This is a genomic window from Streptomyces sp. NPDC030893 (assembly GCF_055571535.1).
The window spans coordinates 850,572-906,752 of sequence record NZ_JBVIFC010000001.1; the positions used below are offsets into that span (position 1 = coordinate 850,572).

At 71.7% G+C, this 56,181-nt stretch carries 50 protein-coding genes (2 of these 50 running past the window's edge); 23 read left to right on the forward strand and 27 right to left on the reverse strand.

Translation table 11 applies throughout. The annotated features are described in order from the left end of the window. The 3 genes in view from ACZ434_RS03790 to ACZ434_RS03800 are tightly spaced (at most 55 nt apart) and all read left to right on the forward strand, a layout consistent with a single transcriptional unit that may run on beyond the window. Positions 1–581, forward strand: partial view of an AAA family ATPase gene (locus ACZ434_RS03790; RefSeq protein WP_468451403.1) — the 3' portion only. The gene continues 604 nt to the left of window position 1, outside the view; only the last 581 of its 1,185 coding nucleotides appear in the window; the start codon falls outside the window, past its left edge; it ends in the stop codon at positions 579–581. Then, entirely contained in the window at positions 571–1,158 is a 588-nt protein-coding gene (locus ACZ434_RS03795) for a DUF4276 family protein (RefSeq protein WP_468451405.1), read from the forward strand. Before ACZ434_RS03790 ends, ACZ434_RS03795 begins: the two co-directional genes overlap by 11 nt. A gap of 55 nt (positions 1,159–1,213) precedes the next feature. Then, on the forward strand, positions 1,214–1,858 hold the full coding sequence (locus ACZ434_RS03800) for a PhzF family phenazine biosynthesis protein (protein WP_468451407.1): 645 nt from the start codon (positions 1,214–1,216) through the stop codon (positions 1,856–1,858). Between the two features lie 14 nt (positions 1,859–1,872). Here ACZ434_RS03800 and ACZ434_RS03805 read toward each other — a convergent pair whose 3' ends face one another. From ACZ434_RS03805 to map, 3 genes are all read right to left on the reverse strand, one after another. After that, positions 1,873–2,553, reverse strand: coding sequence for a DUF4232 domain-containing protein (locus tag ACZ434_RS03805; protein ID WP_468451409.1), 681 nt, complete (start codon positions 2,551–2,553; stop codon positions 1,873–1,875). A 194-nt stretch (positions 2,554–2,747) separates the two neighbouring features. Further along, positions 2,748–3,395, reverse strand: a complete 648-nt coding sequence (locus ACZ434_RS03810) for a biliverdin-producing heme oxygenase (protein WP_468451411.1) — start codon at positions 3,393–3,395, stop codon at positions 2,748–2,750. Positions 3,396–3,542: 147 nt separating this feature from the next. Then, a complete protein-coding gene (gene map / locus ACZ434_RS03815) occupies positions 3,543–4,400 on the reverse strand; it encodes a type I methionyl aminopeptidase (RefSeq protein WP_468451413.1) in 858 nt (285 codons plus the stop codon). Positions 4,401–4,498: 98 nt separating this feature from the next. Here map and ACZ434_RS03820 point away from each other — a divergent pair, with 98 nt between their 5' ends. Next, the gene (locus tag ACZ434_RS03820; RefSeq protein WP_468451415.1) at positions 4,499–4,732 is read left to right on the forward strand and encodes a hypothetical protein; all 234 of its coding nucleotides are present in this window, start codon (positions 4,499–4,501) and stop codon (positions 4,730–4,732) included. A 35-nt stretch (positions 4,733–4,767) separates the two neighbouring features. On the opposite strand, the gene ACZ434_RS03825 is transcribed toward ACZ434_RS03820, so the two are convergent. Beyond that, positions 4,768–5,370, reverse strand: coding sequence for a hypothetical protein (locus tag ACZ434_RS03825; protein WP_468451417.1), 603 nt, complete (start codon positions 5,368–5,370; stop codon positions 4,768–4,770). Positions 5,371–5,510: 140 nt separating this feature from the next. On the opposite strand from ACZ434_RS03825, the gene npdG reads away from it, so the two are divergent. Next, the gene (gene npdG, locus ACZ434_RS03830; RefSeq protein WP_468451419.1) at positions 5,511–6,224 is read left to right on the forward strand and encodes an NADPH-dependent F420 reductase; all 714 of its coding nucleotides are present in this window, start codon (positions 5,511–5,513) and stop codon (positions 6,222–6,224) included. Between the two features lie 88 nt (positions 6,225–6,312). Beyond that, the gene (locus ACZ434_RS03835; protein ID WP_468451421.1) at positions 6,313–6,504 is read left to right on the forward strand and encodes a hypothetical protein; all 192 of its coding nucleotides are present in this window, start codon (positions 6,313–6,315) and stop codon (positions 6,502–6,504) included. On the opposite strand, the gene ACZ434_RS03840 is transcribed toward ACZ434_RS03835, so the two are convergent. Beyond that, positions 6,494–7,294 carry a site-2 protease family protein gene (locus tag ACZ434_RS03840; RefSeq protein WP_468451423.1) on the reverse strand — a complete coding sequence of 267 codons (801 nt, stop codon included), beginning with the start codon at positions 7,292–7,294 and terminating at the stop codon, positions 6,494–6,496. The genes ACZ434_RS03835 and ACZ434_RS03840 overlap by 11 nt on opposite strands. 304 nt (positions 7,295–7,598) lie before the next feature. Here ACZ434_RS03840 and ACZ434_RS03845 point away from each other — a divergent pair, with 304 nt between their 5' ends. Continuing rightward, positions 7,599–10,895: an AfsR/SARP family transcriptional regulator gene (locus tag ACZ434_RS03845; protein WP_468451425.1), complete on the forward strand. Its 3,297-nt coding sequence runs from the start codon at positions 7,599–7,601 to the stop codon at positions 10,893–10,895. Here ACZ434_RS03845 and ACZ434_RS03850 read toward each other — a convergent pair whose 3' ends face one another. The 3 genes from ACZ434_RS03850 to panB all read right to left on the reverse strand — a co-directional run bounded on the left by ACZ434_RS03850 (position 10,896) and on the right by panB (position 13,890). Next, positions 10,896–11,717, reverse strand: a complete 822-nt coding sequence (locus ACZ434_RS03850; RefSeq protein ID WP_468451427.1) for an ABC transporter permease — start codon at positions 11,715–11,717, stop codon at positions 10,896–10,898. It abuts the gene before it with no gap. Beyond that, entirely contained in the window at positions 11,714–12,733 is a 1,020-nt protein-coding gene (locus ACZ434_RS03855) for an ATP-binding cassette domain-containing protein (protein WP_468451429.1), read from the reverse strand. The genes ACZ434_RS03850 and ACZ434_RS03855 overlap by 4 nt, the downstream gene beginning before the upstream one ends. A gap of 278 nt (positions 12,734–13,011) precedes the next feature. Next, entirely contained in the window at positions 13,012–13,890 is an 879-nt protein-coding gene (gene panB, locus ACZ434_RS03860) for a 3-methyl-2-oxobutanoate hydroxymethyltransferase (protein WP_468451431.1), read from the reverse strand. 173 nt (positions 13,891–14,063) lie between these two features. On the opposite strand from panB, the gene ACZ434_RS03865 reads away from it, so the two are divergent. The 3 genes from ACZ434_RS03865 (at position 14,064) to ACZ434_RS03875 (ending at position 17,582) form a co-directional block, all read left to right on the forward strand. Further along, the gene (locus ACZ434_RS03865) at positions 14,064–15,659 is read left to right on the forward strand and encodes an MFS transporter (RefSeq protein ID WP_468451433.1); all 1,596 of its coding nucleotides are present in this window, start codon (positions 14,064–14,066) and stop codon (positions 15,657–15,659) included. A 59-nt stretch (positions 15,660–15,718) separates the two neighbouring features. Beyond that, positions 15,719–16,345 (forward strand): TetR/AcrR family transcriptional regulator, encoded by a 627-nt coding sequence (locus tag ACZ434_RS03870; RefSeq protein ID WP_468451435.1) that lies wholly within the window; start codon positions 15,719–15,721, stop codon positions 16,343–16,345. A 184-nt stretch (positions 16,346–16,529) separates the two neighbouring features. Then, a complete protein-coding gene (locus ACZ434_RS03875) occupies positions 16,530–17,582 on the forward strand; it encodes an endonuclease/exonuclease/phosphatase family protein (protein WP_468451437.1) in 1,053 nt (350 codons plus the stop codon). Between the two features lie 184 nt (positions 17,583–17,766). On the opposite strand, the gene ACZ434_RS03880 is transcribed toward ACZ434_RS03875, so the two are convergent. Genes ACZ434_RS03880 through ACZ434_RS03890 form a run of 3 tightly spaced genes read right to left on the reverse strand, consistent with a single transcriptional unit; the run spans position 17,767 to position 20,867 of the window. Beyond that, positions 17,767–19,530, reverse strand: coding sequence for an NAD+ synthase (locus ACZ434_RS03880; RefSeq protein WP_468451439.1), 1,764 nt, complete (start codon positions 19,528–19,530; stop codon positions 17,767–17,769). Between the two features lie 54 nt (positions 19,531–19,584). Beyond that, positions 19,585–20,208 (reverse strand): DUF305 domain-containing protein, encoded by a 624-nt coding sequence (locus ACZ434_RS03885; protein ID WP_468451441.1) that lies wholly within the window; start codon positions 20,206–20,208, stop codon positions 19,585–19,587. After that, positions 20,205–20,867 (reverse strand): DUF3105 domain-containing protein, encoded by a 663-nt coding sequence (locus ACZ434_RS03890; RefSeq protein ID WP_468451443.1) that lies wholly within the window; start codon positions 20,865–20,867, stop codon positions 20,205–20,207. The genes ACZ434_RS03885 and ACZ434_RS03890 overlap by 4 nt, the downstream gene beginning before the upstream one ends. Positions 20,868–21,040: 173 nt before the next feature. Here ACZ434_RS03890 and ACZ434_RS03895 point away from each other — a divergent pair, with 173 nt between their 5' ends. Beyond that, positions 21,041–21,484 carry an RrF2 family transcriptional regulator gene (locus tag ACZ434_RS03895; protein ID WP_468451445.1) on the forward strand — a complete coding sequence of 148 codons (444 nt, stop codon included), beginning with the start codon at positions 21,041–21,043 and terminating at the stop codon, positions 21,482–21,484. 245 nt (positions 21,485–21,729) lie between these two features. Beyond that, a complete protein-coding gene (locus ACZ434_RS03900; RefSeq protein WP_468451811.1) occupies positions 21,730–23,091 on the forward strand; it encodes a glutamine synthetase family protein in 1,362 nt (453 codons plus the stop codon). An 84-nt stretch (positions 23,092–23,175) separates the two neighbouring features. Here the strand turns inward: ACZ434_RS03900 and ACZ434_RS03905 are convergent, their stop codons facing one another. Continuing rightward, complete coding sequence (locus ACZ434_RS03905) at positions 23,176–23,733, reverse strand: DinB family protein (protein WP_468451447.1); 558 nt, start codon at positions 23,731–23,733, stop codon at positions 23,176–23,178. Positions 23,734–24,062: 329 nt separating this feature from the next. On the opposite strand from ACZ434_RS03905, the gene ACZ434_RS03910 reads away from it, so the two are divergent. After that, positions 24,063–25,628 carry a pectate lyase family protein gene (locus ACZ434_RS03910; RefSeq protein ID WP_468451449.1) on the forward strand — a complete coding sequence of 522 codons (1,566 nt, stop codon included), beginning with the start codon at positions 24,063–24,065 and terminating at the stop codon, positions 25,626–25,628. Between the two features lie 279 nt (positions 25,629–25,907). Here ACZ434_RS03910 and ACZ434_RS03915 read toward each other — a convergent pair whose 3' ends face one another. The 3 genes from ACZ434_RS03915 to ACZ434_RS03925 are packed head-to-tail and all read right to left on the reverse strand — an operon-like array spanning position 25,908 to position 27,656. Then, entirely contained in the window at positions 25,908–26,618 is a 711-nt protein-coding gene (locus tag ACZ434_RS03915) for a DUF3618 domain-containing protein (RefSeq protein WP_468451451.1), read from the reverse strand. After that, positions 26,594–27,028 carry a phage holin family protein gene (locus ACZ434_RS03920; protein ID WP_468451453.1) on the reverse strand — a complete coding sequence of 145 codons (435 nt, stop codon included), beginning with the start codon at positions 27,026–27,028 and terminating at the stop codon, positions 26,594–26,596. The genes ACZ434_RS03915 and ACZ434_RS03920 overlap by 25 nt, the downstream gene beginning before the upstream one ends. Before the next feature lies 1 nt (position 27,029). Beyond that, entirely contained in the window at positions 27,030–27,656 is a 627-nt protein-coding gene (locus tag ACZ434_RS03925; protein ID WP_468451455.1) for a hypothetical protein, read from the reverse strand. Between the two features lie 237 nt (positions 27,657–27,893). On the opposite strand from ACZ434_RS03925, the gene ACZ434_RS03930 reads away from it, so the two are divergent. Further along, complete coding sequence (locus ACZ434_RS03930; protein ID WP_468451457.1) at positions 27,894–28,163, forward strand: ribbon-helix-helix domain-containing protein; 270 nt, start codon at positions 27,894–27,896, stop codon at positions 28,161–28,163. Beyond that, positions 28,160–28,597: a type II toxin-antitoxin system VapC family toxin gene (locus tag ACZ434_RS03935; protein WP_468451459.1), complete on the forward strand. Its 438-nt coding sequence runs from the start codon at positions 28,160–28,162 to the stop codon at positions 28,595–28,597. The genes ACZ434_RS03930 and ACZ434_RS03935 overlap by 4 nt, the downstream gene beginning before the upstream one ends. A gap of 15 nt (positions 28,598–28,612) precedes the next feature. On the opposite strand, the gene ACZ434_RS03940 is transcribed toward ACZ434_RS03935, so the two are convergent. Next, positions 28,613–29,053: a VOC family protein gene (locus tag ACZ434_RS03940; protein WP_468451461.1), complete on the reverse strand. Its 441-nt coding sequence runs from the start codon at positions 29,051–29,053 to the stop codon at positions 28,613–28,615. Between the two features lie 31 nt (positions 29,054–29,084). Then, positions 29,085–29,594 (reverse strand): pyridoxamine 5'-phosphate oxidase family protein, encoded by a 510-nt coding sequence (locus ACZ434_RS03945; RefSeq protein WP_468451463.1) that lies wholly within the window; start codon positions 29,592–29,594, stop codon positions 29,085–29,087. 364 nt (positions 29,595–29,958) lie between these two features. On the opposite strand from ACZ434_RS03945, the gene ACZ434_RS03950 reads away from it, so the two are divergent. Further along, positions 29,959–32,961 carry a bifunctional [glutamine synthetase] adenylyltransferase/[glutamine synthetase]-adenylyl-L-tyrosine phosphorylase gene (locus ACZ434_RS03950; RefSeq protein WP_468451465.1) on the forward strand — a complete coding sequence of 1,001 codons (3,003 nt, stop codon included), beginning with the start codon at positions 29,959–29,961 and terminating at the stop codon, positions 32,959–32,961. 14 nt (positions 32,962–32,975) lie between these two features. Here the strand turns inward: ACZ434_RS03950 and ACZ434_RS03955 are convergent, their stop codons facing one another. Next, positions 32,976–33,854, reverse strand: a complete 879-nt coding sequence (locus ACZ434_RS03955) for a phosphatase PAP2 family protein (RefSeq protein ID WP_468451467.1) — start codon at positions 33,852–33,854, stop codon at positions 32,976–32,978. A gap of 94 nt (positions 33,855–33,948) precedes the next feature. Beyond that, positions 33,949–34,983: a LacI family DNA-binding transcriptional regulator gene (locus tag ACZ434_RS03960; RefSeq protein ID WP_468451469.1), complete on the reverse strand. Its 1,035-nt coding sequence runs from the start codon at positions 34,981–34,983 to the stop codon at positions 33,949–33,951. Positions 34,984–35,418: 435 nt separating this feature from the next. Here ACZ434_RS03960 and ACZ434_RS03965 point away from each other — a divergent pair, with 435 nt between their 5' ends. From ACZ434_RS03965 to ACZ434_RS03990, 6 genes are all read left to right on the forward strand, one after another. Continuing rightward, positions 35,419–36,690, forward strand: coding sequence for an extracellular solute-binding protein (locus ACZ434_RS03965; RefSeq protein ID WP_468451471.1), 1,272 nt, complete (start codon positions 35,419–35,421; stop codon positions 36,688–36,690). 99 nt (positions 36,691–36,789) lie between these two features. After that, entirely contained in the window at positions 36,790–37,794 is a 1,005-nt protein-coding gene (locus ACZ434_RS03970) for a carbohydrate ABC transporter permease (protein WP_468451473.1), read from the forward strand. A gap of 13 nt (positions 37,795–37,807) precedes the next feature. Beyond that, positions 37,808–38,719 carry a sugar ABC transporter permease gene (locus ACZ434_RS03975; protein WP_468451475.1) on the forward strand — a complete coding sequence of 304 codons (912 nt, stop codon included), beginning with the start codon at positions 37,808–37,810 and terminating at the stop codon, positions 38,717–38,719. 148 nt (positions 38,720–38,867) lie between these two features. Beyond that, positions 38,868–40,562: a glycoside hydrolase family 13 protein gene (locus tag ACZ434_RS03980; protein ID WP_468451477.1), complete on the forward strand. Its 1,695-nt coding sequence runs from the start codon at positions 38,868–38,870 to the stop codon at positions 40,560–40,562. A gap of 232 nt (positions 40,563–40,794) precedes the next feature. After that, a complete protein-coding gene (gene pulA, locus ACZ434_RS03985) occupies positions 40,795–46,206 on the forward strand; it encodes a pullulanase-type alpha-1,6-glucosidase (RefSeq protein WP_468451479.1) in 5,412 nt (1,803 codons plus the stop codon). Positions 46,207–46,262: 56 nt separating this feature from the next. Then, entirely contained in the window at positions 46,263–46,622 is a 360-nt protein-coding gene (locus tag ACZ434_RS03990) for a 5-carboxymethyl-2-hydroxymuconate Delta-isomerase (protein WP_468451481.1), read from the forward strand. Between the two features lie 120 nt (positions 46,623–46,742). On the opposite strand, the gene ACZ434_RS03995 is transcribed toward ACZ434_RS03990, so the two are convergent. Together ACZ434_RS03995 and ACZ434_RS04000 are read right to left on the reverse strand one after the other, a co-directional pair. After that, positions 46,743–47,438: a TetR/AcrR family transcriptional regulator gene (locus ACZ434_RS03995; RefSeq protein ID WP_468451483.1), complete on the reverse strand. Its 696-nt coding sequence runs from the start codon at positions 47,436–47,438 to the stop codon at positions 46,743–46,745. Between the two features lie 64 nt (positions 47,439–47,502). Further along, entirely contained in the window at positions 47,503–49,422 is a 1,920-nt protein-coding gene (locus ACZ434_RS04000) for a hypothetical protein (RefSeq protein WP_468451485.1), read from the reverse strand. A 157-nt stretch (positions 49,423–49,579) separates the two neighbouring features. Here ACZ434_RS04000 and ACZ434_RS04005 point away from each other — a divergent pair, with 157 nt between their 5' ends. Continuing rightward, on the forward strand, positions 49,580–50,011 hold the full coding sequence (locus tag ACZ434_RS04005; protein WP_468451487.1) for a hypothetical protein: 432 nt from the start codon (positions 49,580–49,582) through the stop codon (positions 50,009–50,011). 82 nt (positions 50,012–50,093) lie between these two features. On the opposite strand, the gene ACZ434_RS04010 is transcribed toward ACZ434_RS04005, so the two are convergent. The 6 genes from ACZ434_RS04010 to ACZ434_RS04035 all read right to left on the reverse strand — a co-directional run. Next, complete coding sequence (locus ACZ434_RS04010) at positions 50,094–51,614, reverse strand: DUF1996 domain-containing protein (RefSeq protein ID WP_468451489.1); 1,521 nt, start codon at positions 51,612–51,614, stop codon at positions 50,094–50,096. A gap of 225 nt (positions 51,615–51,839) precedes the next feature. Then, complete coding sequence (locus ACZ434_RS04015) at positions 51,840–52,850, reverse strand: SDR family oxidoreductase (protein WP_468451491.1); 1,011 nt, start codon at positions 52,848–52,850, stop codon at positions 51,840–51,842. A gap of 71 nt (positions 52,851–52,921) precedes the next feature. Continuing rightward, positions 52,922–53,479 carry a winged helix-turn-helix domain-containing protein gene (locus ACZ434_RS04020; protein ID WP_468451493.1) on the reverse strand — a complete coding sequence of 186 codons (558 nt, stop codon included), beginning with the start codon at positions 53,477–53,479 and terminating at the stop codon, positions 52,922–52,924. A 282-nt stretch (positions 53,480–53,761) separates the two neighbouring features. After that, complete coding sequence (glnII, locus tag ACZ434_RS04025) at positions 53,762–54,790, reverse strand: glutamine synthetase (protein ID WP_468451495.1); 1,029 nt, start codon at positions 54,788–54,790, stop codon at positions 53,762–53,764. Between the two features lie 268 nt (positions 54,791–55,058). Then, positions 55,059–55,721 (reverse strand): RlpA-like double-psi beta-barrel domain-containing protein, encoded by a 663-nt coding sequence (locus ACZ434_RS04030; RefSeq protein ID WP_468451497.1) that lies wholly within the window; start codon positions 55,719–55,721, stop codon positions 55,059–55,061. A gap of 110 nt (positions 55,722–55,831) precedes the next feature. Continuing rightward, positions 55,832–56,181, reverse strand: partial view of an ArsC/Spx/MgsR family protein gene (locus ACZ434_RS04035; protein ID WP_468451499.1) — the 3' portion only. It continues 10 nt past the right edge of the window; 350 of the gene's 360 nt are visible here — the last part of the coding sequence; its start codon lies beyond the right edge, outside the window — the gene reads right to left on this strand; its stop codon occupies positions 55,832–55,834.

Consider the following 56,181-nt stretch of genomic DNA (forward strand, 5'->3'; position numbering starts at 1 on the left):
TCCTGGGCCGGATCGCCCGGGACCCGGAGAGCTGGTACGACTTCCGTGCCGATGCGGTGGCGCTGCTCCCCGATCTCGTGGAGATCACGGTGGAGGCGAATGCCGAGTGGGGGCAGTGGGACGTCTGGCTTCAGCACCGGCATGAGCACCGTGTGACTCCGGGCGCGGCATCCGCGGGCACGCTGCGTGTGCTGGCACTGCTCGCCGCGGCTCACGACCCCGCGCACGAAGGGCTGCTCATGATCGAGGAGCCCGAGAACGGCCTCCACCCCACCCGCGTCCCGCAGTTGCTGTCCCGGCTGAAGGGCAGAACCAGCGAACCCGCAACGCTCACCGCCGGTGACGGGAGACAGATCCTGATCACCACGCACTCACCGGTCGCGCTCGCCGCCTCCCTGGAGGACGCCCCGGATTCGGTGGTGTTCCTGGACACCGTCACCCGGTTCGACGACGGCCTTCCGCCGCGTCGGCTGAGCCGGGCGCGGAAGGTGGCGGAGAGCGGAGAGCGGGGGACGTTCGTCACCCCTCTGGAAGTGCGGAAGTACCTTGATCCCATGGGGCGGTACGCGCGTGGGGCGTAGGTATCTCAGTCTCGCTCTCCTCACGGAGGGAGCCAGCGACCAGTGGTTTCTCGTTCCGGTCGTCGACCGGCAGGTTGCCGAACTCGCCCATGCGGCTCCGGCCGGCTTCGACTACTCAGGTGTAGTCGTGGGGGAGTGCTTCACGGTGGCGCACCGGGACCTGGTCGTCCGCGAAGCGACCGAGCTACTCCGGTACTTCGACATCGTGCTGATCCACCACGATCACAATGAGCGGGGCAAGGTCCAAGCCGTCCGTGAGTACCTTCCGGACCACGCTCACCGGATTGTGGCTCTGGTGCCGGTGAAGGAGACCGAGGCGTGGATGCTGGCGGACCCTGAAGCGCTCAAAGAGGCGGCACCCGGGCGCGATGCCGCATGGGACGTACCGCACGACGTGGAAAAGGTCGTCGACCCGAAGGCCATGCTCAAGGCGGCGCTGGGTGGACGGCGCGACGCGGAACGGGCTTTTGGCCGACTTGGGCAGACGGTCGCGCTCGACGCGCTGAACAAGGTGCCCGCGTACCGACGCTGGACCGGCGAGCTGCGCCGGGCGAGGGAGGGGCTGCACTTCCTGTGACGCCGGTGGGCCGGGCCGGCGGGCTCGCCGTCCGCGCGATGCTTGAATACCGCCCGTGACTGATTACGACGTGGTGCGTGTGTTCTGCGGGCACCGGGGTGGGTACGGCAACGAGCTCGGGGTGGTGCGGAACGGGGCGGTGATGCCGGAGCGGGGGGAGCGGCAGGAGTTCGCCGCGAAGCTCGGGTTCAGTGAGACCGTGTTCGTCGACGATCCGGAGCGGGGGGTGGTCGACATCTACACCCCGACTCTGCGGTTGCCGTTCGCCGGGCATCCGTGTGTGGGGGCGGCCTGGTTGCTCGACGTGCCCGAACTCGTCGTGCCCGCGGGGGTGGTGGGGGCCCGGCAGGACGGGGAGTTCTGCTGGATCGAGGCGCGGGCGGAGTGGGTGCCGCCGCGCACGCTGCGGCAGTACGCCTCCGCCGCCGAGGTCGACGACCTGCCCGTGCCTCCGAAGGGGGAGTGGGTGTACGCCTGGGCCTGGCTGGACGAGCCGGCCGGGCGGATCCGCGCCCGTGCCTTCCCCGGCCGTGACGACGGCATCGACGAGGACGAGGCGACGGGCGCGGCGGCGCTGCTGCTCACCGATCGGCTGGGGCGGGCGCTGAACATCACCCAGGGTGCCGGTTCGCAGATCCTCACCGCACCCCAGCCGGAGGGCTGGACCGAGATCGGCGGACGGGTGTATCTGGAGCGCTGAGAACCGGAGTTCCGTCACTTCGACGTGATGAAGTCCAGTGCGGCGCCGGAGGCGGTCGTCCAGTAGGTGACGAGCCGGCCGTCGTCCGCGTACAGGGTGGCGGCGGGCAGGGGGACGTCGACCGGATCGCTGCCGGTGGTGCCGAGTTCGTGGCCGTGGAGGGTGAGGGTGATGCTCTTCGCCTCGTACTCGTCCCGGTGGCCCCCGCTGACGAGCAGAGCGGCGTAGGCCTCCTCCGCCGGGGCGATGACGACGGGTTCGCCGGGGTTCGGGGCGCTGTCCTCGATCACGGGGGTGTTGCCCGCGGCGTCACCGATCATGACGTGCGGGTAGTGGTGGAGGGCGCACTTCTTCTCACCGGCGTTCTGGACGACGAGGAGCAGGTGCCTGGCCTCCTTGCTGTCCGCGGGCTCCCGTACGGAGGAGAAGGCGAGGTTCTCCTCGGTGCAGGCGGGGACGGTGGACGGCGTGCCGTTCGCGTCGTTCCCACCGGCCCCGGCGCCCGCGTTGTCGGCCGGCTGGCGCGAGGACGTCGTCCTGCCCGGCCGGTTCGAGGCGTCCGCCCCGTCCGAGCCGCCTCCCGCGTCCGGTCCGCACGCGGTGGTCGCGAGCAGCGCGGTGACGGCGGCGGCCCCGAGGGCGCAGGACCTCCGGCCTCTGGAACTCTTGCGGGCGCTGCGGGCAGCGGTGTCCATGGTGTTCCCCCGTGGTCGGTCGTGGCCGGTCGGGCCGGTCCGGGTCGTTCGTGGCGGCGGGCCGCTGACGAAGTCCCGCCGCCACGAATGCAGCTTGTGCCGGTTGTACCGGCTGCGACCGCGGCGCACGGGGGTTGTTACGGGCCGGGGACACGGAACTGACCGTTTCGTAAGGGGAACACAGAGTCACCGGCTCACGCGGACAGCGGGAACTCCTCGCCCAGTGCCCGGAACACGTCCGTGTTCAGGGCGAAGGCCCGCTTGCACTCGCTCACGATCCGCTGCTTCTCCAGGTCGTCCACCGGTACCGCGTCCAGGAGTTCGCGGTAACCGCGCTTGAACGCGGCCGGGTTGGAGATCTCCTCGAAGACGTAGAAGCGGACCCCGTCGCCCTTCCGGGCGAAGCCCCACGTCCTCTCCGCCTTGTCGCGGATGATCTGGCCGCCGGAGAGGTCGCCCAGGTAGCGGGTGTAGTGGTGGGCGACGTAGCCGGAGGGCCAGGTGCGGGCGCACTCGGCGACCCGGGAGGCGTAGGCCTCAGTGGCGGGCAGGGCGGTCAGGGTCGAGCGCCAGTCGGGGCCGCGCAGGTGGGTCAGGTCCCGCTCCAGGGACGCCAGCCGGAACAGTTCCGGCCGGATGAACGGGCCCGCCACCGGATCCGACGCCAGCTCCCCGGCGCCGGACTCCAGTGCCTCGTACACGAACCACAGCTGCTCCGTGTAGCGCGCGTACGCGTCCACGCCGAGCCGGCCGCCGAGCAGATCGCTCATGAACGTCGAGGTCTCCGCCTCCACGTGCTGCTCGTGGGAGGCGGTGCGGATGAGGGTCGAGAAGGAGTCCATGGGCCCGATCTTCTATGGTTAGGCTTACCTAAGTCAATGCCTTGCCGACAGTCTGTCGGGAACTTCCCCTCCCTTCTCCCCGCACAAACGAGGGCCCGCCCTCCGAAGAGAGCGGGCCCGGAATCGCGGTCGTCGGGACGGCCGGTCCTACGGAAGGGTCAGGATGTCCGCCCCCGTGTCCGTGACCACCAGCGTGTGCTCGAACTGCGCCGTCCGCCTGCGGTCCTTCGTCACGACCGTCCAGCCGTCGTCCCACATGTCGTACTCGTGGGTGCCCAGCGTCAGCATCGGCTCGATGGTGAAGGTCATCCCCGGCTGGATCACCGTCGTCGCGTGCGGGCTGTCGTAATGGGGGACGATCAGGCCGGAGTGGAAGGACGAGTTGATGCCGTGGCCGGTGAAGTCACGGACCACCCCGTAGCCGAACCGTTTCGCGTACGACTCGATCACGCGGCCGATGATGTTGATCTGGCGGCCCGGCTTGACCGCCTTGATCGCGCGGGCGAGGGACTCGCGGGTGCGTTCCACCAGCAGGCGGCTCTCCTCGTCCACCTCGCCGACCAGGTACGTCGCGTTGTTGTCGCCGTGCACCCCGCCGATGTACGCCGTCACGTCCAGGTTGACGATGTCGCCGTCGCGCAGCACCGTCGAGTCCGGGATGCCGTGGCAGATGACCTCGTTGACCGACGCGCACAGCGACTTCGGGAAACCGCGGTAGCCGAGCGTGGAGGGGTAGGCGCCGTGATCGCACATGAACTCGTGCGCCACCCGGTCCAGCTCGTCCGTGGTGACACCGGGCGCGATCAGCTTCGCGGCCTCCTCCATCGCCCGCGCCGCGATCCGGCCGGCGGTCCGCATCGCCTCGATCGTCTCGGGCGTCTGCACCTCCGGACCGGTGTACGGAGTGGGGGCGGGCTTGCCGACGTACTCGGGACGACGGATGTTCCCGGGCACGGAACGGGTGGGGGACAGTTCCCCCGGAACGAGCAGCGACTGGCCAGACATGCCGGCGAGTCTAATTCAGCGCCGATGGGGGACCATCTCCCTGGCGGGACGCGAGACGGCGGACGGGCGGGACAGCCCATCAGCGGGAGGAGACGGTCATGGCCCTGTTCAAGAAGCGGACGGTCGGGAAGCCGGGCGAGTGGTTCTACTGCCTGGAGCACCAGAGGGTCGAGGAGGGCCCCGACTGCCCCGGCAAGGACCGCTTCGGCCCGTACGCGAGCCGTGCCGAGGCCGAACGCGCCATGGAGACGGCCCGCGAACGCAACCTCCAGTGGGAGAACGACCCCAGGTGGCACGACGCCCCCGCGGAAGGCGAACGCGACGACGACTGACCGGCGCGGGACCCTCACCCGCGAGTCCCGGCCCGTCACCAGCGCGTGGGCGGCGGGGCGGTCAGCAGGTCGGCCAGCCTCGACAGCCGGTCCCGGAAGCGGCGCCGGCCCCGGCGGGCCGGCAGGGCGTTCTCCCCGGCCGCCGCGCTCACCAGGTGCTGCACGGTGTCCAGGTCCAGTTCGGAACCCTCCGGCACGGGCAGGACCTCGTGCGCCAGCGCCGGGAGTTCCCCCGCGCCGGGGCCCAGGGACAGCAGCGTCGCCCCGGCCCGGCGGGCGTCGGAGATCCGCTCGAGCAGCGGGGCGGGCGGGTCCCCGGGCGCCACCACCAGCAGCGTCTCGCCCCGCCGCGCCGCCTCCAGCCGCCCCGGGCCCACCGCGAGGTGCGCGGGGTCCGAGGGGCGCGCGTCGTGCCGTACGAGCGTGGGGGCCAGCTCCGGCGTCCCCGACCAGGCGGCCTCGTCCGACAGGTGCGCCGCCAGATGCCACGGCTCGTACTCCGGGGTGCCCACGAGCAGCAGCCCGCCGCCGTGCGCGACCACCGACCCGCGCAGGGTGCCCGCGAAGTGCCGGGTGGCACCCAGCCACCCCGTCCCGGCGAGCACGTCCCGCAGCAGCGCGACCCGTACGGCGTCCATGCGGCCGCATCCTGCCCCAACCGCCCGCCCGCGTTGCGGCGTTCGCCTTGGATTCGCCCGTTCCGGGGACATCGACCGCCGCTCCGTGACGGCGCTCACGCCGGCCGTGAACGCCGGTGTCACGGACGTAGAGTCGGCCCATGACCTCTACCGAGAAGGCACAACAGCCCGCGAAGACCCCCGCCAAGGACCCCTGGGACCTGCCCGACGTGTCCGGGCTCGTCGTCGGCGTGCTCGGCGGCACCGGACCGCAGGGCAAGGGCCTCGCCCACCGGCTCGCCAAGGCCGGCCAGAAGGTGATCATCGGCTCCCGGGCCGCCGAGCGCGCCCGGGCCGCCGCCGAGGAGCTCGGGTACGGCATCGAGGGCGCCGACAACGCCGAGACCGCCCGGCGCAGCGACGTCGTGATCGTCGCCGTGCCGTGGGACGGCCACGGCAAGACCCTCGAGTCCCTGCGCGAGGAACTGGCCGGCAAGCTCGTCGTCGACTGCGTCAACCCGCTCGGCTTCGACAAGCAGGGCGCCTACGCGCTGAAGCCCGAGGAGGGCAGCGCCGCCCAGCAGGCCGCCGCGCTGCTCCCGGACTCCCGGGTCACCGCCGCCTTCCACCACCTGTCGGCCGTACTGCTCCAGGACCCGGAGATCGACGAGATCGACACCGATGTGATGGTGCTCGGCGAGGTCCGCGCCGATGTCGAGATCGTGCAGGCCCTGGCCGGGCGCATCCCCGGCATGCGGGGCATCTTCGCGGGGCGGCTGCGCAACGCCCACCAGGTGGAGTCCCTGGTCGCCAACCTGATCTCCGTCAACCGCCGCTACAAGGCACACGCCGGGCTCCGCGTCACGGACGTATGAGGCGATGGGGGACACTGGAGGTCTCGGCAGTACCTCGGCAGAGGCGTTGCCGAGCCTCAGCAGTGTCCCCCGACAGGAGCCCCCCGCCATGCCCCGTCTCGCCCTCTACGCCCTCGTCGTGTGCCTCCTCGCCGTCGCCGCGGCCGTCGTCTCCTTCGTCCAGGGCAGTGTGCTCATCGGCGTCGTCTGGGTGCTGCTGGCGGGCCTGTCGTCCAACATGACCTGGTACTACGTCAAGCGGGGACGGGCCGAGCGGAACGAGGGCACCGTCACGGGCTGACCGAGCAGACGCCGCTCGTGCCGCTCCAGAAGCGGAACAGCTCGTAACCGCAGTACGTCTCGATCTCGTGGATCCCCAGGGACCCCAGCAGCGAGTCGACGACGCCGAAGAACGCGCCGTTCACCTCCGGCACCCACAGCAGGGCGAACACGAACAGCAGGCCGAACGGCGCGAACGGCTCCACCTGCCGCCGGACGCCGTGCGACAGCCACGGCTCGATCACGCCGTAGCCGTCCAGCCCCGGCACCGGCAGGAAGTTCAGGATCGCCGCCGTCACCTGGAGCAGCGCCAGGAAGGCCAGCGCGAACCGGAAGTCGGCCGGTACACCGTCCAGCGCGTCCAGCCAGAACGGGGCCGTGCACACGAGCGCGAACAGCACGTTCGTCAGCGGCCCCGCCGCCGAGATCAGGCTGTGCCGCCACCGCCCCCGGATCCGGCCGCGCTCGATGAACACGGCACCGCCCGGCAGACCGATCCCGCCCATGATCACGAACACCACGGGGAGCACGATGCTCAGCAGGACATGGGTGTACTTCATCGGGTTCAGCGTGAGGTAGCCCTTGGCGCCGACCGAGATGTCGCCGCCGTGCAGCGCGGTGCGCGCGTGCGCGTACTCGTGCAGACACAGGGAGACGATCCAGGCGGACGTCACGAACAGGAACACGGCCACGCCCGGCTGCTCGGCGAACCCGGTCCAGGTGGCCCACCCGGTGACCGCGGTCACGGCCAGGATGCCCAGGAAGACGGGGCTGATCCTCCGGTCGCTGTGACGGGCGGCGGCGGTGGTCATGGAACTCCCTGGACGGTCGGGCACGCGGAGGACACACGGGGGCTGCCGCCCGACGGTACCGGGCGCACCGGGAAAACGTCTCGCGCCGGCGGCCGGTTCCGTGCAGGGTGGGTAGGCCGGCGGTCCGGCGGGGGCCGTGGGGGCGGGCCCTCCGGCGGCTCGCGGGGGACGGCATACGAGGGGGACGGGCCCGTGACCGCCGCCCGCCCGCCGGTCCGGCACGGCGCCGGACCGGCGCTTCGCGACCGGAACACCCCGCCACCCCGGCCGACCCCTGTGACCGCCGCGACCGTCAGCGGAGAGAATGGACCCCGTGCGCTACCGCATCCTCGGCACCACCCAGGCACTCCGTCCCGACGGCACCGCCGTCCCCGTCGGCGGGGCGCGGCTGCGTGCGCTGCTGACCGTGCTCGCCCTGCGGCCCGGGCACACGGTCCCCGTGGCACTGCTGGTCGACGAGGTCTGGGACGGCGACCCGCCGGCCGACGCGACCGGTGCGCTGCAGGCCCTGGTCGGCCGGTTGCGCCGGGTGCTCGGCGCCGACGCGATCGCCTCCGCCGACGGCGGCTACCGGCTGACCGCCGCGCCCGACGACATCGACCTGCACCGCTTCGAGCGGCTGGCCGGCGAGGGCCTGCGCGCCCTGGCCGACGGCGACCCGGCGAAGGCCGCCGCCGTACTGGACGACGCCCTCGCCCTGTGGCGCGGCAGCCCCGCCCTGGCCGGACTGCCCGACCGCACCGCCGAGGCGGCCCGGGTCGGGACCCGGCACCTGGACGTGCTGCGCGCCCGGCACACCGCCGCCCTCGCCCTCGGTGACGCGGAGCAGTCCCTGCCCGAGCTGACCGCGCTGTGCGACCGGCACCCCCTCGACGAACCCCTCCAGGCCCTGCGGCTGCGCGCCCTGCGCGACACCGGCCGCACCGCCGAGGCGCTGGCCGCCTACGAGGACGTACGGCGTCTGCTCGCCGACCGCCTCGGCTCCGACCCCGGTGCCGAACTGCGCGCCCTGCACGCCGACTTGCTCGAACCGGAACAAAGCCCGGGGCCCCGGGTCACCCCCTCCGGGGCGGCGCCGAGGAGCGCGCCGCCCGGCAATCTGCGGGCCCGGCTCACCTCGTTCGTCGGCCGGGAGACGGACATCGAGACCATCCGCGCCGACCTCGCCGCCGCCCGGCTCGTCACCCTGCTCGGACCCGGTGGGGCGGGCAAGACCCGGCTCTCCCAGGAGGCCGCCGAGACCGTACGGCAGTCCATCCCGGACGGTGTGTGGCTCGCCGAACTCGCCCCGGTCGACGACCCCGACGCCGTACCCGAGGCCGTACTGACCGCCGTCGGCGCCCGCGAGACCGTGCTGTACGGCGCCGGAGCCGAGAGCATGCGGGCCGTCACCGACCGGCACGCCGACCCCGTGGAACGCCTCGCCGAGCACTGCGGCCCCCGCCGCATGCTGCTGATCCTGGACAACTGCGAGCACGTCGTCGGTGCCGCCGCCCACCTCGTCGAGGCGCTGCTGGAACGCTGCCCCGGCCTCACCGTGCTCGCCACCAGCCGTGAACCCCTCGGTGTGCGCGGGGAGTTGCTGCGCCCGGTGGACCCGCTGCCCGAGCCGGTGGCCCTGCGGCTGCTCGCCGACCGCGGTGCCGTCGCCCGGCCCGGCTTCCGCACCGAGGACGACCCGGAGGCGTGTGCCGAGATCTGCCGCCGCCTCGACGGACTGCCGCTCGCCATCGAACTCGCCGCCGCGAGGCTGCGGATGCTCACCCCGCGGCAGATCGCCGACCGGCTCGACGACCGCTTCCGGCTGCTCACCTCCGGCAGCCGCACCGTCCTCCCCAGGCAGCAGACCCTGCGCGCCGTCGTCGACTGGTCCTGGGAGCTGCTCGACGCGGACGAACGCGACGTGCTGTGCCGCCTGTCGGTCTTCGCGGGCGGCTGCGACCTCGCCGCAGCCGAGGCCGTCTGCGGACCGGCCGCCCTCGACGCGCTCGGCTCCCTCGTCGACAAGTCCCTGCTGACGGCCGTCCCTTCGGGCAACGGCGAGATGCGCTACCGCCTCCTGGAGACCGTCGCCGAATACGCCGGCGAACGCCTCGACGAGTCCGGCCGGCGCCCGGCGGCCGAGCGGGCGCATCTGACGTACTACCGCGAACTCGCCCGCACCACCGAGCCGATGCTGCGCGGCCCGGGCCAGGTGGCCGGCATCGCACGGCTGGAGCGGGAGTACGAGAACGTGCGCACGGCGCTGCGGCACGCCGTCGCCCTGCGCGACGAGCAGGAGGCGCTCTGCATCACCCTGTCCCTCAGCTGGTACTGGCAGATGCGCGATCTGCGCATCGAGGCCCGCAACTGGTGCACCGAGGTGATGGCCCTCGCCCCCGACCCGTTCTCCGAACCGGTCAGGCCCGCCGCGCCGTTGTGGCAGCGCTGCACCGACGCCCCGCCGCCGATGACCGGCGAGGTCCTCGCCGAGGCCCGGCGCGGGGTGCACCTCACGCACCTGGCCCACATGGACACGGAGCTGGACGACTGGCAGACCCCCGAGGCCCAGCACAGACTGCGGCTCGTCGGCGCGACCTACGAGCCCGGAATGCCGCAGACCTGCCGGCCGCCCGGCGTGCTCTGGGTGTTCGCCGTGATGCTGACCGGCGACATGGACCGGCTGCGGCACCTGGTCGACGCGGCGATCCGCACCTGCCGGGAGAACCCCGGGTTCGAGTGGGAGCTGGCCGCCAACCTCCAGCTGCGCGCCAACTTCCTGGCCAACCGCAGCGACTGGGCCGGTGACGCCCGCCGCGACGCCGACGAGGCCCTGGAGATCCACCGCAGGCTCGGCGACACCTGGGGCATCGCCGAGGCCCTCTCCGCCCGCGGCGAGGCCCGCGAACGGGCCGGGGCGTACCAGGACGCCGCCGCGGACTTCGAGGCGGCGATCGAGCACGCCGAGCGCCTGGGCGCCCGTGCCCACACGGCCGTGCTCACGGCCCGGCTGGGCAGCGCGCTGCTGGAGGGGGACGAACCGGAGCGCGGTGAGCGGCTGCTGCGCGAGGTCATCGACGACACCAAGGGCCGGCACACCGAGGCCCTGCCCGCCGCCCGGCTCTTCCTGACCGGCTGGCTCTGCTCGACCGGGCGCACCGCCGAGGCCCGGGAGCATCTGCGGGCCCTGCGCCAGGAGTTCCTCATCGCGCACTACGTCGTCTTCGACGCGTTCATCCTCGGTGCCGAGGGCTGGCTGGAGGTGGCCGAGGGCAATGACGAGCGGGGCCTGGTCGTCATGCGCGAGGCCGTCCGGCAGGCGGGCGACCCCCTGTCCGCCGCCATGGCACCCCATATGCGCGCCGCGTACCTCACCCTCGGCGCCGTCGCCCTCGCCGGAATCGACGGGGGCCGGCACGCCCGGGACGCGGCCCGCTGCGTCGGCGCCGCCGACTCCTGGCTGCCGCCCGGGCACCACGCCACGCTCGTCGAACGGGAGGTGCGCCGACGCGCCGAGGAGCGCGCCCGGACGGCCCTCGGCGACCCGGCGTACGAGACCGCGTACGCCGAGGGCGCCGGCCTCTCCGAGGAGGAGGCCGCCGCCCTGCTCGAACCCGCGTGATCAGGTCTTCGTACGGAACTTGTGGATCGCGACCGGTGCCATCACCGCCGTGATCCCCACCGACCAGGCCAGCGTCATCCACAGGTCGTGCGCGACGGGGCCGCCCACCATCAGTCCGCGCGCGGCGTCCGCCAGCGAGGACAGCGGGTTGTACTCGGTGAAGTTCTGCAGCCAGCCCGGCATCGACTGCGGCGGCGCGAAGATCGACGAGCCGAACTGCAGCGGCATCAGCACCAGGAAGCCCATCGCCTGCACCGACTGCGCGTTCTTCATCGCCACGCCCAGCGTGATGAAGATCCACATGAGGGCGGAGCCGAAGGCCACGGACAGTCCCACGGCGGCGAACAGCCCCGGCCAGTCGGTGATGTCGAAGCCGACCAGAACGCCGACGACCAGCAGGATCGTGGTGGCGATCAGCATCCGCAGGATCTCCACCGCGATCTTGGCGAAGAGCACCGAGCCACGGCCGATGGGCAGCGACCGGAAGCGGTCCATGACACCCGTGTTGAAGTCCTGGTTGAAGCCCGTCCCCACCCCCATGGCCATGTTCATGCCCATCATGGCCATCAGTCCGGGCACGATGTACTGGACGTACGCCTGCTGTCCGCCGCCCAGCGACTGGCCGATGGAGCCGCCGAAGACGTACACGAACAGCAGGGTGAAGACGATCGGGAACAGCACGGCGTCGAACATCGACTCCGGGTCCTGCCGGATCCACAGCAGGTTGCGGCGCACCAGCGCGCTCGTGTGCCGCACATGGGCACGCAGCGGAATGCGCCCGTCCGCGCGGAGGCCGGCGGTGGCGGTGGTGGTGGCGCTCATACGGCGACGACCTCCTCGGGGGTCTCGGCGGGCACGGCGTCCTGCGGCGCACTGGCACGGTGGCCGGTGAGGGACAGGAACACCTCGTCCAGGCTGGGCAGTTCGGTGCTGATGGAGCTGAGCGTGATCCCCTGCGCGGTGACCGCGCCGACCACCGCGGTCAGCTGCTCGTCACTGAGCACCGGAACGAGCACGGCACCCCCCTCGCCGTCCACCGTGGTGGTGGCGAGCCCGGTGATACCGAGCGCGTCGAGGGAGGCGGCCAGCGGCCGCAGCCGCAGCGGGTCGGCCGGGCGGATCCGCAGCGTACGGCCGCCGACCTTGGCCTTCAGCTGCTCGATGCCGCCGCTCGCGATGACCTTGCCCCGGTCCACGACCGTCAGCTCGGAGGCGAGCTGCTCGGCCTCCTCCATGTACTGGGTGGTCAGCAGCACCGTCACCCCGTCCCCGACCAGCCGCTTGACCTCGTCCCACACCTCGTTGCGGGTACGGGGGTCCAGTCCCGTCGTCGGCTCGTCCAGGTACAGCACGGCCGGCCGGCCGATCATCGAGGCGGCGAGGTCCAGGCGCCGCCGCATACCGCCCGAGTAGGTGGCCGCCGGCCGCCGTGCCGCCTCGGTGAGCGAGAACCGCTCCAGCAGCTCGTCGGCGCGGGCGCGTGCCTCCTTGCGGGGCAGGTCGAGCAGCCGGCCGATCAGATACAGGTTCTCCCAGCCCGGGAGCTTCTCGTCCACGGAGGCGTACTGCCCGGTCAGGCCGATCACCCGGCGCAGCTGGCGGGGCTGGCGGACCACGTCGTAGCCGGCGACGGTGGCGTGGCCCGCCGTGGGCGGGAGCAGGGTGGACAGGATCCGCACCAGCGTGGTCTTCCCGGCCCCGTTCGGGCCGAGGACCCCCATCACGGTGCCCTCGCGTACCTCCAGGTCGACGCCGTCCAGTGCCTTGGTGTCCCCGTAGTGCTTGACCAGCCCCCGCACGGAAACGGCGTTCCCCGGTTCCTTGTCGTTTCGCGTCATGCGGCCGATGGTGGCAGCCGGCACCGACAAACCGCCGACATCCTGCCGACAGGCTCTCCGCGCCCGGCGCCTCGCCGGTTGCCCGGCGTGGTTGCGGGCCGGGGGCGTTCGCGCAGCCCGGCGCTCACGGGGTGCCGTCGCGCCCACCCGTGCCGCCCTGCGGCACGACTGCCCGCGGCGGGCGGGGAGTTCCGGGGTATGGGTCGGCCCCGTCGACGGGGGAAGATCGACGGGGCCGACGGGTGGTGCCGCTGTGGCTCACAAGGCGGCGGAGCCGCTCAGTGGACGGAGTGGGCCTCCTCGGGGAAGGCCCCGCCCACGACGTCCTCGGCGAACGCCTTCGCCGCCCCGCTCATGACCGCGCGCAGATCCGCGTACTGCTTGACGAACTTGGGCACACGCCCACCCGTCAGCCCCAGCATGTCGGTCCACACCAGCACCTGCGCGTCCGTCTGCGGCCCCGCCCCGATCCCGACGGTGGGAATCTGCAGCACCCGGGTCACCTCGGCGGCCAGTTCCGCCGGCACCAGTTCCAGCACGACCGCGAACGCGCCCGCGTCCTGCACGGCCTTCGCGTCCCGGAGCAGCTGCTGCGCCGCCTCCTCGCCGCGCCCCTGCACCCGGTACCCCATCGCGTTCACCGACTGCGGGGTCAGCCCGATGTGCGCCATCACCGGGATGCCGGACTCCACCAGCAGCTCGATCTGCCGGTGCGACCGCTCACCGCCCTCCAGCTTCACGGCCCCGACGCCCGCCTCCTTGACCAGCCGGGTCGCCGAGCGCAGCGCCTGCACCGGGCCCTCCTGGTAGGAGCCGAAGGGCAGGTCGCCCACGATCAGCGCGCGCGAGGTCCCGCGCACCACCGCCGCCGACAGCATGGTCATCTCGTCGAGGGTCACGGGCACGGTCGTCTCGTACCCGAGGTGGCAGTTACCGGCCGAGTCGCCGACGAGCACGACCGGGATGCCGGCCTCGTCGAAGACGGACGCGGTCATCGCGTCGTACGCGGTGAGCATGGGCCACTTCTCGCCGCGCTCCTTGGCGGCGGCGATGTCACGGACGGTGATACGGCGCGTGCCCTTGCCCCCGTACAGCGTGTTCCCGCCGGTGGAGGAACCGGGCTTCGCCCCGGTCTGGGCAGCCGAAAGCTGCGTCATGGAACAGTCTCCCAACACGTCATCTCGAGGCGCCCTGACGGCGTCCCCGGACCACGTCCATGGTGGCACTTCGACCGGGCGAGGGCCAGAGGCAGCAATGCCCCGGCAAGAACTGGGCAAAACGCCCCTCCATACGAAACGCCACCGTATCGAAACTCACTACGCTGGGCCGCATGACCTCTCCCGCCGCCACCCCTGCCCACCGGGTCCCGGAAGCCGTGCACCGGCGCCGCTGGGCGATCCTCGGCGTGCTGATGCTGAGCCTGCTGATCGTCGTCCTGGACAACTCGATCCTGAACGTCGCCATCAAGACGATCGCCACCCCCGCCCCCGTCGGTCTGGGCGCCACGCAGAGCGAGCTGGAATGGGCGATCAACGCCTACACGCTCGTCTTCGCCGGCCTGCTCTTCACCGCGGGGCTGCTGGGGGACCGGCTCGGCCGCAAGAAGGTGCTGATCGGCGGTCTGGCGGTGTTCGGCATCGGCTCGGCGCTCGCCGCGTTCTCCGGCTCCCCGGCCGAGCTGATCGGGTTCCGCGCCGTGATGGGCCTGGGCGCGGCCTTCGTGATGCCGGCGACCCTGGCCGTGCTGATGAACGTCTTCGAACGGGACGAACAGCCCAAGGCCATCGGCATCTGGGCGGGCGGTGTGGGCCTGGCCATCGCGATCGGCCCGATCACCGGCGGGCTGCTCCTGGACCACTTCTGGTGGGGCTCGGTCTTCCTGGTCAACGTGCCCATCGTGGTCCTCGCCGTCGGTCTGATGCTGTGGCTGGTCCCCGACTCCCGCGACCCGGAGCCCGGCCGGATCGACCCCCTGGGCGTGGTCCTCTCCGTGACCGGTCTGGTCCTGCTGGTCTACGGCATCATCAAGGGCGGCCAGCTCGCCGACTTCACCGACGCGACCGTGCTCGGCACCACCGGCGCCGGTCTCGCCGTACTCGTCGTCTTCGTGGTGTACGAGAAGCGCAGCGACCACCCGTCCATCGACATGGCCTACTTCAGGAACAAGGTGTTCTCCGCGGCGATCGTCGCGATCACGCTGGTGTTCTTCGCGCTGATGGGCGTGACGTTCTTCGCGGTGTTCTACATCCAGAGCGTGCGCGGCTACTCGCCGCTGGAGACGGGCCTGCTGATGCTGCCGCTCGCCGCCGCACAGATGATCTTCGCGCCCCGGGCGCGCCTCCTGGTGGACCGCTTCGGCAACAAGGCCACCACGACCGCCGGACTGCTCGTGCTCGCGGCGACGCTGGCCGCGTTCGCCCTGCTGGACCGGGACACCCCCATCTGGGTGATGGAGGTCGTCTTCTTCCTCATGGGCACCGGCATGGCGCACGTCATGACGCCGGTCAGCGTCGTCATCATGCAGGCCCTGCCGCGCGAGAAGGCGGGCTCGGCCTCCGCGCTCAGCAACACCTTCCGCCAGCTCGGCGGCGCCCTCGGCATCGCCGTACTCGGCTCGGTGCTGTCCACCGCCTACCGCGGCGACATCGAGGACGAGCTCGGCCTGCTGCCGCCCGGCGCCCGGCACGCGGCGGGCGAGTCCATCGAGGCCACCCTGGCCGTCGCGGACCGCCTCGGCCCGCGCGGCGAGACCCTGATCGACGCGGCCGACACCGCGTTCCTGCACGCGATGCACGTCACCGCGCTGTGGGGAGCGGGCATCGCGGTGCTCGGCGCGATCGTCGTCGCCGTGTACCTGCCCGGCCGCACACCGGGGGAGCCCGAAGGAGGTGACCGCGGCCAGGATCTGGTGTCCACGGCGGACTGACACCCCCCGGTTCATGCACCGGAGAGAACCACCCGCCCCCACCGAAAGGATCCGACTACGTGAGCCCGGCCGACAGCGCCGCCCCCCGGCAGGAGGGACCCGCACGGGGCGGCCGCCCCCGCAGCGAGGCGGCCGAGCGCGCCATCATCGAGTCGGTGATGCGGCTCCTGGAGGACGGCGTGCCCCTCGCGGAGCTCTCCATCGAACGCGTCGCCCGCACGGCGGGGGTCGGCAAGGCCACCATCTACCGCCGCTGGAGCGGCAAGGAGGAACTCTTCGCCGACGTCGTGCGCGCCGCCGAGCCCCCGGACCCCGAACTCCCCGGCACCTCCGTGCGCGACGACCTGGTGGTGCTGCTGGAGTCCCTGCGGCTGCGCGGACTGGCGGGCAGGACCTCGGCGATCCTGCACAACGTGCACGCCCAGATGAAGAGCAGCCCCCGCCTCTGGGCGGCGTACCACGACACCGTCATCGTGCCGCGCCGCCGACTCGGTCTCGAGGTGCTCCGCCGCGGCCGGGAGAACGGCGAGCTGCGCGCCGACGTCGACCTGGAACTCATCGACGACATCGTCGTCGGACCCGTCCTCGTCCGCACCGTGCTGCGCCCCGACGCCGACCTCCCGGACGACCTCGCCGAACGCGTCGTGGACACCCTCCTCCAGGGCCTGCGCCCCGTCAGTACGTGATCCCGGTGTGCGCGTTTCGTCACAGACCAGCCTTGCCCCGCCCCCGCCCGGAACTCCCCGAGCGCCCCCGTACGTCCTCGCCCCCGTACGGCCGCCGAGCGGCGGCGAGAACGGGGCCGATCATCCCCTAGGGTCTTATCCACACGGGGGCGACGGTGTGCACGGCAGGTTGTGAGGCGACGGTATGGCGCAGCAGGCGTACATGACGGAGACGGACAGCGACGGCTCGGGTCCCGACGGCCCGGCCTCCCCGCTCCGGCGCCTGCTGGACCGACTGGGCAGAGGGTGGCGCGGCGACCGCCGCATCTGGCGCCGGGGCCTGGTCCTGGCGGTCTGCGCGGGCCTCCTCGCCCTGGTGATGCTGGCCCATTCCCGCATCCCGAACGCGGTCGGCAACCTGGGCAGCCTGATCGAGACGTTCCTGCCCTGGCTGGGCCTGTTCATCCCGGTCCTGCTCCTCCTCGCGCTGATGCGCAAGTCGGCGACGGCGCTGATCGCGACGATCCTCCCCGCGGCCGTCTGGCTCAACCTCTTCGGCGGCCTGCTCAGCGACAAGAACGTGCCCGGCGGCGACCTGACCGTCATCACGCACAACGTCAACGCCGACAACCCGGACCCGGCCCGCACGGCCCGCGACGTGGCCGCGGCGGGCGGCGACGTGCTGGCCCTGGAGGAACTGAAGGCGTCGAAGGTCTCCGCCTACGAATCGGCGCTGGCGCCGACGTACAAGTACCACGCGGTGGTGGGGACCGTCGGTCTGTGGAGCAAGTATCCCCTGACCGATGTGAAGGCGGTCGACATCCGCCTCGGCTGGAAGCGCGCGATGCGGGCCACGGTCTCCGCCCCCGCCGGGCCGGTCGCGGTCTACGTGGCCCATCTTCCCTCCGTCCGCGTGAAGATGGAGGCCGGCTTCACGGCGCGTCAGCGCGACAAGAGCGCCGACGCGCTGGGGGAGGCCATCGCCGACGAACGCCTGCCGAACGTCGTCCTGCTCGGCGATCTCAACGGCACGATGAACGACCGTGCGCTGAACGCGGTCACGTCCCAGATGCGGTCCACGCAGGGGGCTGTGGGCAGTGGCTTCGGGTTCAGCTGGCCGGCGTCGTTCCCGATGGCGCGGATCGACCAGATCCTGGTCAAGGGGGCCGAGCCGGAGAGCTCCTGGACCCTCCCGGCCACGTCCAGCGACCACCTGCCCGTGGCGGCGCGCGTGAGGGTGGCTCCGCAGTCGGACTGACGTTTCCCGGCGGTGCGGGTGCGGGCCGGGGGGGCGTTCGCGCAGCCCGGCGCTCACGGGACGCCGTCGCGCCCACCCGTGCCGCCCCCGCGGCACGACTGCCCGCGGGGACGGCAGAGTGGCGGCGCGGCTGCCGCAGGCGTACGGCCACCGGGCCGGCACCCGCCCGGAACCCGTACCGAATTCAGCCGCCGTCGACCCCTTCGCGCCAGCCGTTCGTGATCGGCAGACGGCGGTCCTTGCCGAAGCCCTTCGGGGAGATCTTCGGCCCCGGCGGGTACTGCCGTCGCTTGTACTCCGCCCGGTCCACCATCCGCAGCGTCTTCGCCACCAGCTCCGCGTCGAACCCGGCCGCGACGATCTCGTCGGCCCCCCGGTCCCGGTCCACGTACAGCGCCAGGATCGCGTCCAGCACGGGATAGTCCGGCAGCGAGTCCGTGTCCACCTGCCCCGGCCGCAGCTCCGCGCTCGGCGGCTTGGAGATCGAGTTCTCCGGAATCGGCGGCGTCTGCCCCCGCTCCACCGCCGCCCGGTTGCGCCACCGGGCCAGCTCGAACACCGACGTCTTGTACACGTCCTTGATCGGCCCGTACGCCCCGACCGAGTCCCCGTACAGCGTCGAATACCCCACCGCCAGCTCCGACTTGTTCCCCGGCGCCAGCACGATGTGCCCCTCCTGGTTGGAGATCGCCATCAGCAGCGTCCCCCGCAGCCGCGACTGCAGGTTCTCCTCCGCGAGCCCCGTCAGCCCCAGCGACCCCATGTACGCGTCGAACATCGGCTCGATCGCCACGGTCCGGAAATTGAGTCCGGTCCGCCGCGCCAGCTCCGCCGCGTCGTCCTTCGAGTGCTCCGACGAGTACTTCGACGGCATCGACACGCCGTGCACGTTCTCCGCGCCCACCGCATCGCACGCGATCGCGGCGACCAGCGCCGAGTCGATGCCCCCGGACAGCCCGATCACCACCGACCGGAACCCGTTCTTCGCGACGTACGCCCGCAACCCCACGACCAGCGCGGAGTACACCTCCTCGTCGTCGTCGAGCCGCTCGGCGTACCCCCCGGCCGACTCGGCCTCGTACGCGGGCACGGGCTCCTCCGACAGGATTACCCGGTCGATCCGCAGCCCGTCGTCCACCACCCCCACGGGCGCATCGGCCACCGCGCCGGGCAGGTCCAGATCGACGACGACACACGCCTCGGCGAACTGCGGCGCCCGCGCCACCACTTCACCGTCCCGGTCCACGACGATCGAGTCCCCGTCGAAGACGAGCTCGTCCTGCCCGCCCGTCATGGCGAGGTAGGCCGTCGTGCACCCGGCCTCCTGCGCGCGCTTGCGCACGAGTTCCAGCCGGGTGTCGTCCTTGTCCCGCTCGTACGGCGAGGCGTTGACCGACAGCAGCAGCCCGGCCCGCGCCGCGCGCGCCGCCGGCACCCGCCCCCCGTCCTGCCACAGGTCCTCGCAGATGGCGAGGGCGACATCGACACCGCGCACCCGCACCACCGGCAGGGTGTCGCCGGGCACGAAGTACCGGAACTCGTCGAAGACGCCGTAGTTCGGCAGGTGGTGCTTGGCGTAGGTCAGCGCCACCTCGCCCCCGTACAGCACGGCGCCCGCGTTCTGCGGGGCACCGGCCGGCTGCCCGTACTTCGGCCGGGCGGCGGAACTGCGGTCGAGGTAGCCGACGATCACCGGAAGCTCCCCGAAGCCCTCCTCGGCGAGGCGCGCGGCGAGGGAGCGCAGCGCCGCGCGGGAGGCTTCGACGAAGGACGACCGCAGGGCGAGGTCCTCGACGGGATACCCGGTCAGCACCATTTCGGGGAACGCGACGAGGTGCGCTCCCTGCTCGGCGGAGTGCCGGGTCCAGCGGACGATCGTTTCGGCGTTGCCGGCGAGATCACCGACGCGCGAGTCGATCTGATTCAGGGCGAGACGAAGTTGAGGCACGCGCCCCAGTGTAATCGTCAAACCGACGCGATGTCGCCTGCGCAGCCCTGCCCCCTACGACCGGACCGCCGCCCCCCGCGCCTCCAGCATCCCCGCCATCAGCGCGATCTCCGACTCCTGCGCCTCCACCATCCCGCGTGCGAGCCGCTTCTCGACCCCGACCTCGCAGGCGCTCACGCACCCCTGGGCCATGTGGACGCCGCCCTTGTGGTGGTCCGTCATGAGCTGCAGGTAGAAGATCTCGGCCTGCTTCCCGTTCAGCGTCCCCAGCCGCTTCATCTCGGCGTTCGTCGCCATCCCCGGCATCAGCGCGCCGTCCTCGCCCGAGGCGCCGTCGCCCATCCCCATCCAGGTCATGGGCGGGTCCGCGGACACCTTGGGCAGTTCCCACAGATCGAGCCAGCCGAGCATCATGCCCCGCTGGTTGGCCTGTGTCTGGGCGATGTCGTAGGCGAGCCGCCGGACCTCCTCGTCGTCCGTCCGGTCCCGCACGATGTACGACATCTCGACGGCCTGCTGATGGTGCACGGCCATGTCCCGGGCGAACCCGGCGTCCGCCGAGTCGGCGGTGGGAACGGTGTGCGAGGAGCCCTCGTCCCCGGCCACCGCGAAGGTGATCGCGCCGGCCGCGACGAGCGCCGTCGCCGCGGCTCCCGCGATCAGCGCGAACTGCCTCACTTCGCCAGCCCGTTGGTGCAGGCCGCACCAGGCTCGGGGGTCTGCTCGCCCTGGACGAACTTCTCGAGGAACGCGTCCACGCCCGGATCGTCCGCGCCGGTCACGGTCCGCTGGTGCCCCCAGGCGGTCAGCAGCAGCGGTTCCTTCTGCCCGTCCACGGGACTCATCAGCGTGTACGGCGTCTTCTTCACCTTCGCGGCCAGCGCGTCGACGTCGGACTTCTCGGCGTCGGCGTTGTACGTCACCCACACGGCACCGTGCTCCAGGGAGTGCACGGCGTTGGTGTTGTTGATCTCGTCGGGGTAGACGTCCCCGTTGCAGTTCATCCACACGGGGTTGTGGTCACCGCCCACCGGGGGCGAGACGGGGTAGTCCACGGCCTTGGTCACGTGGTTGCGCCCCAGCGTGCCCTTCCAGCTGCGCACGCCGTCGTCGCCCGTGACGAACTCGCCCGCGTTCTTCGCGTCGCCCGCCGCGCTGCCGCCGTCGTCCGACTGCGACTGGATGAGCACCACACCGCCGGCGACGAGCCCCCCGACGACCACCACACTGGCGGCGACGGTGAGGATCCGGTTGCGGCGCTCGCGGGCCTTCTCGGCGCGCCGCATCTCCTCTATGCGTGCCGTGCGTGCCGCGCTGCTCTTCTTGGCGGAGCCCATGGGAGTGTCCTTCGGGAGGCGTGGGACGAACGGATCAGCTGATCGTAATAGGGAAGCCGGGGCGAGTCGTAGAGGGCGGAAGAATCAACCCGCACAATCCCTCACCCCCACCCGCACACAACCTCCCCCCGAATAATTTGAACGCCGGATTCGCATTACTTACCCTGCACGGTATGCGGCTCCTGCGCTCCACCGACCTGGCTCTCCGGGTCCTCATGCGCCTCGCCGTGACCGGCGAGTCCAACCCCACGACACGGGACGTGGCGACGGCCATGGACGTGCCCTACACGCATGCCGCGAAGGTCGTCGCCGAGCTCCAGCACATGGGCATGCTCACGGCCCGGCGCGGCAGGGGCGGCGGCCTGGGCCTCACGGAGCAGGGCCGCACCGCCTCGGTGGGCGCGCTGGTCAGGGCCTTCGAGGGCGAGGGGGACATCGTCGACTGCGAGGGAACGGCCGGCTCGGCCCCCTGCCCGCTGAACTCCGCCTGCCGGCTGCGCGGCGCGCTGCGCAGGGCCCAGGAGGCGTTCTACGCCACGCTCGACCCCCTCACGGTCGCGGACATCGTCGCCGACCCGACCGGCCCCCTCCTGCTGGGCATCTCCCCGAGACCCTGAACGCGAGCGCCACCGGGACGGCGCCCCGTTACGCCCACGCCCCCGAACAGGCAAGATGGGCACCGGAGCGGTACACCTGTCGTGGGCGGGGTGTTCGGCCCACCGCCGGTCGGCCGACGACGGCCGGCAACGCGTATGAAACGCTGGTGTGGTGGGATGCCCGTGTGCCCGCTCGGGAGCCCGCCCGCCTCCCGTGACGCGGGCGCGGACAGGCGGCCTGACCGGCAAGGATGGGGATGCGGAAGATGGACAAGCAGCAGGAGTTCGTGCTCCGGACGCTGGAGGAGCGCGACATCCGGTTCGTGCGCCTGTGGTTCACCGACGTGCTGGGCTTCCTCAAGTCCGTGGCCGTCGCCCCCGCCGAACTCGAACAAGCATTTGACGAGGGGATCGGCTTCGACGGCTCCGCCATCGAGGGCTTCGCCCGGGTGTACGAGTCCGACATGATCGCCAAGCCGGACCCGTCGACGTTCCAGATCCTGCCCTGGCGCGCCGAGGCACCCGGCACGGCCCGGATGTTCTGCGACATCCTGATGCCGGACGGCTCCCCGTCCTTCGCCGACCCGCGCTACGTCCTCAAGCGCGCCCTCGCCCGCACCTCCGACCTGGGCTTCACCTTCTACACCCACCCGGAGATCGAGTTCTTCCTGCTGAAGGACAAGCCGCTGGACGGCAGCCGTCCGACCCCCGCGGACAACTCCGGCTACTTCGACCACACCCCGCAGAACGTCGGGATGGACTTCCGCCGTCAGGCGATCACCATGCTGGAGTCGATGGGCATCTCGGTGGAGTTCTCCCACCACGAGGGCGCCCCCGGCCAGCAGGAGATCGACCTGCGCTACGCGGACGCGCTCTCCACCGCGGACAACATCATGACGTTCCGCCTGGTCATGAAGCAGGTGGCGCTCGAACAGGGCGTCCAGGCGACCTTCATGCCCAAGCCCTTCTCCGAGCACCCGGGCTCCGGCATGCACACCCACCTCTCCCTCTTCGAGGGCGACCGCAACGCGTTCTACGAGTCCGGCGCCGAGTACCAGCTCTCCAAGGTCGGCCGCTCCTTCATCGCGGGTCTGCTGCGCCACGCGGCGGAGATCTCGGCGGTCACCAACCAGTGGGTCAACAGCTACAAGCGCATCTGGGGCGGTTCGGAGCGCACCGCCGGCGCCGGCGGCGAGGCACCGTCGTACATCTGCTGGGGCCACAACAACCGCTCGGCCCTGGTCCGGGTGCCGATGTACAAGCCGGGCAAGACCGGCTCGGCGCGCGTGGAGGTGCGCTCCATCGACTCCGGCGCCAATCCGTACCTGACCTACGCCGTCCTGCTGGCCGCCGGCCTGAAGGGCATCGAGGAGGGCTACGAGCTCCCGCCGGGCGCCGAGGACGACGTCTGGGCCCTCTCCGACGCCGAGCGCCGCGCGCTGGGCATCGAGCCCCTGCCGCAGAACCTGGGCGAGGCGCTGGCCCTGATGCAGCGCAGCGACCTGGTCGCCGAAACCCTCGGCGAGCACGTCTTCGACTTCTTCCTGCGCAACAAGAAGCAGGAGTGGGAGGAGTACCGCTCCGAGGTCACGGCGTTCGAACTCCGCAAGAACCTGCCGGTGCTGTAGGGGCAGGTCGGGGGGCAGTATTCGGACGGGCGGGGGCCGACGGTCGGCCCCCGCCCGAGCGACGAGGCGGGCGACCCGCCGCTCTCAGCCCATGCTCTTCGCACCGTCCAGCGTCTCGCGGATGATGTCGGCGTGGCCGGCGTGCTGGGCCGTCTCGGTCATGATGTGCATCAGCACCCTGCGGGCCGTCCACCGCGCGTCGGCCTCGAACCACGGGGCCTTCGGCAGCGGCCACGCGGCGTCCAGGTCGGGCAGGGTGGCGACCAGTTCGTCGGTCCGGCGGGCCACCTCGGCGTAGTCGGCCAGCACTCCGGCGAGCGTCTCACCGGGCAGCATCCGGAACTCCTCGTCCCGCCGGGCCCAGTCGGCCTCGGTCATGGAGGTGAAGTCCCCCATCGCCGAGGGGCCCTCCAGGATGAAGTCCACCCAGCCCCGCTCGACCGAGGTGACGTGCTTGATCAGGCCGCCCAGGCAGAGTTCGCTGCTGGTGGTCCGCAGCCCGGCCTGTTCGTCGGTGAGGTCGCGGGTGGTGAAGCGCAGGAAGTGCCGGTGCTTGGCGAGTGACTCCAGCAGGTCGGCGCGCTCGCCGGTGAGAGCAGGGGTTCCGGCCGAGTCCTCGGTGGTCAGCCCGTTCGCGGTCATGGTCATCGCCTTCCGTAGTTCTGCTCCGTCGGACAAGGAACACGCTACGAGCGATATAGGTCGGATCCGGTCCTATAGGCGCGCTTCCTCACCCCGGGAACCGGAGGAACTCCTTCCGTAACTGCGCGGAACCTTGCCAGCCCCACTGGGGCGGCCCTACTGTCACGGCAGACCGAAAGAAAGCGCTTTCTCGCCGATGAGTTCAGGCCCACCCCGCCCCTCTCATCGGTCTTACTGTCATGCCCATGACAGCAGTCCAGTCGTCGCATGGCAGTGCACGCCCCCTGTCCCACCCCCCATGACCTCACAGGACGAAAGGCGAAACGAGAATGAGGCGAAAAGTCGCCGTGCGGCTCTCCGCGCTGCTGGCCACGGGAGCCCTCGCGGCCGCGACCGGCGTGGCCCTGTCCCCCTCCACGGCATCCGCCGCGACCGGCGGTGTCACCGGCTACGCCACCCAGAACGGCGGAACCACCGGCGGTGCCGGCGGCCAGACGGTCCGTGCCACCACCGGTACCGCGATCCACCAGGCCCTGTGCAGCCGCGCCAGCAGCTCCACCCCGATCGTCATCCAGGTCGAGGGCACCATCAACCACGGCAACACCACCAAGGTGTCCGGCGGCAGTTGCAGCACCGCCGCCGACAAGATCGAGCTGAAGCAGATCAGCAACGTCACCATCGTCGGCGTCGGAAACGGGGCCGTCTTCGACCAGCTGGGCATCCACATCCGGGAGTCCAGCAACATCATCATCCAGAACGTGACCGTCCGGAACGTCAAGAAGTCCGGCTCGCCCACGTCGAACGGCGGAGACGCCATCGGCATGGAAAGCGATGTCCGCAACGTGTGGGTCGACCACACCACGCTGGAGGCGTCCGGCGGCGAATCGGCGGGCTACGACGGCCTGTTCGACATGAAGGACAACACCCAGTACGTGACGCTGTCCTACAGCATCCTGCGCAACTCCGGCCGCGGCGGCCTGATCGGCTCCAGCGAGAGCGACCGCTCCAACGGCCACGTCACCTTCCACCACAACCTGTACGAGAACATCGACTCCCGTGCGCCCCTGCTGCGCGGCGGCATCGCGCACATCTACAACAACCACTACAAGGGCCTGAACGAGTCCGGGATCAACTCCCGGGCCGGCGCCCGCGCCAAGGTGGACAACAACTACTTCGAGGACTCCAAGGACGTCCTCGGCACCTTCTACACCGACGAGGCCGGCTACTGGCAGGTCAGCGGCAACGTCTTCGACAACGTGACCTGGTCCGAGCGGGAGGGCGACACCAACCCGGCCGGTCCTGACCCCACGTCGAACACCTCGGTGAGCATCCCCTACGCCTACACCCTCGACGCGGCCGACTGCGTGCCGGGCGTGGTGAGTCGGACGGCCGGTGCCAACAAGGGACTGAAGGTCTCGGACGGCAGCTGCACCCCGCAGAACCCGGACCCGACCGACCCCGGCCCGACGGACCCGGGCCCCACCGACCCCGACCCGGAGCCGACCGACCCGGACCCCACTGACCCGCCCGCCGGCACCAACCTCAGCATCGGCGCGGGCTCCGACGGTTCCTCCAAGGCCGGCGGCACCAGCTACGGCGACGTCCGCGACGGCGACATGAGCACCTACTGGTCGCCCTCCGGCACGACCGGCTCCGTCTCGATCAAGTGGGGCTCGGCCACCACCGTCTCCAAGGTGAACATCCGGGAGGCGTCGGGCTCGGGCACCATCGGCTCCTACCGCGTCGTCAACCACGACACGGGCGCCGTCCTGGCCTCCGGCAGCGGAAGCGGCGTCATCGGCTTCGCCGCGACCTCCCTGAAGAAGATCACCTTCGAGATCACCAGCGCCTCGGGCACCCCGAGGATCGCCGAATTCGAGACGTACGCGAGCTGACCCACCCGGACCCGGGGGCCGCCCTCACGGCGGTCCCCGGCCTCCGACGTCCCGTACGCGGAACCGCTGGAGTCGCCGGCCCGGGCGGGGTACCCGCGGGCCATGTTCTTCTTCTTCAGCAACCGGATCGGTTGCCTCGGGTCGCTGGTGATCAGCGTGGTGGCGACCGTGATCCTGATCCTGATCCTCACGCGCTGACCGCCGGCCGGGGCGGAACGGAGCCCTGCCCCGGCCCCCTCGGGCCGGAGGCAGGGCTCCCTTCGTCCGCCGTGCCGGGCCTCACGCCGGCCCGGAGCGGTTCCCGGCCTCGTCCTTCAGGCTGCGGCCGGAGTCCTTGGCCTGGTCGGTGACCTGGCCGGCCTGGCCGCGGGCCTCGTCCTGGGTGGTCCGGGCCGCCTGCTGCGCGGTGTCCTTCACCTCGGCGGCCGCGCTCTGCGTGGCCTCCTTGGCGCCCTCCTTCAGGTGCTGTGCGGACTCGGTGGCGGCCTGCTTCACCGGTTCCAGCGCCTCGGCGCCGCGCTCCATCAGCTCGGACGCCTTCTGCTGTTCCTTCTCGGAGGCCGGCACCATCGAGGCGGCCAGCAGCCCGACACCGAAGGCGACCAGACCGGCGGCGATCGGGTTGCCCTGGGTCTGCCGGCGGGCCATCTCGGGCGTCTGCTGGACGGCCTGTCCGGCCTGGCCTGCCGCCTCGCGCGCCGACTCGGCCGCCCGTTCGGTGCCCTCCTGCACCGAGCCGGCCGCCGAACCCGCCGCCGACTGCACCGAGTCGGACGCCGAGCGGGCGGTGCCGGCCACACCGTGCGCGGTGTGGGACGCGGTGCCCATGACGCGGTCACGGACGCCCGACACCGTACGGCGCATCCGGGCCTTGCGGCGGCGGGCCATGCGGCGCGGGCTGGCCCGGTCGGCGAGCCGGTCCACGTCCGCGGACAGCTGGTTGCGCGTGGCCGCTATCTCGGCCCTCATGTGGTCGGGTGACGTGCCCATTCCGCGTCCTCCTTCAGGGTCTGGACGGTCTGCTCGGGCTTGGGGGAGACGGTGCGCATCTTCGCGCGGCCCTTCTGGTAGAGCACGGCTCCGCCGATGCCCCACAGGGCGGCGACGATCAGCGCGGCCCAGCCCTCGTCCATCACACCGGCCAGCCCGAACATGGCCGCCAGCGACAGGAACAGCAGGACCATGTAGCCGGCGAATCCGGCACCGCCGAACATCCCGGCGGCCTTGCCCGCCTTGGTGCCCTCCTCCTTGATCTCGGCCTTGGCCAGCTCCACCTCCTGGCGGAAGAGGACCTGGAGGTCCGAGGTCACCTCGGACAGCAACTCGCCCGTGGACCTCTCCTGTTCCATGGTCACGGGCTCGGCCGAGCGGGCCCGGGACAGGGGTGACATCGTGGCCATCTCATGCCTCCGGGAACGGGCGGCCCGGCCTGTCGGACGGGGCCGAGATCGGGTTCGGCGGTACGGGCGGCGGGGGACCGGCCGGCAGGGCCTCGGGGGCCGGGGCCCCGTCCAGGCGCGCCTGCCCGTTCCCGTCGGCCCGGGACGCCGACTGCGTCACCTTCGCCAGCCGTCCGACGGCCATCCCGGCCAGCAGCGCGCCGCCGAGGAAGGCACCGGGGCGGCGCCGGGCGAAGCCCTGGAGGTCGGCGACGAGCCCTTCGACTCCCTGCCGCTCCAGATAGTCGGCCGCCCGTGTCCCCTTGTCACCCGCGCGGGCCGCCAGGCTGCGGGCGGGTGAATCGTGCTCGGCGTGCGCGGCCAGACCGGAGAAGTCGTTCGCCCACTGGCGCAGCGTGCCGGCGGCCCGCCTGGTCTGCCCGTCCGCCTCGTCGATCGCGCGGCCCCGCAGGTCCTCGATGACGGTGCCGGCCTGCTGCCGCGCCTCACCCACGACGGTCCGGGCCTGCTCCGCCGCGGTCCCCGCGACCTGGCCGGCGGCCTGCTTGGCCTGCCCGGCGGTCGCGGAGGTCTCTGCCTTGACCTTCTCCCCGGTGCCCCCGGCTCCGGTACGTACGGACTCACTCATCGGCGACTTCCCCTCATCGGATGTCTGCGTACGGCCCGTGCCCGGTGACCCGGTGTGGGGCCGGAACTCGCGCTCCGGACCGCACACGTGGCCGTCCGTCCTCACCCGGGTGGCCATTTGGGAGCATTTGACACGCTATGGGAGTGACATGTGTGGTGCGTGCGAGGCCTTGGCCTCCGTCGCGCGGGGCAGCCAACGGAGCACCATGCGGTGGTACAGCACCTGTACCATGGCGGTATGGCTCTGAAGCGCACCAACGTCTACGCGGACGACAGCGATCTGCTCCTGATCAAGGAGGCGGCTGCCCGCCTCGGGGTCTCGGAGGCGGAGATAATCCGTGAGGGCATCCACCGCATCGCCTTGGCGCACCGCGTGTGGGAGGAGCCGTTCGTCTCCGACGAGGAGACGTTCGACCTCGGCGGCCCCGTGGACAAGGACGAGATCCGGTCGGCGGTGACCCGCGGCTACGCGGAGCGCGAGCGCCGGAACCGGGACGACGCGGCGTGATCGCCATCGCCGACACCTCCGGCATTCTCACCCTGTTCAACCGGTCCGACCCGGATCACCACGCGGCCAGAAAGGCTGCGGACCACTGCGGCATGCTCGTCGCGAGCCCGCTCGCGCTCACCGAGGTGCATCAGGTGGCCACCAGCCGCGCCGGGCGCGGGGTGGCCGACGCGATCCTTCGCTCTCTCACCGAGCGCGTACGGCAGATGCGGTTGGTACTGGCCCCGCCGACGCCGGAGATCATGGACGCGGCGCTGGCCGTCCGGGCACGCTACGCGTCCCTCGACCTGGACCTGGTGGACGCGGTCAACGTGGCCCTCGCCGCCGAATACGGCACGGACGCCATCCTCACCAAAGACCTCCGGGACGTCCGGGCGCTCCGGCCGGCGGGTGGCGGCTTCTCCTGCTTCCGGATCCTCCCCGATGATCTCTGACCTGCGGCGGCGCTCCTACCCCTCCGCCTGATCCCCCAGCACCTTGTGCAGCGGCTCCTCCGCCCGCCGCCGGTACTCCTGGACCGCCCAGCCGTTGCCGTCCGGGTCCGTGAAGTACATGAACGTCGCTCCGTCGGCCTCCGCGTACCGCACCGGTTCGGAGACCTCCACGCCCCGCTCGACCAGTTCCGCGTGGGCCGCCTCGATGTCGGCGACGCCGAGCTGGAGACCCTGGTAGGTGCCGGGGGCCGGGGTGGGGCCCGGGGTCGACTCCCACAGGGTCTTGCCGAGGGCGATCGAGCAGCCGGAGCCGGGCGGGGTCAGCTGGACGATGCGCATGCCCGGCATGACCTCCTGGTCGATGTCGACGTGGAAGCCCACCTTGTCCCGGTAGAAGTCCCTGGCCCGGTCGATGTCGCTCACCGGGAGCGGGATCACTTCGAGGGTCATGTCCATGGAACACCGGCCTTCTTCGTCGCGTACGGCGTCAGGCGAACCGCCACCTGGTCTGGCTGAACGGCTCCCCCTTACCGAATCCGAAAACCGTCCGCGGCGCCACCGAGAACACCACGGCGCGTCCGGGACCGTGGTGGAAGTGACCGTCCCGCACCCCGAAGTGCCAGAAGCTGCCGTACTTCGCCTCCCACAGCGCCGCCAGCTCGCCCAGCCGCGCGTCGTCGGCGATCCGTACGGCCTCGCCCTCCACCACCACGTCGTAGCCACGGTTCCAGGTGTTGGTGCCGGTGGTCAGCACGACCTGCGGGTTCCCGGCCAGGTTGCGGGCCTTGCGCTCGTCCGGACCGGTGCAGAAGTGCAGCGCGCCGGACGACCAGACCGCCGGCAGCGGGGTGACGTGCGGGCGGCCGTCCAGGCGCACCGTGGAGATCCAGAACAGCTCCGCCTCCGTGATCAGCCGCTCCATCTCGGACCAGGGCGGCGCACCGGCTTCCGGATCGCTGTAGCGCGGATCGAGGCGGGTCTCGGGGATGTCGCTCATGGGGCTCCGTCCGGAGGGTCGGCCAACGGTGCGTCTCCCTCCATCAGACCCCGCCCGCCCCCGGAACTCATCGCAGGCCGCCCCAGGGCCCGGGGCCCGTACTCCGGCTAGGGCCTGTCTGACGATTCCCGCCGTCGCCCGGAGGGCGGCCCCGCGGCGTCAGGTGCGTGCTCTGGGGGTCCCCCCGGCCGAAGGCTGGGGGAGTGCCGGGCGTAGAGCCTCGTACTGGATGTACTTGGCTCTGCGCCCGGTGCGGCGAGAGTACGTGCATGGCGTCGCGGGGCAGGCGGGAATTGTCAGACAGGCCCTAAGCTCATCGCCGTACGACCCAGATCCGAGGCACGAGGCACGAGGGAGGCCGGGGATGACGTCGGCGCCGGGGCGCAGGAGCAGTATCTTCACGCGGCTGCTGCGGCACGGCTTCACCGATCCGTCCGCCGCCGAACGGCTCCTCGACGGCGACGGCCTGGCACCCGTGCGCGACGATCCGGTGCTGCTGGACGCCCTCGGGCAGACCGCCGACCCCGATCTGGCGCTGCTCGGCCTGGCGCGGCTGCTGGAGGCACAGGACGGGGCCACCGCCCGCCAGGAACTGCTGGACACGCTGATAGCCGCCAAGCCGCTGCGGGACCGGCTGCTCGGCGTGCTCGGCGCGTCCGAGGCGCTCGCCGACCACCTGGCCCGCCACCCGCGCGACTGGCACGCCCTGGTCACCTACGAGCCGCGCGACCTGCACCCCGGCGTCCAGGAGTTCGAACGGTGTCTCGCCGACGCCGGCGACCCGGTGGCGCTGCGCGTCGCCTACCGGCGCTGCCTGCTGTCCATCGCCGCCCGCGACGTCTGCGGCACCACCGAGGTCGCCGAGACCGCCGCCGAGCTCGCCGACCTCGCCACCGCCACCCTGCGCGCCGCCCTCGCCCTCGCGCAGGCCGACGCGCCCGGGGACGCCGCGCTGTGCCGGCTCGCGGTGATCGCGATGGGCAAGTGCGGGGGCCACGAGCTGAACTACGTCTCCGACGTCGACGTGATCTTCGTGGGCGAGGCCGTGAACGGGGCCGACGAGGACAAGGCGCTGCGCGCCGCGACCCGGCTCGCCTCCCATCTGATGCGGATCTGCTCCGAGACCACCGTCGAGGGCTCCATCTGGCCCGTCGACGCCAACCTGCGCCCGGAGGGCCGCAACGGGCCCCTGGTGCGCACCCTCGCCTCCCACCTCGCCTACTACCAGCGCTGGGCCAAGACCTGGGAGTTCCAGGCGCTGCTCAAGGCCCGCCCGGTCGCCGGCGACCCCGCGCTCGGCGAGGAGTACGTCGCCGCGGTCCGGCCCCTGGTGTGGCAGGCCGCCGAACGGGAGAACTTCGTCGCCGACGTGCAGAAGATGCGCCGCCGGGTGGTGGAGAACATCCCCGCCGCCGAGATCGACCGCCAGCTCAAGCTCGGCCCCGGCGGCCTCCGGGACGTCGAGTTCGCCGTGCAGCTCCTCCAGCTCGTGCACGGCCGCGCCGACGCCTCCCTGCGCAGCGGCACCACCCTCGACGCGCTGAAGGCCCTCGCCGCCGGCGGCTACGTGGGCCGCGCGGACGCCGCCCAGCTCGACGACGCCTACCGCTTCCTGCGCTCCATGGAGCACCGCATCCAGCTCCACCGGCTGCGCCGCACCCACCTCGTCCCCGAGGCGGAGAGCGATCTGCGCCGGCTGGCCCGCTCCCTGGGCCTGCGCTCCGAACCGGTGACCACCCTGACCCGCGAGTGGAAGCGGCACGCCTCCGTCGTACGGCGGCTGCACGAGAAGCTGTTCTACCGGCCGCTGCTCGACGCCGTCGCCGCGCTCGCCTCCGGGGAGACCCGCCTCAGCGCCGAGGCGGCGCGCGAGCGCATGGTGGCCCTCGGCTACGCCGATCCGGCCGCCGCGCTGCGCCACCTGGAGGCGCTGGCGTCCGGCGTCACCCGCAAGGCCGCCATCCAGCGCACCCTGCTGCCGGTGCTGCTCGGCTGGTTCGCGGACTCCGCCGACCCGGACGCCGGCCTGCTCAACTTCCGCAAGGTCTCCGACGCGCTCGGCAAGACCCCCTGGTACCTGCGGCTGCTGCGCGACGAGGGCGCCGCCGCCGAGAACCTCGCCCGGGTGCTCTCCGCCGGGCGGCTCGCCCCCGACCTGCTGATGCGCGCCCCGGAGGCGGTGGCGCTGCTCGGCGACGGGGACGGCGGGGGACTCACCCCCAGGTCCCGTTCCTCCCTGGAGCAGGAGGTCCTCGCCGCCGTCCGCCGCGCCGACAACGCGGCCCAGGGCACCGCCGCCGCCCGCGGGGTGCGCCGCCGCGAGCTGTTCCGTACGTCCGCCGCCGACATCGTCGGCTCCTACGGCACCGAGTCGCAGCCCGCCGAGGCCGACCAGGGCGCCCTGGTGGACCTGGTGGGCGGCGCCGTGTCCGACCTGACGGCCGCCACCCTCGCCGGCACGCTCCGCGCGGTGGTCCGGGAGGGCTGGGGGGACACGCTCCCCACCCGGTTCGCGATCATCGGCATGGGCCGCTTCGGCGGACACGAACTGGGCTACGGCTCCGACGCGGACGTCCTGTTCGTGCACGAACCGCGCGACGGGGCCGACGAGCGGGAGGCGGCCGAGGCCGCGAACAAGGTCGTCGCCGAGATGCGCCGGCTGCTCCAGGCCCCCAGCGCCGACCCGCCGCTGCTGATCGACGCCGACCTGCGCCCCGAGGGCAAGTCCGGCCCGCTGGTGCGCACGCTGAAGTCGTACGAGGCCTACTACCGCCGCTGGTCGCTGGTGTGGGAGCGGCACGCGCTGCTGCGCGCCGAGCACGTCGCGGGGGACGAGGACCTGGGCCGGCGCTTCCTCGAACTGGTCGACCCGCTGCGCTATCCGGCCGCCGGGCTCGACGAGGAGGCCGTCCGGGAGATCCGGCGGCTGAAGGCCCGTATGGAGTCGGAGCGGCTGCCGCGCGGCGCGGACCCCAAGCTGCACGCCAAGCTCGGTCCGGGCGGGCTGTCCGACGTGGAGTGGACCGTGCAGCTCCTCCAGCTGCGGCACGGCGCGCAGGAGCCGGGCCTGCGCACGACGCGTACGCGCGAGGCGCTGGCCGCCGCCCGCGCGGCCGGGATGATCTCCGAGGAGGACGCCTGCGTCCTCGACGAGGCCTGGGTGCTGGCGACCCGCGTGCGCAACGCGGTGATGCTGGTGCGGGGCCGCGCGGGGGACACCTTCCCGAGCGTGCCCAGGGAACTGGGCGCCGTCGGCCGCTACCTGGGCTACGGCCCCGGTCACGCCGGCGACATGCTCGACGCCTACCGGCGTACGGCACGGCGGGCGCGGGGCGTGGTGGAGGAGCTGTTCTACGGCGGGTCGTAACGCCACCAGGGCGCTCAGCCCTGCTTCGGCACCCGGATCCGGGGCGGCTGCCGTTTCTGCCGCGCGGGTTCGGCCACCCGCCTGGGCAGGGCGTACGGCTGACTGCCGTACCAGGCCAGCGCGATCCCGTAGCCGACGGCCAGGCAGACCACCCCGCCCACCGCGTCCAGCCAGAAGTGGTTGGCGGTGGCGACGATGACGACCAGGGTCCCCGCCGGGTACACCAGGCCCAGCACCCGCACCCACGGCACGCCGGCCAGCGCGAAGATGGTCAGACCGGCCCAGAGCGACCAGCCGATGTGCATCGAGGGCATCGCGGCGTACTGGTTGGACATGTTCTTCAGGTCGCCGGAGGCCATCGACCCCCAGGTCTGGTGGACCAGCACGGTGTCGATGAAGTCCTGGCCGTTCATCAGCCGGGGCGGGGCCAGCGGGAACAGGTAGTAGCCGACCAGGGCGAAGCCCGTCGTGGTGAACAGGACCAGCCGGGTCGCCGCGTACCGGCCGGGATGACTACGGTAGAGCCACACCAGAACACCCAGCGTCACCACGAAGTGCAAGGTGGCGTAGTAGTAGTTCATGCCGACGATGAGCCAAGTCACCGAGTTGACGGCGTGGTTGACGGACTCCTCGAAGGCCAGCCCCAGTTGCTGCTCCAGCCGCCAGATCCAGTCGGCGTTGCGCAGGGCCTCGGCCCGCTGCTCGGGCACCGCGTTGCGGATGAGCGAGTACGTCCAGTAACTCACCGCGATCAGCAGGATCTCGAACCACAGCCGCGGCCGGCGGGGGGTGCGCGCACGGAGCAGCCGGCGCCGCCCCGTCGTGTCGTCCGCGACAGGGTGCGCCACGGCCTGTTCCTGGCCTTCCAGCGTGGTCACGGTCGAGTCACCCATGGGCACAGAGTCTGCCAGAAAAGACGTCCCCCTCTGATCATCCCCCGGTCGGGCCCGACCCGCATCTTCTCCGCCCCGAGGATGATGCCGTTCCCTAGGGCCGATTCCGGTCTCCCGGGGCCGAAGCGGTCGAACCCCGCACCACCAGTTCCGGCATGAACACGAACTCGCTGTGCGGCGCGGGCGTTCCGCCGATCTCCTCGAGCAGCGTGCGCACCGCGGCCTGGCCCATCGCGGGCACCGGCTTGCGGACCGTGGTCAGCGGCGGGTCGGTGAAGGCGATCAGCGTGGAGTCGTCGAAGCCGACCACCGAGATGTCCTTCGGCACGTCCAGACCGCGCTGCCGGGCCGCCCGTATCGCGCCCAGCGCCATCATGTCGCTCGCGCACACCACCGCCGTGCAGTCGCGGTCCATCAGCGCGGTGGCGGCGGCCTGGCCGCCCTCCAGCGTGTACAGCGAGTGCTGGACCAGCTCCGCCTCGACCGTCTCGGCGGCCAGGCCCAGTTGCTCCTGCACCGCGCGGACGAAGCCCTCTATCTTGCGCTGCACCGGCACGAACCGCTTCGGCCCGAGCGCCAGCCCGATCCTTGTGTGCCCGAGCGAGGCGAGGTGGGTCACGGCGAGCGCCATCGCGGCCCGGTCGTCGGGGGAGATGAACGGCGCCTGCACCTTCGGCGAGAAGCCGTCCACGAGCACGAACGGCACGCCCTGCGCCCGCAGTCGCTCGTAGCGCTGCATGTCGGCCGTGGTGTCGGCGTGCAGTCCGGAGACGTAGATGATGCCGGCCACCCCGCGGTCCACGAGCATCTCGGTGAGCTCGTCCTCGGTCGACCCGCCCGGGGTCTGGGTGGCGAGCACCGGGGTGTAGCCCTGGCGGGTCAGCGCCTGCCCGATCACCTGGGCCAGCGCCGGGAAGATCGGGTTCTCCAGCTCGGGGGTGATCAGCCCGACGAGGCCCTCGCTGCGCTGCCGCAGCCGCACCGGGCGCTCGTAGCCCAGGACGTCGAGGGCGGCGAGCACGGACTGACGGGTGGTGGCGGCGACGCCCGGCTTCCCGTTCAGGACCCGGCTGACGGTCGCCTCGCTCACCCCCGCCTGAGCAGCGATATCAGCAAGCCGTGTGGTCACAGGACCGGACTGTAGCTGCCTGTTCCCACCTTGCCCACCGATCGGACGCCTGGTGCGCGCCGTGGGACGGCCCGTCGCGGGCTGCTGGGTCATCGCGATCCCTCAAGTCGTGGTCGGCCAAGTCGTGGTCGGCGTCGGTTCGCAAGGGATGATTCCCCCGGCGGCAACGGATGGCAAGTGCTTGCAGAGTCTTGCACAACAGTCCGAACCCCTGTCGTACGGCCGGAAACCCGGGTCGCGGGGCGGTCGAGAACAGGTCACGGCGGCATAACTCTCGGCGGCGCTTGCAAAACTTTTCTGCAAGGTCTTTCGAAAAGGTTCCAGCGCTGTTACGTTCACGTCGCCCGGCGGCGGCAACGGCGCGGTCGGCAAGGTCAGCGGGACGGCAGACGGGGCCGACCCGCACTCACGGGCTTAACCCTCAAGGAGAACCTCATGCGGCGTGGCATAGCGGCCACCGCGCTGGTGGCGTCCCTCGCCCTCGCGGCGACGGCCTGCGGCGGCGACAGCGACAGCGGCGACAAGGCCGGCGGCCCGGTCACCATCACCTGGTGGGACACCTCCAACGCGACCAACGAGGCGCCGACGTACCAGGCCCTGGTCAAGGAGTTCGAGGCCGCCAACAAGGACATCAAGGTCAAGTACGTCAACGTTCCCTTCGACCAGGCGCAGAACAAGTTCGACACCGCCGCCGGCGCGTCGGGCGCCCCCGACGTGCTGCGCTCCGAGGTCGGCTGGACCCCCGCCTTCGCCAAGAAGGGCTTCTTCCTGCCGCTGGACGGCACCGAGGCCCTCGCCGAGCAGGACAAGTTCAAGTCCAACCTGCTCGAGCAGGCCAAGTACGAGGGCAAGACCTACGGCGTCCCGCTGGTCACCGACACGCTCGCCTTCGTCTACAACAAGGCCCTGTTCGAGAAGGCCGGCGTCGAGGCCCCCAAGACCTGGGACGACCTGAAGAAGGCCGCCGCCACCATCAAGGACAAGACCGGCGTCGACGGCTACTGGGGCTCCACCCAGGCCTACTACGCCCAGCCGTTCCTGTTCGGCGAGGGCACCGACACGGTCGACGTCGACGCCAAGAAGATCACCGTGAAGTCGCCCGAGGGCGAGAAGGCCTACGGCACCTGGCTGAGCCTCTTCGAGGGCAAGGGCCTGCACAAGGCCGACGTCACCGCCGACGCCTACGCCCACATCCAGGACGCCTTCATCAACGGCAAGGTCGCCTCGATCATCCAGGGCCCGTGGGAGATCACCAACTTCTACAAGGGCTCGGCCTTCACGGACAAGAACAACCTCGGCATCGCCACCGTCCCGGCCGGCTCCGCCGGCAAGGCCGGCTCCCCGACCGGCGGCCACAACCTCTCGGTCTACGCCGGCTCCAGCAAGGACAAGCAGGAGGCCGCGCTGAAGTTCGTGAACTTCATGACCTCGGCCAAGGCGCAGGAGACCGTCGCGCTGAAGAACTCCACGCTGCCCACGCGTGACGACGCCTACACCGACAAGGTCAAGGCCGACCCGGGCATCGCCGGCTACCAGACGGTCCTCGAGGCCGCCCAGCCGCGCCCGGCCCTGCCCGAGTACAGCTCGCTGTGGGGTCCGCTGGACGAGGAGCTGCCGCAGATCGCGGGCGGCAAGAAGTCCCTGGACAAGGGCCTCGGTGACGCGGAGACCGCGATCACCAAGCTGGTGCCGGAGTTCAGCAAGTAACGCCCGCGTGGCCGCCGGACCCGCTTCCAGGAGGGGAGGGTCCGGCGGCCGCCGGCCTGTGCCGCCGTACCCCCTTGATCATCCAGAAGGTGCCGAACCATGACAGTCGCCATCGACCGCGCGACCGGCAAGCGCCGCGGTGACCGCGCGCCCCGCCCCGGGCCGGTCAGCCGCCTGAAGCGCGGATACCAGAAGTACTGGTACGCCTACGCCATGATCGCGCCGGTGGCGCTGGTGCTCGGCGTCATCGTGCTGTACCCCCTCGCCTACGGCTTCTACCTCACGCTCACCGACGCCGACAGCATCAACTCGGCCCGCACCATCGGCGTCAACGAGATCGAGGCCACCTGGAAGTTCATCGGCATCGACAACTACGCCGAGATCCTCTGGGGCGAGACGGCCTACGACCGCTTCTGGTCCAAGTTCATCTGGACGATCGTGTGGACGGCGGTCTGTGTCGGCCTGCACTACGGCATCGGCCTGGGCCTGGCCCTGCTGCTCAACCAGAAGCTCCGCGGCCGCACCCTCTACCGGCTGGTCCTGATCCTGCCCTGGGCCGTGCCGACCTTCGTCACCGTCTTCGGCTGGCGCTTCATGCTCGCCGACGCCGGCATCATCAACTCCGGCCTGGACTTCCTCGGCCTGCCCACCCCGGCGTGGCTGGAGGACACCTTCTGGCAGCGCACCGCCGCCATCATGGTCAACACCTGGTGCGGTGTGCCGTTCATGATGATCTCCCTGCTCGGCGGGCTCCAGTCCATCGACGCCAGCCTGTACGAGGCGGCCGAGATGGACGGCGCGAGCGCCTGGCAGCGGTTCCGCCACGTCACCCTGCCCGGCCTGCGCTCGGTCAGCTCCACCGTGGTCCTGCTCGGCGTCATCTGGACCTTCAACCAGTTCGCCGTGATCTTCCTGCTGTTCGGCAACACCGCGCCGGACGCGCAGATCCTCGTCACCTGGGCCTACTACCTGGGCTTCGGGCAGCAGCCGCGCGAGTTCGCCGAGTCCGCGGCCTACGGCATGCTGCTGCTGGCCATCCTCGTCGTCTTCACCTCCTTCTACCGCCGCTGGCTGAACCGCAATGAGCAGCAGCTCGCGATCTGAGGCAGGAGTCCCCATGAGCACCTCCACCGTCACCACCACTGCTCCGGCGGACCGGCCTGCCGACGACAGGACCCCGGCCCGCCCGTCGCGCCGGCGCGGCGAGCTCAGCCCCCTGGCGAAGCTCACCTCGCACGGTGCCCTCACCGTGGCCGGTCTGATCGCGCTGTTCCCGGTCGCCTGGCTGGTCTTCCTGTCCCTCGGCCCCGACAAGGACGACTATCTGCGTCCCGGCGGCATCTGGGGCAAGATGACACTGGACAACTACACGTTCGTCCTGCAGAACACGAACTTCTTCGACTGGCTGAAGAGCTCGCTGATCGTCTCGCTCGGCACGACGTTCATCGGTGTCTTCGTCGCCGCCACCACCGGCTACGCGGTCTCCCGCATGCGCTTCCCGGGCTACAAGAAGTTCATGTGGGTGCTGCTGCTCACGCAGATGTTCCCGGTGGCCGTCCTGATGGTGCCGATGTACCAGATCCTCTCGGATCTCCAGCTCATCGACACCTACTTCGGCCTCATCCTCGTCTACTGCTCGACGGCGGTGCCGTACTGCGCCTGGCTGATGAAGGGCTACTTCGACACCATCCCGTTCGAGATCGACGAGGCCGGACGCGTCGACGGGCTGACCCCCATCGGCACGTTCGTGCGGCTGATCCTGCCGCTCGCCCGGCCCGGTCTCGCGGTCGCCGCGTTCTACAGCTTCATCACCGCGTTCGGCGAGGTCGCCTTCGCGACGACGTTCATGCTCGACGACGAGAAGTACACCCTCGCCGTCGGTCTGCAGAGCTTCGTCAGCGAGCACGACGCACAGCGCCATCTCATGGCCGCCACCGCGGTCCTGATCGCGATACCGGTCTCCGCGTTCTTCTACCTCGTGCAGAAGAACCTGGTCACCGGCCTGACCGCCGGCGGCACGAAGGGGTGACCCCCCTTCGGCGACGACCCCCGCGCGCCTGACTCGCGCGGGTAGGCGGCCGCGGTGTCCATCCGACCCCGCTGTCACCGCGGCCGCCTCGTCCAACCGTCGCCCCGCCCCCCCTCGCCTCCCTGCCCGACCTCGTATCAAGGACGACATGAGCCAGCAGCACTCCGCAGCCCCGGCCCCGACCCCCACGACCGACGCGGCCGTCGCCACCGTCGCACGGCGCCGCGACTGGTGGCGGGACGCGGTGATCTACCAGGTGTATCCGCGCAGCTTCGCCGACAGCAACGGCGACGGCATGGGCGACCTGGAAGGCATCCGCTCCCGACTGCCGTACCTGCGCGACCTCGGCGTGGACGCCGTGTGGCTCAGCCCCTTCTACGCCTCCCCGCAGGCCGACGCCGGCTACGACGTCGCCGACTACCGCGCCGTCGACCCGATGTTCGGCACCCTGCTCGACGCCGACGCGCTGATCCGCGACGCCCACGGCCTGGGCCTGCGCATCATCGTCGACCTCGTGCCCAACCACTCCTCCGACCAGCACGAGTGGTTCAAGCGCGCCCTCGCCGAGGGCCCCGGATCGCCCTCGCGCGACCGCTACCACTTCCGTCCCGGCAAGGGCGCGAACGGCGAACTGCCGCCCAACGACTGGGAGTCGATCTTCGGCGGCCCCGCCTGGACCCGCGTCACCGAGCCCGACGGCACGCCCGGCGAGTGGTACCTGCACCTCTTCGCGCCCGAGCAGCCCGACTTCAACTGGGAACACCCGGCCGTCGGCGACGAGTTCCGCTCCATCCTGCGGTTCTGGCTGGACATGGGCGTGGACGGCTTCCGTATCGACGTCGCCCACGGCATGGTGAAGGCCGAGGGCCTGCCCGACCTCGGCTCCCACGAGGAGCTGCGGATGCTGGGCAACGATGTCACCCCGTTCTTCGACCAGGACGGCGTCCACGACATCTACCGCCAGTGGCGGCTCATCCTCGACGAGTACAGCGGTGAACGGATCTTCGTCGCCGAGGCATGGACCCCGACCGTCGAGCGCACCGCCAACTACGTGCGCCCCGACGAGCTGCACCAGGCGTTCAACTTCCAGTACCTGGGCACCCACTGGGACGCCGGGGAGCTGCGCACGGTCATCGACCGCACCCTGGACTCCATGCGGCCGGTCGGCGCCCCCGCCACCTGGGTGCTGTCCAACCACGACGTCACCCGGCACGCCACCCGCTTCGCCAACCCGGCGGGCCTGGGCACCCAGATCCGCCTGGCCGGCGACCGCGAGCTGGGCCTGCGCCGCGCCCGCGCCGCCACCCTGCTGATGCTGGCGCTGCCCGGTTCGGCCTACGTCTACCAGGGCGAGGAGCTGGGCCTGCCCGACGTCGTGGACCTCCCCGACGAGGTGCGCCAGGACCCGGCGTACTTCCGGGGCGCGGGCCAGGACGGCTACCGCGACGGCTGCCGGGTGCCGATCCCGTGGACCCGCGAGGGCTCGTCGTACGGCTTCGGCGACGGCGGCAGCTGGCTGCCCCAGCCGTCCGGCTGGGGCGAGCTGAGCGTCGAGGCGCAGACCGGTGACCCCGCCTCCACCCTGGAGCTGTACCGCGCCGCGCTCGCCGTGCGCCGCGAGCAGGCCGACCTGGGCGCGGGCGACACGGTGGAGTGGCTGACGGTTCCGGAGGGCGTACTGGCCTTCCGCCGCGGCGAGTTCGTGTGCGTCGCCAACACCACGGGCGCGCCGGTGACCACGCCGGCGTACGGCAGGGTGCTGATCGCCACCGGTGAGGTCACCGAGACCGGTGGCGAGGCGGAGGTCCCGGCGGACACGACCGTGTGGTGGACCACCGGCTGACACCCGTCCGGCACCTCGTCACCTCGTCGAAGTGAGCACGGCCCGCCGCCCGTTGGGGCGGCGGGCCGTCGCCGTCCATGCAATTCCTTACCGTTACTTTCAGAACTCTTGCTGTAAAGCTTTCAACGGCGATACGGTCACGCCGACGCTCCGGTGACGTGGCCGAAACAGGGCCGTGCCGCGGCGTGCGGGGTCGGACCCGAATGTGCCGTAGACGCAAGGAGTTCACGCCTTGATACCCAGATGGCCCGCGCCCCCGGGGCGCCGCACCGCACGCGGCCGGCGGGTCGCCGCCGTCACCGTGGCCGCGCTCGCCGCGGCGCTGGTGCAGCCGGTGGCCGCCAGTGCCGCCACCCCGCCCGCGCCCCCCTCGGACGCGAAGCTCGCCAAGTCGCCCGCGCGGCACGACCTGACGCGCGAACAGTTCTACTTCGTCCTGCCGGACCGCTTCGCCAACGGCGACCCGAGGAACGACCGCGGCGGGCTGACCGGTTCGCGCCTCACCCACGGATACGACCCCACCGACAAGGGCTTCTACCAGGGTGGCGACCTCAAGGGCCTGACGAAGAACCTCGACTACATCAAGGGGCTCGGCACCACCGCCATCTGGATGGCGCCCATCTTCAAGAACCAGCCCGTGCAGGGGACCGGCAAGGACGCGAGCGCCGGCTACCACGGGTACTGGATCACCGACTTCACCCAGGTCGACCCGCACTTCGGCACCAACGAGGACCTCGAGACCCTCATCGACAAGGCCCACGCCAAGGGCATGAAGGTCTTCTTCGACGTCATCACCAATCACACCGCCGACGTCATCGACTACGAGGAGAAGTCCTACGGCTACCTCTCCAAGGGCGCCTTCCCGTACCTGACCAAGGACGGTGTGCCCTTCGACGACTCCGACTATGCAGACGGGGCCCGCAAGTTCCCGCGCGTGGACGCCGGTTCGTTCCCGCGCACCCCGGTCGTGCCCGGCGCCAAGAAGCGGGTCAAGGTCCCGTCCTGGCTCAACGACCCGGACATGTACCACAACCGCGGCGACTCCACCTTCGCCGGCGAGTCCAGCGAGTACGGGGACTTCTCCGGGCTCGACGACCTGTGGACCGAGCGTCCCGAGGTCGTCGACGGCATGGAGAAGATCTACCAGCGCTGGGTGAAGGACTTCGACATCGACGGCTTCCGGATCGACACCGTGAAGCACGTCAACATGGAGTTCTGGACCCAGTGGGCCACCGCCCTGGACGCCTACGCGGCCAAGAAGGGCCGGGACGACTTCTTCATGTTCGGCGAGGTGTACTCCGCCGACACGGACATCACCGCCCCGTACGTCACCGAGGGCCGCCTCGACGCCACCCTCGACTTCCCCTTCCAGGAGGCGGCCCGCCAGTACGCCTCCCAGGGCGGCAGCGCGAAGAAGCTCGCCTCGGTCTTCGGCGACGACTACAAGTACACGACCGACAGGGCCAACGCCTACGAGCAGGTCACCTTCCTCGGCAACCACGACATGGGCCGCATCGGGACGTTCCTGAAGCAGGACAACCCGAAGGCGTCCGACGCGGAGCTGCTGAGGAAGGACATGCTCGCCAACGAGCTGATGTTCCTCAGCCGCGGCAACCCGGTCGTCTACTACGGCGACGAGCAGGGCTTCACCGGCGCCGGCGGCGACAAGGACGCCCGCCAGACCCTCTTCGCCTCCCGCACGGCCGACTACCTCGACGACGACCTGATCGGCACCGACCGCACCCACGCCGAGGACGCCTACGACACGCGAGCACCGCTCTACCGGAAGATCAGTGCTCTCGCGAAGCTCCGCAAGGCCCACCCGGCCCTCACCGACGGCATCCAGCAGGAGCGCCACGCGGCCGACGGCGCCGGCGTCTACGCCTTCTCCCGCACCGGCACGGGCAAGGACACCACCGAGTACGTCGTCGCCTTCAACAACTCCGGCGAGGCCGAGCAGGCCACCTTCGCGACCGGCTCCGCGCGGATGACGTTCAAGGGCCTCTACGGCACCGACGCCTCCGTCACCAGCGACGCCGACAAGAAGATCACCGTCACCGTCCCGGCCGGCTCGGCGATCGTCCTCAAGGCGTCCGGCCCGCTCGCCAAGCCGACCGCGAAGCCCACGGTCACCCTCAAGGCGCCCGAGGCCGGCGCCACCGGCACCGTCGAGCTCACCGCCGACGTCGCGGGCGGACAGCTCAACCGGGTCGTCTTCGCAGCCCAGACCGGCAACGGCAAGTGGCGGACCCTCGGCTCCGCCGACCACGCCCCCTACAAGGTCACCCACACCATCGGCGAGGACGTCCCCGCCGGCACCGCCCTGCGCTACAAGGCCGTCGTGATCGACTCGGCCGGCCGCACCGCGAGCGCCCTGGCCGCCTCCACCACGGGCACCCCGCCCGTCGAGGAGCCGCCCACCGCGGCCTCCCGCGACTACGCGATCGTCCACTACAAGCGCGCCGACGGCGACTACGACGACTGGGGCCTGTACGCCTGGGGCGACCTCGCCGACGGCGAGGCCACGGAATGGCCGAACAGCCACCCCTTCACCGGCCGCGACGCCTACGGCGCCTTCGCCCACGTCAAGCTCAAGCCGGGCGCGTCCGACCTGGGATTCCTCGTCATCGACAAGGACGGCAACAAGGACGTCGCCACCGACCGCACGATCGACCTCACCAGGACCGGCGAGGTGTGGATCGAGCAGGGCAAGGAACCCGTCACCACCGAACGGCCCGAGTACCCGGCGCAGGACACGAGCAAGGCGATCCTGCACTACCACCGGGCGGACGGGAACTACGACGGCTGGGGCCTGCACACCTGGACCGGTGCCGCGCACCCCACCGACTGGTCGAACCCCCTGGAGCCCGTGAGGACCGATGCCTATGGCGCCGTCTTCGAGGTGCCGCTCGCCGAGGGTGCCACCAGCCTCAGCTACATCATCCACAAGGGCGACGAGAAGGACCTCCCGTCCGACCAGTCGCTCGACCTCGGGGTCGACGGGCACGAGGTGTGGCTGTTGAACGGCCAGGAGAAGTACCTGCTGCCGCAGCCCGCGGGCTCCGCCGCCGCTCTCGACCCGACCACCTCCAAGGCGGTCTGGATCGACCGGGACACCCTCGTCTGGGACGGCTCCGAGGCCGCCGCCTCCACCCAGCTCCTCGCCTCCCGCACCGGCTCCGTCACGGTGCGGGACGGGACGCTGGACAGCGGCGACGCACGCTGGCTCCGCCTGACGAGGGCGACGCTCACCGACGCCCAGAAGGCGAAGTTCCCGCACCTGAGGAACGGCACCGCCTGGTCCGTCGACCCGCGTGACCGGGACCTCGTGCGCGAGGCCCTGCGCGGCCAGGTCGTCGCCTCCCAGCGGGCCGCCGGCGGCGCCGTGCTCGCCGCGACCGGCGTGCAGATCGCCGGCGTCCTCGACGACCTCTACGCAGCCGGTGCCACGAAGGCGGAGCTCGGCCCGGTCTTCCGCCACGGCCGGCCCACCCTGTCGGTGTGGGCGCCGACCGCGCAGCAGGTCTCCCTGGAGATCGGCGAGCGCACCGTCCGTATGCGCCGCGACGGCGACACCGGCGTCTGGTCCGTCACCGGCCCGCCCTCCTGGAAGGGCAAGGAGTACCGGTACGCCGTGAAGGTGTGGGCGCCCGAAGCCCAGGAGATCACCACCAACAAGGTCACCGACCCCTACTCGGTCGCCCTGACCACCGACTCCGAACGCAGCCTCGTCGTCGACCTGGCCGACCGGTCCCTGAAGCCGCGCGGATGGTCGACGTACGACAAGCCGAAGGCCGTACCGCTCAAGGACGCCCAGATCCAGGAGCTGCACATCCGCGACTTCTCCGTCGAGGACCGCACGGCGAAGCACCCGGGCACCTACCTGGCGTTCACCGACAAGGCCAGCGACGGCAGCAAGCACCTGCGGGAGCTGGCGGAATCCGGCACCTCCTACGTGCACCTGCTGCCCGCCTTCGACATCGCCACCATCCCCGAGCGGAAGTCCGACCAGGCGACCGTCGACTGCGACCTCGCCGCCCACCCGGCCGACTCCGACAAGCAGCAGGAGTGCGTGGCGAAGGCCGCCGCCAAGGACGCCTACAACTGGGGCTACGACCCGTACCACTACACGGTTCCCGAGGGCTCCTACGCCACCGACCCGGACGGCACCGAGCGCACGGTCGAGTTCCGGAAGATGGTCAAGGCGCTCAACGAGGACGGCCTCGGGGTCGTGATGGACGTGGTCTACAACCACACCGCCGCCTCCGGTCAGGCCAAGACCTCCGTACTGGACCGGATCGTGCCCGGCTACTACCAGCGCCTCCTCGCCGACGGCTCCGTCGCCAACAGCACCTGCTGCGCCAACACGGCCCCCGAGAACGCCATGATGGGCAAGCTCGTCGTCGACTCGGTCGTCACCTGGGCCAGGGAGTACAAGGTCGACGGGTTCCGCTTCGACCTCATGGGCCACCACCCGAAGGCCAACATGCTGGCCGTCCGCGAGGCCCTCGACGCGCTCACCCTGAAGAAGGACGGCGTCGACGGCAAGAAGATCATCCTGTACGGGGAGGGCTGGAACTTCGGCGAGATCGCCGACGACGCCCGGTTCGAGCAGGCCACGCAGAAGAACATGGCCGGCACCGGCATCGCCACCTTCTCCGACCGGGCCCGTGACGCCGTGCGCGGCGGCGGACCCTTCGACGAGGACCCCGGCGTGCAGGGCTTCGCCTCCGGTCTCCACACCGACCCCAACTCCTCGAAGAGCAACGGCACCGAGGCCGAGCAGAAGGCCCGCCTGCTGCACTACCAGGACCTGATCAAGGTCGGGCTCTCCGGCAACCTCGCCGACTACACCTTCACCGACACCAGCGGCAAGGAGGTCAAGGGGTCCCAGGTCGACTACAACGGCTCACCCGCCGGATACGCGGCCGCCCCCGGCGACGCCCTCGCCTACGCGGACGCGCACGACAACGAGTCGCTGTTCGACGCGCTCGCCTTCAAGCTGCCGAAGGACACGTCCGCCGACGAGCGGGCCAGGATGCAGGTCCTCGCCATGGCGACGGCCACCCTCTCGCAGGGCCCGGCGCTCTCCCAGGCGGGCACCGACCTGCTGCGCTCCAAGTCCCTGGACCGCAACTCCTACGACAGCGGCGACTGGTTCAACGCCATCCACTGGAACTGTACGGCCGGCAACGGCTTCGGCCGCGGTCTGCCGCCGGCCGCCGACAACAAGGACAAGTGGCCCTACGCGGAGCCCCTGCTCGGCGCCGTGCAGGTCGGCTGCCCGCAGATCGAGGGCGCCTCGGCCGCCTACCGGGACCTGCTGCGGATCCGTACGACGGAGAAGGTCTTCTCCCTCGACACCGCGGGCCAGGTGCAGTCCCGGCTCTCCTTCCCGCTGTCCGGGAAGGACGAGACGCCCGGTGTGATCACCATGCGGCTCGGTGATCTGGTCGTCGTCTTCAACGCCACGCCCGAGCGGCAGGAACAGCGCGTCGGCGCCCTCGCGGGCACCGGCTACCGGCTGCACCCCGTGCAGGCCGCGGGCCGGGACGCGGTCGTGAAGACCTCGTCGTACGCGAAGGGGTCCGGCACGTTCACCGTCCCGGCGCGCACGGTCGCGGTGTTCACCACCGCCGGCTGACCCGTAAGGAGCTGCGGCTAGTGTGAGCCCTCCCGACCTCGAACAGGAGGGCTCACATGCCGCAGATCACCGTCGACTACTCCGAGCGGCTGGCGGACGGCTTCGACCGGCCCGCCTTCGCGCGGGACCTGCACACCGCCGTCGTGGAGATCGCGGCCGCCAGGCCGCCGGCGTGCAAGACACGGTTCCGGCGGACCGAGGACGTCGTGGTCGGCCCCGACACCGGCGGACACGCCCTGGTGCACGTGAGCATCGGCCTGCTGGCCGGCCGCACCGACGAGACCAAGGCCCGGCTCACCGAGGCCGTACTGGCCCTGCTGCGGCAGTACGTCGAGCCCGCCGAGGACCGGATGCTGCACGCCTCCGCCGAGGTACGCGACCTGGACCCGTCGTACCGGAAGTTCGAGGGCGAGTAGGTCCGCACCGGGCGGGGTCAGGACGTCTGCCACGACCCGTCGACGACGAGCAGGAACCCGTCACCGGTCCGCAGCAGACGACGGCGTCGGGGGCTTCCCCGGCCCACGTCGTCGTGGTGCTCACGAAGCGGCCAGGGAGATCAGCCGGGTGGCCAGGTCGGTGAAGGGGCCGTCGCCCGGCTCGTTCCTGAGCAGGCCGCGCAGCAGGGTGGCCAGCTCCTCGTCGCGGGCGGCGGCGACGGCGGCGAGCGCGGCGAAGTCCTGCACCAGCTGCGCCTCCAGCTCCTCGCGCGGCACCCGCCGCCCGTCCAGCCAGATCAGCGCCGTCGACTCGACGAGCGAGATCCAGGACCGTACGACCAGTTCCAGCCGGGCCGGGGCCGGGCCCTCCACGCCCATGTGCGACAGCATCTGCTCGTACGCGGCCTGCCGTACGGAGTCGATCAGCGCGTTGGTGGCCGAGGAGCCGACCGCCGGGCCGCCGCGCATCAGGGCGGCGAATCCGGGGCCGTGACGGTCGACGAAGTCGAAGAACCGGGCCATCACCCGCCGCAGCCGCGAACCCAGCGGACCCTCGTGCGGCTCCACGAACCGGGACGCCAGGTCCTCCGAGGCACGCCTCAACGCCGCCTCGTACAGGCTGAGTTTGCCGGGGAAGTAGTGGTAGACCAGCGGGCGCGAGATGCCCGCGCGGGACGCTATCTCGTCGATGGAGACCTCGTCGGGCGAGCGTCGGCTGAACAGTTCGAGGGCCACGCCGATCAACTGCTGCCGCCGCTCCTCGACTCCCATTCTGCGACGTACCCCGGTAGTCATGCGAACACCTTACCGATCGATTCCGGCCTCGAACGGTCCGGACCGGTCAGCGGGGTTCATGCCGTCATCGCAGGCCGCTGACCGACCGCCCGTCCTCCAGTCTCCCCCGGAGGTCCGCCTTGGCGCCCTTCTCGGCGCGCACGGTCAGCAGGTTGCCCCGCGCCGAGCCCTCGATCCCGCCCGTCGCCCGGACCGACGCGGTGCCGGCGCCGCCGGCCGCCAGCAGGTACCAGCGGCCCTCCGCCGACTTCCACAGCACCCCGGCGAGCACCCGCGGCTCCCGCTCGCCGCACTCCGGCACGTCCTGGGCCTTCGCCGCCACCGCCCCGAACCGCGCGCCCGGCGTGTGGAACTGCGCCAGCACCCTCGCCCCGCCGCCCCGCCACGTCTCCGCCCGGGTGCACACCCACTGCGCCGAACCGGCCGCCCCCGGCAGCGGCTGCTCGGCGAACGCCCAGGCGTTCACGCTCCGCACCCCCGCCGAGCGCACCGCGGTCAGGGAGCAGGCGTACGGTGCCCAGGTGCGCAGCGCCTTCGCGCCGGAGACGTCCTTCGGTGATCCGGGCCTGCCCGCGGTCAGCCGGGCCGGGACCAGCTCGCCCAGGTCGGTCAGCAGCCGGGTGCCCGTGCCGTCGGTCAGCCGCAGCACGTTCCAGGACGTGCAGGGTCCCTCCCGCGAGGCGGGGCTCGGCAGGGGTGGCGTCACCCCGTCGACGAGCGGCAGGTCCGTCGCGCCGGCACCCGGCTCGCGCAGGTCCCGCCCGGCGGCCTCGCGCACCCACGGTGCGGTCAGATAGCGGACGTTGCCGTCGGTCCGGCTCAGCACCACCGCCCCCGACCCCGCCCTCCCGGCCCCGTCGGCGCGGGCCAGGTCCAGCGCCGCGCCCTCGGTGCCGTCCTCCGGCTCGGCGTACCGGACGACGCGCAGACCGTCGTGGAGGATCACCACCCGGGCGGTGTCGACGGTCCCCGCGTAGAGCAGCTGGGGCGGTCCCGCGGGGCCGCCGGAGGGGGTGCCCGGGGTCGCCGACACCCGCACCCCCTTCCCCGGCCGCGCCCAGACGGCCAGCGCGCGGCGCAGCAGCGCCCGGTCGCCGGTGCGGTCGCCGCGCGCCGGCCACACGGAGAAGTCGGTGCGCGCGGACGTCCGCCACGCGGCGGGGGAGACCCGGGTCAGCCTCCCCGGGTCCAGCGCGGCCCGTACCGCAGGGTTCCCCGCGTACGGGGGAGCGGCGGGGCCGTCCGCGCCCCAGCCGTCGCCCGGCAGCCCCAGCAGCGTCCCGCACACCGCCAGCGCGGCCCCGCCGACCAGCGCGGCCTGCAGATGCCGGCGGCGGCGCAGCAGATCCGGCGGGCGGGCCTGCAGCGCGCAGGGGTCGAACTCGGGGGAGCCGAGCAGCCGGTACGGGTCGGGAATCCCGTCGGCCTCCACCAGCGCGCCCTCCACGTCGGTGACGCCCGCGGCGACGAGCACCTCGCGCACCTCGCCGTCCGGGAGCCGCTCCAGACCGCGCAGCGCGTGGGCGGCGCGGGCCGGGCCGGAGACAGCGGACAGCCGCTGGTCCAGGGCGAGTTCGTCGGCGCCGCCCGGACGCGGGAACAGCCTCAGCCCCCACACCTGCGGCAGCAGCGGCGGCAGCCGCGCCCGCCGGCCCTTCCGAGCCCCGCGCTTCAGCGCCGTACGCACCACCTGGAGCCGGACCAGCGCGTACCCGGGGTCGCCGTCCCGGCCGGCCGGCCGGGACGGGATCAGCGGCGCCGGTGTGCGGCCGCGGGGCAGCGCCCGCTGGACCAGGGCGTGCGCGGTGAGCACCCGCCCGCGCCGGCCCGTACCGGAGGGCAGCACCAGGTAGGCGAGCCGGACGAGCCGCGGATAGTGCTCGACGAGCGCGGCCTCGGCCTGCTCGACGGCGACGGCCGGACCGGCCGGACCGGCCGGGGACGGCGGTGCGGCGGGCTGGGCGGCGGCATCCTGTGACTGCACGTTCAGCAGAACGAGCGAATGGGTGGATGGTCACCTGGCTCCGGCACGGATTGAGCGCTGCGGGCGTGGCGTCCGTATCGAAGGCCGAGGGCCCCGCGCCGGGGCTCCGTGCGGCGTGTCGCCGCCACGATGCCGCCGTCAAGGACCGGAGGAACACATGAGGGTGACCCGACCGATGCTCGCGCTGACCGGCGCGGTGGCGGTTCTCGCGCTGGCGGGCTGCGGATCCGGCGGCGGGGGCGAGGACGAGGTGCCGCCCACCGCGACCGGCAGCCTGGAGCACCTGGCCGCCGAGGCGAAGTGCGAGCCGAACATGCAGACCGACGCCGACACCATCCGCCAGGCGCTGTGCGGGAAGGGCGGCGACAAGTACGTCCTCGCCACCTTCGCCACCGACCGCGGCCAGGCCGAGTGGCTCAACACGGCGAAGGACTACGGCGGTTACTACCTGGTGGGCCGCAAGTGGGTGGCGGTCGGCGAGGAGAAGACCGTGACCGCGCTGCGGAGCATGCTCGGCGGGACCATGGAGGAGGGCTCCGAGCACATGAACCCCGGCGGCAGCCACAACCAGGGCGGCCACCACGGCTGACCCGGAGCCTCCGGGCGGAACGAAGGGGCCGGCGGTGGGAGATCCCACCGCCGGCCCCTCCTTCGGCCACCGGGCTACCGGACTACTGGCAGTCCTGGCCGTTGTTGATGCAGTCGACCATCTCGTTCATCAGGTCCTCGTCGAAGAAGTTGATGAAGTCGTTGTGGTCGGTGATCGGCTTGTGCAGCTGCTCCGGGAAGGAGTCCAGCGCGAACGGGTTCACCACTTGCCCGTTCTCGATCCGCGGAGCCGGGATGTTGTCGTACACCAGGCGGACCTGGAGCTGGGGGATGGCCTGGAAGCCGTTCGAGCAGGAGCCGTCCGGCTCGACGAAGTCCATGTGCGTGCGGTGGTTGGCACTGTCGGTGTTCTGGCCGTCCCAGCAGCTCTGGAAGTTGCTGGTGCGCACCACGCTGCTGCCCTCGGGGCAGATCGGGTACTTGTCGATCACCTGCCGGTCCTCGAAGCCGGTGCAGCTCCAACCCGTGTTGGCGTTGTTCAGCCCGTTGGTGAAGGACTTGGCGTCACCGGTGATGATGCGCAGCGCCCGCGGCATCGCGACGACGTCGCTCGTCCGGTTGCCGACGAACTTCAGCTCCGCCTCGGTCGGCGCGACGATCTTGCCGACGTTGCCGTCCTGGCCGCCGCCCGGCTGGTTCTGGTCGATGTCCTGCGTACCGTCCTGGATCCGCAGGACCGGCCAGAAGTACGTCGACCGGTCACCCTGGTTCTGGCAGGTCGTGTCGCCGTTGGCCAGGTCCTCGTCGCTCGCGAAGGCGGTGTTGGCCTGGTTGCCGACGTAGTCGTGCTGGTGCTGCGCACCGTTGCTGACGCCGGGCGCGGCGATCACGTTGTCCGAGTTGCGCAGCTCGTTCTCGTTGGTGCCGCAGTCGGTGGTGAAGGTGCCCGTCGAACCGCCGTCGCCGTTCGCGGCCAGACCGTTGGGCAGGTTGCGGGAGTTCGGCTGGACGTCCTCGATCCTGATGAAGTCGTCCGCGACGGGACCGTTCTGCGCCTGTCCGCCGTTGCCCTGCTCGCCGCCGTTGTCCTGACCGCCACCGTTGTTCTGGCCGCCGCCGTTGTCCTGACCGCCGCCGCCCTGGTCCTGGCCGCCCCCGTTGCCGTTGCCCTGGTCGACGGGCACGCCCTGGCACTGGGCGTACCGGCCGAAGTTGCGCGGCGCCTTGCCGCCCGCCCGGTCGATGTTGATGCCGATGCGGTCCAGGGTGGCCGCCCGCTTGGACTTCAGCGGGCCGAGAATGGCGTTGTCGACGTAGTTCGCGTCGCCCGCCTGGGCCCGGCGGGTCTCCGCGAGGCGCGTGTAGGCGTCCGTGATCTGCCGGTCGAGCGCCGCCAGTTCCTTCGCGACACCCTTGCGGGCGCCGCGCGGCACCCTCGTCAGTTTCTGGCCGACGTCCGGACAGTTGATCGTCGCGACCTGCGCGTTCCGCGACTTGGTCCGGTTGTGGTGACCTCCGTCCTCGTGAGCCGAGGCGTAGAAGTTGGCCCAGACCAGCCCGCCCCCGCCGAGCGCCAGGGCCGCCGCCCCGGCTGTCACCTTGGTCGCCAGCGGCATACGGCGTTTTCTTGTGTTGCGTCCCATGGAACTCCTCTTGACCTTCCTTACGGGGGCATCCCATTGCGGGGCATCGAGCGGCCCGACAGGAGTGAAGCGGCTCCCTTGAGTACGCAAGCCGCCCCACGGGTGTTCACCCGTCCCGCGGATCGATGGAAAGTCAGTACGGCCACATGGGTTTCAACGGGCTCTGGAGCACCGGGAGTTGCGGATCACGCACCCGGGGTGAAGCGACGCGTCCGGTGTCACCGGCTACACCCCCGGAAGGTTCGCGAGCACCTTCGTCTCCACCTCCGGATCGAGCCCCTTGGAGGTCCGGTCCGGCCGCTGGGGCGCGGTGCCGCCGAGCTCCGTCAGCCAGCGCCAGGTGTCGGCCACGGTCTCGCCGACCGGCCGGCAGCGCAGTCCCGTCGCGACCGCCCGGGAGACGTCCGCCGAGTGCAGCGCGCCGTGCAGATCACTGCCCGGCGGCACCCACACCGGCAACTGGGTCCACGGCTCGATGCCCGCGTCGAGGATCACCTCCGGCGCGGCCCACCGCAGTTCGGCCGGGCCGCCGGTCACCCGCGCACAGGCCTCCAGCAGCTCACCCGTCGTCGCGTGCCCCTGCGGGGAGATCAGGTTGTACGGCCCGCTCAGCCGCTGCTCGGCCGCGCCGAGGACCCACTCCGCGAGGTCCCGGACGTCGACGTACTGCAGGGGCAGCTCGCGCGGGCCCGGCGCGAGGACCGGGCCGCCGCGCGCCATCCGGTTCAGCCACCAGGGCAGCCGTCCCACGTTCTCGTACGGCCCGAGGATCAGCCCGGCCCGTACCAGCAGCGACCGGTCCGCGCCGAAGGCGTCCACGGCGGCCAGCTCCCCGCCCCGCTTGTCCCGCGCGTAGTCCGTGAGGTCCGCGTCGGCGGAGGCGCCCTCCACCACCGGAGCCTGCTCGGTGTACCCGGCGGGCGGCGCCCACGCGTACACCGAGCAGCTCGACACGTACACGTACCGTCCGGCGCGGCCCCGCAGCAGCCGCGCCGCGTCCCGCACCGCGCGCGGCGCGCCCGACCAGGTGTCGACGACGACGTCCCACTCCCCGGGGTCCTCGTCGAGCGCGGCCAGGCCGTCGGGCGCGGTGCGGTCGCCCAGCAGCGTCCGCACCCCCGGGGGCGCCTCGTGCCGACCCCGGTGGAAGACGGTCACCTCCCAGCCCCGCCCCACGGCCGCCTCGGCGACGGCCCGGCCCGCGAACTCCGTACCACCCAGCAACAGAAGTCTCATACGGGCGACTCTGCCCGTCCGGGCGGCGTGAGGGAACGGGAATCTGCTGACGGCAGACGGGGCCGTGCAGCTCAGCGCCCGGCCGGCGGAACGTACTTGTAGCCGACCCGGCGGACCGTGCGGATCGTGTCCCGGTGCCCGGGACCCAGCTTGCGGCGCAGCCGGGCGATGTGGACGTCGACGGTACGGCCGTCGCCGACGTGCCCGTAGCCCCACACCGTGCTGACCAGCCGGTCCCGGGTGTGCACGTGGCCCGGGTGCGCCACCAGATGGGCGAGCAGCTCGAACTCCAGGTACGTCAGGTCGAGGTGACGTCCGTCCACCTCGGCGGTGCGCTGCACGGTGTCGACCCGGATCAGGGGGTCGCCGGCCGGCTGACCGGCCGGTCCGGGCACGTGCGGCGGGAACGGCGGCTGCCGGTCGGCGGGGACCAGGACCAGGTAGCCGACCATCGGGGGCTGCCCGGGCAGCACGGGCACGGCGCTCGGCGGTGCGGGCAGCCAGGTGGCGCCGGGCGGCAGCAGATCCGCGACCGTCACCACCTCGTTCCGGTCGACGGCACGCAGCCGGGGCGGGGCGGTTGTGCTGGAGGAGGAAGGAACGGAGGACAGGGGACGGGTGGTCGCCATGAGAGGTCAGCTCTTTCGCGCGAAGGGTTCGTCGAGGACGTACGCGGTGCGCGGCGGCCGAAGGCCGGGAAGACGTCCGGGCGTTACGGGGCCGTCGCGTTCGTCGAGCGACAACACACCCGGTCGAAGTCGTGGTGCTGACGGGAAGGCCAGAACGGCTCGAGGTCGCACTGACCCCTCGCGTCGCTCTTCCCGTGGCCGGCCATGCCCCCATTGAAGCAGACGCCACGAGGGGCGCCCACCGGAATCGGCGGACGCCCCTCGGGAGGCCGGCGGTACGGATCAGATCCGGCCGGCCTTCTCCAGCGCGGTGCAGCACGTGTCGACCAGCAGGCGGGTCACCACGTACGGGTCGACGTTGGCGTTGGGACGGCGGTCCTCGATGTAGCCCCTGCCGTCCTTCTCGACCTGCCACGGGATACGGACGGAGGCGCCGCGGTCGGAGACGCCGTAGGAGTACTCGTTCCACGGGGCGGTCTCGTGCAGGCCGGTGAGACGGTCGTCGATGCCGGCGCCGTAGTTCTTCACGTGGTCCATCGGCTTGGAGCCGTCACCGAGCGACTCGCACGCGGTGATGATCGCGTCGTAGCCCTCGCGCATGGCCTTGGTGGAGAAGTTGGTGTGCGCGCCCGCGCCGTTCCAGTCGCCCTTGACCGGCTTGGGGTCCAGGGTGGCGGAGACCTCGAAGTCCTCGGCGGTGCGGTAGAGCAGCCAGCGGGCCACCCACAGCTGGTCGGAGACCTCCAGCGGGGCCAGCGGGCCGACCTGGAACTCCCACTGGCCGGGCATGACCTCGGCGTTGATGCCGGAGATGCCGAGACCGGCCTTCAGGCAGTTGTCCAGGTGCGCCTCGACGACGTCCCGGCCGAAGATCTCGTCCGAGCCGACACCGCAGTAGTAGCCGCCCTGCGCGGCCGGGAAACCGCCCTCGGGGAAGCCCAGCGGGCGGGCGCCCTTGAAGAAGGTGTACTCCTGCTCGATGCCGAAGACCGGCTCCTGGGCGGCGAACTTCTCCGCGACCTCGGCCAGCGCGGCCCGGGTGTTGGACTCGTGCGGCGTCAGGTCCGTGTTCAGGACCTCGCACAGCACCAGGACGTCGTCACCGCCGCGGATGGGGTCCGGGCAGACGAAGACCGGGCTGAGCACGCAGTCGGAGGCGTGCCCCTTGGCCTGGTTGGTGGAGGACCCGTCGAAGCCCCAGATCGGCAGGTCCGCGCCCTTGGCGTCGTCGCTCAGGATCTTCGTCTTGGAACGCAGCTTGGCGGTCGGCTCGGTGCCGTCGATCCAGATGTACTCGGCCTTGAAGCTCACGGTCCACATCCTTCGGGGGTGGGTCTGGCGCTTGCGCGGGTGCTGCGGCGCTGCGGCACCGGAGCGCCGCCGTCGATGTCACGCAGCCTGTCAACAGGCGATTTCCCGGCCATTGCCCGTATGTGAACCCCGTGTTACCTGACATGACCGTGCCCCTCGCCGCCCTGTGAGGGGGAGCGGGGGAGGGGCACGGTGCAGGCGAGGGGACGCGAAGGGGCCCGCTGCTCCCGACCGTGAGCAGCGGGCCCCGCCGAGGGGAATCCGGGCCTCACCCCACCTTCTCGATCACCGCGCGGCGGATCACGAACTTGCCGGCCTCGCGGACCTGTTCGTAGGCGGCGTTGTTGAGCAGCACACAGCTGCCGGACACCCCGGTGACCTCCACCGTCGTGGACTTGTTGTTGTCCAGGTTGGTGACCTTCAGCTTCGTGCCGGCCGGGAACTGGTTGCTGGACGCAGCCGGGGCGCCGTCCTCACCGGAGAGGGTGACGGTCGACCCGTTGCACACCTGCTCGCCGGAGGCCTGCCCGGCGTTCCCGCCCTGGTCGCCGGCGGCCGGCTGCGAGGGCGCGGGCTGGGCCGGCTGCTCCGGCTGCGCGGACTGGGAGCCCTGAGCCGACTCCCCCACCGTGCACCCGGACGCCTCCTGCTGGACCCGGATCTGTGCGATGACCGCCTCGCGGTTGGCGATCCGCGCCTCGGACTGCGCGTCGGGCTTGGCCCGCTGGCCCTCGATGAACCTCTCGTTGTTGCCGAGCGCGGTGGCCAGGCCCTGGCAGACCGTCGAGTCCGCCGCCGACTTGGTGGTGGCCGCCGGCGGGGTGGCGTTCGACGTGGTCGCCATGACGACGGCTCCGCCTCCCGCCACCGTGGCGGCGCTCAGCAGCAGCGCGAGCTTCTTCTTCGGACCGAGACTTCTCCTGCGCGACATGCGCGCCTCCTGAAGAGGTAGGGGAGCGTACGCCGCTATGTACGAGATACCGAACGGAGTTACTCAGCGGTCGGGTCAAGTCACCGAAGTGGCTTGCGTCACAGGGGCGTTCAGCGGGAGAGGGCGTCCCGTACGGCCTCCTCCGTGCGGGCCACGACCGCCGTGCCGTCGTCCGCCGTGATGATCGGACGCTGGATCAGCCGGGGGTGTGCGGCGAGCGCCGCGATCCACCGCTCCCGCGCACCGGCGTCCCGCGCCCACTCCCCGATCCCCAGCTCCCCGGCCTCGGCCTCCTGGGTCCGCGTGATGTCCCACGGCTCCAGCCCGAGCCGCTCCAGCACCTCCCGGATCTCCTCTTCGCCGGGCACCTCCTCCAGATACCGCCGCACGGTGTACTCGGCCCCCTCGGCGTCGAGCAGGCTGATGGCGCTGCGGCACTTGGAACAGGCGGGATTGATCC

What these genes read in the sequence shown, in the direction of transcription:
- ACZ434_RS03805 (WP_468451409.1), bottom strand. Translation starts at nt 2,553, where the DNA reads ATGGACACCGCTGCCCGCAGCGCCCGCAAGAGTTCCAGAGGCCGGAGG.
- ACZ434_RS03810 (WP_468451411.1), bottom strand. Translation starts at nt 3,395, where the DNA reads ATGGACTCCTTCTCGACCCTCATCCGCACCGCCTCCCACGAGCAGCAC.
- map (WP_468451413.1), bottom strand. Translation starts at nt 4,400, where the DNA reads ATGTCTGGCCAGTCGCTGCTCGTTCCGGGGGAACTGTCCCCCACCCGT.
- ACZ434_RS03820 (WP_468451415.1), top strand. Translation starts at nt 4,499, where the DNA reads ATGGCCCTGTTCAAGAAGCGGACGGTCGGGAAGCCGGGCGAGTGGTTC.
- ACZ434_RS03825 (WP_468451417.1), bottom strand. Translation starts at nt 5,370, where the DNA reads ATGGACGCCGTACGGGTCGCGCTGCTGCGGGACGTGCTCGCCGGGACG.
- npdG (WP_468451419.1), top strand. Translation starts at nt 5,511, where the DNA reads ATGACCTCTACCGAGAAGGCACAACAGCCCGCGAAGACCCCCGCCAAG.
- ACZ434_RS03835 (WP_468451421.1), top strand. Translation starts at nt 6,313, where the DNA reads ATGCCCCGTCTCGCCCTCTACGCCCTCGTCGTGTGCCTCCTCGCCGTC.
- ACZ434_RS03840 (WP_468451423.1), bottom strand. Translation starts at nt 7,294, where the DNA reads ATGACCACCGCCGCCGCCCGTCACAGCGACCGGAGGATCAGCCCCGTC.
- ACZ434_RS03845 (WP_468451425.1), top strand. Translation starts at nt 7,599, where the DNA reads ATGGACCCCGTGCGCTACCGCATCCTCGGCACCACCCAGGCACTCCGT.
- ACZ434_RS03850 (WP_468451427.1), bottom strand. Translation starts at nt 11,717, where the DNA reads ATGAGCGCCACCACCACCGCCACCGCCGGCCTCCGCGCGGACGGGCGC.
- ACZ434_RS03855 (WP_468451429.1), bottom strand. Translation starts at nt 12,733, where the DNA reads ATGACGCGAAACGACAAGGAACCGGGGAACGCCGTTTCCGTGCGGGGG.
- panB (WP_468451431.1), bottom strand. Translation starts at nt 13,890, where the DNA reads ATGACGCAGCTTTCGGCTGCCCAGACCGGGGCGAAGCCCGGTTCCTCC.
- ACZ434_RS03865 (WP_468451433.1), top strand. Translation starts at nt 14,064, where the DNA reads ATGACCTCTCCCGCCGCCACCCCTGCCCACCGGGTCCCGGAAGCCGTG.
- ACZ434_RS03875 (WP_468451437.1), top strand. Translation starts at nt 16,530, where the DNA reads ATGGCGCAGCAGGCGTACATGACGGAGACGGACAGCGACGGCTCGGGT.
- ACZ434_RS03890 (WP_468451443.1), bottom strand. Translation starts at nt 20,867, where the DNA reads ATGGGCTCCGCCAAGAAGAGCAGCGCGGCACGCACGGCACGCATAGAG.
- ACZ434_RS03895 (WP_468451445.1), top strand. Translation starts at nt 21,041, where the DNA reads ATGCGGCTCCTGCGCTCCACCGACCTGGCTCTCCGGGTCCTCATGCGC.
- ACZ434_RS03900 (WP_468451811.1), top strand. Translation starts at nt 21,730, where the DNA reads ATGGACAAGCAGCAGGAGTTCGTGCTCCGGACGCTGGAGGAGCGCGAC.
- ACZ434_RS03905 (WP_468451447.1), bottom strand. Translation starts at nt 23,733, where the DNA reads ATGACCGCGAACGGGCTGACCACCGAGGACTCGGCCGGAACCCCTGCT.
- ACZ434_RS03910 (WP_468451449.1), top strand. Translation starts at nt 24,063, where the DNA reads ATGAGGCGAAAAGTCGCCGTGCGGCTCTCCGCGCTGCTGGCCACGGGA.
- ACZ434_RS03915 (WP_468451451.1), bottom strand. Translation starts at nt 26,618, where the DNA reads ATGGGCACGTCACCCGACCACATGAGGGCCGAGATAGCGGCCACGCGC.
- ACZ434_RS03920 (WP_468451453.1), bottom strand. Translation starts at nt 27,028, where the DNA reads ATGGCCACGATGTCACCCCTGTCCCGGGCCCGCTCGGCCGAGCCCGTG.
- ACZ434_RS03925 (WP_468451455.1), bottom strand. Translation starts at nt 27,656, where the DNA reads ATGAGTGAGTCCGTACGTACCGGAGCCGGGGGCACCGGGGAGAAGGTC.
- ACZ434_RS03930 (WP_468451457.1), top strand. Translation starts at nt 27,894, where the DNA reads ATGGCTCTGAAGCGCACCAACGTCTACGCGGACGACAGCGATCTGCTC.
- ACZ434_RS03940 (WP_468451461.1), bottom strand. Translation starts at nt 29,053, where the DNA reads ATGGACATGACCCTCGAAGTGATCCCGCTCCCGGTGAGCGACATCGAC.
- ACZ434_RS03945 (WP_468451463.1), bottom strand. Translation starts at nt 29,594, where the DNA reads ATGAGCGACATCCCCGAGACCCGCCTCGATCCGCGCTACAGCGATCCG.
- ACZ434_RS03950 (WP_468451465.1), top strand. Translation starts at nt 29,959, where the DNA reads ATGACGTCGGCGCCGGGGCGCAGGAGCAGTATCTTCACGCGGCTGCTG.
- ACZ434_RS03955 (WP_468451467.1), bottom strand. Translation starts at nt 33,854, where the DNA reads ATGGGTGACTCGACCGTGACCACGCTGGAAGGCCAGGAACAGGCCGTG.
- ACZ434_RS03965 (WP_468451471.1), top strand. Translation starts at nt 35,419, where the DNA reads ATGCGGCGTGGCATAGCGGCCACCGCGCTGGTGGCGTCCCTCGCCCTC.
- ACZ434_RS03970 (WP_468451473.1), top strand. Translation starts at nt 36,790, where the DNA reads ATGACAGTCGCCATCGACCGCGCGACCGGCAAGCGCCGCGGTGACCGC.
- ACZ434_RS03975 (WP_468451475.1), top strand. Translation starts at nt 37,808, where the DNA reads ATGAGCACCTCCACCGTCACCACCACTGCTCCGGCGGACCGGCCTGCC.
- ACZ434_RS03980 (WP_468451477.1), top strand. Translation starts at nt 38,868, where the DNA reads ATGAGCCAGCAGCACTCCGCAGCCCCGGCCCCGACCCCCACGACCGAC.
- ACZ434_RS03990 (WP_468451481.1), top strand. Translation starts at nt 46,263, where the DNA reads ATGCCGCAGATCACCGTCGACTACTCCGAGCGGCTGGCGGACGGCTTC.
- ACZ434_RS03995 (WP_468451483.1), bottom strand. Translation starts at nt 47,438, where the DNA reads ATGACTACCGGGGTACGTCGCAGAATGGGAGTCGAGGAGCGGCGGCAG.
- ACZ434_RS04005 (WP_468451487.1), top strand. Translation starts at nt 49,580, where the DNA reads ATGAGGGTGACCCGACCGATGCTCGCGCTGACCGGCGCGGTGGCGGTT.
- ACZ434_RS04010 (WP_468451489.1), bottom strand. Translation starts at nt 51,614, where the DNA reads ATGGGACGCAACACAAGAAAACGCCGTATGCCGCTGGCGACCAAGGTG.
- ACZ434_RS04015 (WP_468451491.1), bottom strand. Translation starts at nt 52,850, where the DNA reads ATGAGACTTCTGTTGCTGGGTGGTACGGAGTTCGCGGGCCGGGCCGTC.
- ACZ434_RS04020 (WP_468451493.1), bottom strand. Translation starts at nt 53,479, where the DNA reads ATGGCGACCACCCGTCCCCTGTCCTCCGTTCCTTCCTCCTCCAGCACA.
- ACZ434_RS04030 (WP_468451497.1), bottom strand. Translation starts at nt 55,721, where the DNA reads ATGTCGCGCAGGAGAAGTCTCGGTCCGAAGAAGAAGCTCGCGCTGCTG.